Source organism: Acidobacteriota bacterium (genome assembly GCA_022562055.1).
In the GTDB taxonomy this organism is placed as follows: domain Bacteria; phylum Actinomycetota; class Acidimicrobiia; order Spongiisociales; family UBA5794; genus BMS3BBIN02.
In genome coordinates this window covers 1-52,019 of record JADFQA010000023.1, presented here as the reverse complement: position 1 = coordinate 52,019, position 52,019 = coordinate 1, and the positions used below count along the sequence as shown (strand labels likewise).

The window sequence follows — 52,019 nt, the reverse complement described above, 5'->3', positions numbered from 1 at the left end:
GCTTTCTGCGGCGGCGTTCTACCTACGATACGGGTCCGCAGTAGTGGTGGTCATCATCGTGGCCGTGGCGGGGTTGATGTTCCGCTCCCAGGTTCGTGAACAGGCTCGTAGCGTGGCGATCGCAGCGATGGTGTTGGCGACCTTAATAGTGCCTCATCTCGTGTACTCGCTGTCCGCAACCGGGTCACTTCTCGGCGTCCTGAAGTTCAGCAGCGAGGCGGCCGGGCGAGACTACCTCGGCGATGGGCTGGTGCGCTACATCGCCTGGTTCCCGGCGAAACTGACGGGCGCCGCGCTAGCAGTCGTCATGCTCGTCGGCGTAGTGCACACGTTCCATCGCCGACGATTCAACGACACCCATGACCGCCTCGACAGATTTATCGTGTCGGTTTCGCTCTTGAGCGGCATCGCCGTGGGAATCACCGTTCATGGAGAACTACGGTACGTGTTTCTCAATGTCCTCCTCCTCTCGTTCGTTGGATGGAGTTCCCTACTCCGACACGCCCACAGCTGGTCAGACGACATGCGGCGCTTCTCCTCAGTAGCCCTTGCAGCAGTATTGCTAGTCAGCTTGGGGACTGGCGTGTTCGAAGCTCGAATACGAGCCGACAAAATCGCAGATGACCGTGCGGTTCTAACCATGGTGGCGGGTGTCGTTGAATCCGGTGATTCGTGCGTGATTATTGCGTCGTACGTCCCCCAGCTCACGTGGATGAGCCGCTGCGTTACGATCACCTTCGACTCAGCGGTCCAAGACGCGTTCGTCCCTCGCTTGAGTGGACCGAGCTATCTCGTCACGTTCGAGAATGGGAAGCGCCAACCTGAAGGGGAATATCTCGCAACCCTCCTGCAACGCTTTACTGTGGTCTCAGTTGAACCGATCCAATCTCTCACGGACCGCATCGGAGACGCCACGGTGTACCGCATCGAAGAACAGAAATGATATCCGTTGTTATACCTGCCTACAACGAGGCCGCACGGATCGCTCCCACGATTCGCGAGCTCATCGACCATCTTGAGGGTCAGGGCATTGATGGCGAGATCATCGTGGTCGATGACGGATCAAGCGACAACACCGCGGAGGTCGCCGAAGCGGCGCTCAAGAACTTCCCCGCCGGCAAGGTGATTGTCACCTCACCGAACCGCGGGAAGGGACACGCCGTGCGCATCGGCATGCTCGCCGCATCGCGCCCCCTACGCCTCTTCATGGACGCCGACGGCTCGACGGCCCTTGACTCGCTGAAACCGTGTCTAGAGGCCGTACAGGGGGACCCAACGGGTCGTACTATCGCAATTGCCTCCATTGGTGTGAAGGGCGCTGTTATCACTCGCCCACAACCGTTTCCGCGCGGCATTGCAGGACGAATCGCAAACCTCATCATCCAAGCAACGGTGCTCCCCGGCATCAAGGACACCCAACGCGGTTTCAAATTGTTCACCGATCACGCAACCGCCGCCGCGTTCACCGACGCGATCGTGGACGGCTGGCTCTTCGACGTCGAGACGTTGGCCATTGCAAAGAGACGTGGTTACACGATCGTGGAGATCCCGGTTGTGTGGGAGCACCGCGAGGACAGCCGGGTAACGGGCGGTTCGTACTTTTCGACTCTCGGCGAACTCATCAGTATCCGCTGGCGTCTCTGGTTCGGTGCAATCACGTAGCCGGTCGTTCCAGGCGCCCACGCCCTATCGCTACCGGGCGCCGTTGCCTGTCAGCACCGTCCAAATGCTCTGGCCAAGTATCTGCACGTCGAGCCACGCCGACATGTGCTTGACGTAGTAGAGATCGAACGTGAGCTTCTCAATCGTGTCGGCAACATCGTCTGCGTAGCCGTAGTTCACCTGTGCCCATCCGGTCACACCGGGGCGCACCAGCGTGCGTGAGGTATAAAAGGGAATTCTGCGAGAAAAGTCGCGTACGAACACGGGACGTTCGGGGCGCGGACCCACGAGGCTCAACTCGCCACGAAGCACGTTGACGAGTTGCGGCAGCTCGTCGAGTCGCGACTTGCGGAGGAATCGACCAGAGCGGGTGATGCGCGGGTCACCGACCGAGGCAAAACGCGGTCCGTCCTTCTCAGCATCGACCTGCATTGTTCGAAACTTGTAGAGAATGAAATTCTCACCAGACAGGCCGACGCGCTGTTGCTTGAAGATCACCGGCCCCGGCGAGTCCAGCCTGACGACGATCGCGACGACCCCCATGATCAGCAGCCAAAGCGGCGCGGTCACGAACGTGACCAGCGTGTCGACAAGACGCTTCACTGGTGCGTATGCGTTGCGGGCAACCGGCGCAGTCAACTCCCATCCCTCGGCAAGGTGCACCATCGGAAGACGCTCGGTGTGCTCCTCGTAGACGTTGAGGAGGCCACGCACCGGATACCCCGCCATTGAAAGCGACGATACGTACTGCGCCATCTCGTCCGAGAGCACCGCCCGTAGGTCAACAACCAGCGTCGTTCCCGGCTCGATCGGTTCCGTCGGAGGTTGCTCCTGCGGCGACAACACCAGCTCGACAATCGCGTGAGCGGTCATGTCGATTTCGGTTGCGAGATTCTTCTCGTTCGTCACGACTACGAAATGTTCGGTCCAAGGCCGACGACGCCGGACAACACGGTGCGCAACGCTAAACACGAGAAACGTAACCATCGTCGTGACGAAATGCGGCCGAGAAAAATATGGACGCAACAAGGACAAGCCGATCGCGGTAAACGCCCCCGTCGTCGAAACGATCGCGACTGCACGGCCGTACGTTGGACGCGGCGCCCGAGTGGTCCAAGTCCGCATACTTGAGTACGAGCCGACCGCCAACCCGAGCACAAGTAACACCCCGTACGTCCACGCGCTGCGACCGGCGAGTTCACGAGCGTTCCACAAAACCGGGGTGCCGAACACAAACCAAGATGAGATCGAGATAGCGGTCAGCAAAGCCACCAGATCACTCCCGAAGATCCCCAAAAGAAACTTGCGCCGCATAGACGGACCACACTAGCGCTGTGCTGTGAACAAAACGCAATTTTTCCTCCACCGGCGTCGGATCCCCTATTCTCAACCCATGCCGACCACCACCTCCTCATCATCAACAGCCGTGACATCCGAACCCATAGAGTCTGTGTGGAGACAGTTCGTCAACGTATTGACGTGGGAGGGCATCGGACCAGTCGGGGATGTTTCCGACCCGGTAGTTGAGAACGACGAGCTTGTTTCGTTTCGGTGGGTGACACACGCCGCGGGAGGCAAATATCCCGGCACCGCGACGGTCTCGACCTGGAAGCACCTCGACACTATCGGGATTGATATCTCGAGCACCGAGGTCAGCGGCACAATTACGATGGTCACCAGTCGCGTTGAAGACGGGACACAGCTTGATGTCACTGTATTTGCTCGACCTGAAGGTCTGCTCGCCAGCTTGTTCTTCCCCGCTATTGCACGAGCTATCGAAAACGGTCTGCCGGGCCAGGTCGAAGACTTCGCCCACCGGCTGGTAACCCAAGCAGATATCTAGTCATTGCGCTCGCTCAAGATCGGGCATTGATGACCCACCATTGGTTAATTACCATTGCGCCATGCAGCACTGGCAGCCATTGACGTCACCGCGCAAAGCGCTTCGAACATTACTCGTCGTCGCCCTAGTCGGCGCACCGGGTGCAGCGTCTGCAACCGATGAGGACCTGGCACAAGATGCTCCCCCAGTCACTGACAGCTTGGTGCTCATATCAGCAACGACGCTGGACCTGGCCGCTGAAACCCAGAGTTACGACCTCGTGGTGGTCAACGTTTCGCCTACCGCGACAGGCGAAACGCTAGTCCCTGCGAGCACTCCCCAAGGATGGGAGATCCTCTCGGCGGCACCACAGGCGGGGACATTCACCGAATTCGGGTGGCAGCTGCCAACTCTGCAAAGCGGAGACAGCGTGTCGCTAAACATCGAGGCCCGCCGGTAGGTGCCGACACGCTCGGCCCGCAACCTGCGAGGTGCAGCTTCGAGCGGTTTTACTGGCCGGCGTCGCCCGGAGTGTCGTCTCGAAGGCCCTGTGCAAGTCGGATCGCTTCAGAGCGTCCCCCGTCGGTCATTTCAGCACGATCGGTGAGCAGGGTCACGGTGTCGCGGGCGATCTGCAGAAACCCTCCGTGGATGCCCACAATCACCACACCGTCTTCACCGTGGATCTCCACTGCACCCGTCGATAACGCAGCCATCGTTGGCTCGTGACCCGCAAACACCCCGATCTCACCTTCAGTGGTCATGGCCGACACAAACTCAGCCTGGCCACTCCAAATGACCGCCTCAGGCGTCACTATGTCGACTGTGAACAGGGGATGGTCGGCCATTAGACGACTTCTAGCTCCTTGGCCTTAGCCATGGCCTGCTCCGCCCCGCCGACCATGTAGAAAGCCTGCTCAGGAAGGTGGTCCAATTCGCCGGACAAAATAGCGTTGAACGACTCAATCGTCTCCGAGAGCGGTGTGTATACACCTTCCTGACCGGTGAACTGCTCAGCCACAAACATTGGCTGCGACAGGAAGTTCTGCATCCGTCTGGCACGTCCAACAACAAGACGGTCCTCCTCAGACAGCTCATCAATGCCGAGGATGGCAATAATGTCCTGAAGGTCCTTGTAACGCTGGAGCACTTGTTGCACATTGGTCGCACACGAGTAGTGGGCGTCACCCACGATCTGCGGGTCGAGAGCACGGCTCGTCGAGTCAAGAGGGTCCACAGCCGGGTAGATCCCGAGAGCGGTCAGCGGGCGACTCAACACTGTCGTTGCATCGAGGTGCGCAAACGCGGTGTGCGGCGCCGGGTCGGTGATGTCATCTGCCGGCACGTAGATCGCCTGGAGCGACGTGATCGACCGGCCCTTGAGCGAGGTGATCCTCTCTTGGAGCGCCCCCATCTCACCCGCGAGCGTCGGCTGGTAGCCGACTGCAGACGGCATGCGTCCAAGCAAGGTCGACACCTCAGCGCCGGCTTGTGTGAAGCGAAAAATGTTGTCGATGAACAACAACACGTCCTGGCGCTGCACATCGCGGAAGTACTCCGCCATTGTCAGCGCGGACAGGGCTACACGGAGACGGACACCGGGCGGCTCATCCATCTGTCCAAATACCAGCGCAGCCTTTTCAATGACGCCGGATTCGGTCATCTCACCGAAGAGGTCGTTACCCTCACGGGTGCGCTCGCCAACACCCGCAAACACAGAAACACCACCGTGCTGAGTGGCGACGCGGTTGATCATCTCTTGGATCAATACTGTCTTTCCGACACCGGCGCCACCGAACAACCCGATCTTCCCGCCCTGGAGGTACGGGCAGAGTAAGTCAAGAACCTTGATACCCGTCTCAAACATCTCGCTGGTTGCGGTTACGTCTTCGTAGGGAGGGGCGGGGCGGTGAATTGGCCAGCGCTCACCGTCGAAATCTTGGTCCGGCGCATCGAGCGATTCACCCCACACATTAAAGATGTGACCAAGAGTCTGGTCCCCTACCGGCACAGTGATCGGGCCGCCGGTGTTGCGTACTTCTGCGCCCCGAACGATGCCGTCGGTGGGCGCCATTGCGATTACGCGGATCTTGCTATCGCCCAGGTGCTGGGCGACCTCACCCTTCACCGTTGAGGTGACACCGTTGATGGTGACGTCAACCTCTACTGCGTGAAGGATCTCTGGGAGGGCGTCGGGTGCGAACTCGGCATCAAATACCGGACCCGCTACTTTGACAATACGCCCTGTTGGAAGGTTGCTCACTGCGCACTCCTGTCGAGATGGGTCATGTTATTCGTCCGCGAGAGTGGCGATGCCATCTCAACGACTTGTTGTTTTGGTTCAAAATTTCGCATGTCTATTCAATTCCCTGCCATGGCTTCGGCGCCGCCGACGATCTCACTGATCTCAGTCGTGATTTCCGCCTGCCGCGCCTGGTTGGCCTCACGGCTCAACACACGGACGAGTTCTTCAGCGTTCTCGGTTGCAGACTTCATGGCACGCCGTCTTGCGGCGTGTTCCGATGCGGAAGCTTCGAGCAAGATGCCAAAAATCGTCCCCTCGACGTAACGAGGAAGCAGCTTGTCGAGAACTGTCGCAGCGTCTGGCTCGTACTCGTACGACGTCCCGCCATCAACCCCGTCTGGGTCGTCCGCGTCGGTCTTGTCTGGCGGCTGGACCGGAAGCACCGGCCATAGGACGGCGTTCTGGGTAAGGGCTGAGACGTAGCGTGTCGTATAGACCTCGACCGAGTCAACGGCGCCGGACTCGTAGTCCTCAAGCAGTCGATTGGTGATGAGCCGCGCGTGCCCGTACGACGGCGTATCAGTAATCCCGGACCACTCCGAGGCGCTCGCAACTTTCCGGTAGCCGAAATACCCGGAGGCCTTGCCACCGACCATGTACACGCGGACCGCACGCCCGGCAGTCTTGTGGTCAGCGATTGCGCGTTCTGCAAGTCGGAGCACATTCGAGTTGTAGCCACCGGCCAAGCCACGGTCCGACGTGACCACCACGACACCGGCAGTTTCGACGGTGCGAACCTCAAGCAGAGCATGGCTTAGGCTGCCACTCGTTGCGGCGATGTTTGCAATGACGTCGGCCATCTTCTCGATATACGGCTTCGATTCCTTCACACGCACGCGAGCTTTGGCAATCCGAGAGGTCGCGATGAGCTCCATCGCGCGCGTTATCTTCATAGTCGATTGCACACTTCGGATGCGCCGGCGGATCAGCCGCAGTTCGGCGGAAGCCACCTAATTACCCCTCGCCGTCTTCGGCACCACCACGGGTGGCCAAGTACGCATCGATTGCGGCAGCGAGGTCGTCGGCAGGAAGTTCGCCGGTATCGGCGATACCGGCGAGCAGACCACTGTGGCGACTACGGAGATAGTTAAGGAGCCCGGCCTCGGCGTCTGAGATATCGCCCAGGTCAACGCCATCAAAGTGACCTTCGGTCACGGCGTAGATAATGCAAACTTGCTCCTCGACCGGCACGGGTGCGTACTGACCTTGTTTGAGCACTTCGACGACGCGCTGGCCGCGAGATAGCTGAGCGAGAGATACGGCATCGAGCTCTGACCCAAATTGGGCGAACGCCTCGAGTTCTCGAAACTGAGCCAGGTTAAGGCGCAACGGTCCGGCGACCTTCTTCATGGCCTTAACCTGCGCAGCGCCTCCTACCCGTGACACCGAAATACCGGCATTGATGGCGGGTCGAACACCGGAAAAGAACAGGTCGGTTTCGAGGAATATCTGGCCATCGGTGATCGATATCACGTTGGTCGGAATAAACGCGGAAACGTCACCGGCCTTCGTCTCGATGATCGGCAACGCCGTCATCGATCCCCCACCGAGCTCGTCGCTCATTTTTGCTGAACGCTCAAGAAGGCGGCTATGCAGGTAGAAGACGTCACCCGGGTACGCCTCGCGACCCGGTGGGCGACGCAACAACAGGGAAATCTCGCGGTAGGCAACAGCCTGTTTGGAGAGGTCGTCGAACACGATCAAGGCGTGTTCGCCCTTGTACATCCAGTACTGACCCATGGCAGAACCCGCATACGGCGCATACATCTGGAGGGCGGCCGCCGCGGCCGCCGAGGCGTTCACCACAACCGTGTACTCCATGGCACCTGCGGATTCAAGCTTCGCAACAACCTCGACGACCGTGGAGGCTTTCTGGCCAATGGCGACGTAGATGCATTTCACGTCTTGGCCCGCCTGGTTGATGATCGTGTCGATCGCGATGGCGGTCTTGCCTGTCTGGCGGTCGCCGACGATGAGCTGACGCTGACCGCGGCCGATCGGCGTCATTGCGTCGATCGCCTTCAGTCCGGTCTGGAGCGGCTGGCTCACTGGCTGACGCTCAACCACCGAAGGCGCCTGGGTTTCGAGAAGCCGAGTCTCGGTGGTCTCAATCGGACCCTTACCGTCAAGCGGGGCGCCAAGAGCGTCGACAACACGCCCCAACAGTGCATCACCGACCGGTACTGCAAGAACCCGGCCAGTCGAACGAACCTCGTCGCCCTCTTCGATAAGCGCCGAGTCGCCCATGATGACGCAGCCTATTGATTCCTCATCCAGGTTGAGCGCAATCCCGATGAGTCCGTTCGGAAATTCGAGGAGCTCGGACGCCATTGCATGAGGGAGTCCTGCAACACGGGCGACACCATCACCGACCGAGAGGACATATCCGATGGTGTGGGCCTCGACAGTGGGTTCCCAACCCTCCAGGTTGCGGCGCAAAACCGCGCTAATTTCTGCAGGATCCAGCGTAAGTTCAGCCATTCACTATCCCCATGCCTCTCGAAGACTGTCGAGCCGGCTACGTACCGACCCGTCGAATACTGTCTCACCAACTTTGACCACAACACCGCCAACAACTGCCGGGTCAACAATCACTTTTACCTGCACGCGTCGCCCAACGCTCTTCTCAAGACTCGCTGTCAATCGACTAAGTGTGTCGTCGTCCAGCTCGAATGCGGTGCGAACCTCGGCGAGCAGCGCAGATTCCTGTTCGGCTGCAAGAGTCGCCACGCGGTTAGAGATCTCGAGCAAGTCGCGAGTGTGACCTGCCGCGACAATCATGTTGACGAGTGCCACGGTGGTCTTTGCGGCGCGCCCGTCGAGCAGATCGTTCACAATTGCGATCTTGCGTTCGACCGGGATCGCGGGATCAGCGAGCGTCTCCCTAAGTTCGTCACTCGCCTCCACTCCTTGCGCCACGCGAAACAACTCGTCCGTAATGCGGCCGGTGTCGCCTTCCGCCGCGGCAACGTCAAGCACCGAAGCGGCGTAACCATCGATCCGTTTCGTGTGTGTCACCTCGGCCATCGGTTACGCCTGCGCTCCGTCAAGACTGGCGATGAACTCGTCAACAAGAGACTGCGAAGCGCTCCGGTCGAGACTTGCCCCGACCACCTTTTCAGCGATATCGAGTGAAAGTGTTGCAACTTCGCGATGCATGGCGCTCTGAACACGCTCACGCTCGCCGGCAGCCTCATCACGGGCTCGAGCCTTAATCGCTTCGGCCTCCGTCTCGGCCTTTGCAATGATGTCAGCCTTCACAGACTCACCAGCTTGACGAGCCTCCTCGACGATGCGGCCTGCCTCATCTCGTGCGTTTGCCATATCGCTTTTGTACTGCTCAAGAATGCCAGAAGCCTCGGCGTGCTCCGCGACAGCCGCCTCCTGCTCTCCCTTGATCGCAGCTTGACGTTTTTCGAGCGTCTCGGTAATCGCCGGGATCGCAAACTTCCAGACGATGGCGAACACGATCGAAAACGCGATTATGCCGGCAATAAGTTCGTTTGTTGCCGGTATCAGAAGATCCGTGCCGGACGGCTCCTCGGCCGCCTCGGTGGCGAGCAACAGTTGCGCTGCGTATAGCTTCAACATCGCGATCTCCTATGCCAGGAAGAAGAGCACAAACCCGATGAGGGCAAGAGCCTCGGTGAAGGCGATGCCGAGGAACATCGTCGTTTGGATCTGTCCTGCCATCTCGGGCTGACGTGCCATGGCCTGCACAGCATTTCCAGCTACGAGACCGATCCCGATCCCCGGGCCGATCGCCGCGAGACCGTATCCGATGACAGCGAGTGATCCTTTGATTTCTTCCATTGCTTGCCTTTCCTGGGTGTGTGACTGGACTAGTGGCCTGGGTGGACGTGGCGTCCCGCCAGGCTGATTTCTAATGCTCCGGTTCGAGCGATGTCTGGATGTAAACCGCTGACAAGAGCGTAAATATGTACGCCTGCAGAACCGCGACGAGGATTTCGAAAACGTAAATGCCAATCCCAAGTGTGAACCATCCGAACCCGATAGGGATTTTGGCAAGTCCACCCTGGCCGCTGATAAACACCCAGCCGGACACGAGCAGCAAGGTAAGCATCACGTGGCCGGCGACAAGGTTGGCGAAAAGCCGAACTGCAAGCGAGAACGGCCTCACAAGAAACACCGAGACCAGCTCGATAACCCCTACCAGCGGTTTGATCGCGACGGGTACGCCGGCCGGCCACACCAACCCACGAACGTACCCGAAGCCCTGCTGCTTAAAACCGGCTGTGACGAACAGCACCCAGGTGATCGCTGCAAGAAACATGGGGATGCCGATCCGTGACGCGACAGGGAAGTTGAGAAACGGAAGAATTGCGAACAGGTTCCCGACAAGCAAGAACATGAATAGCGACAACAGATACGGAAGGTACTTGAGACCATGCTCCTTGCCGACGATCCCGATTGCGATCTGGTCGCGGACGAAACCGACCAACCCTTCAATGATAAGTTCAAACTTGGAGGGGGTTAGCGATCGCTTACGAAGACCAAGATACAAAAGAACACCGACCACGACGGCGACCAGGATTGTCAAGATGATTGTGCGGTTGATAAAACCCAGAAACGGCAGCTCGAAAAGCTCGTTCACCGAACTTGGGACGCACATGATCTCGTTCGCTGCGTCGCACTCTTCCGAGGCAAGGATCAGTTGCTCCACTCAAACTCCTCTTTCGTACCTCTGGTCAAAACGATCGCCTCCCAAGACAGCAAGGCAAAGTAGCTAACCACCACAGATATACCAAGCGCTGTTTTGTCAATGTTCGTTGTACCGGCAAGCGTGAACATCATGACCATCACCAGACCGAGACGCACGACAAATCCGAACAACGCGGCGGCATGATACAGGTTCAGAGAGATGCGCGCAGATCGCGACATCATCGCGCCGCTGATGAGGAAATTCACAGCCACGACACCGACGCCTACGACTGCCGCGACTGCGGCGCCAGCGCCCGCGAACACCCCGAATATGACAGCAAGAATCGGCGCAACGACGACGACCCGTCGCACCATTGAGATGGCAATCTTTTGCTCGACCATGTTTCCGTGGCCGACAGGCGCGAACCTGGCCACGGCAGCATCGTCCGATGACGTGTCGTCGGCCAGGTTTCCCGAAAGCTCAACGCCCACGGAATCGCTCCGGCGCTTGCCGCAAGTTCGCCGACGCCAACCAGAGCTTGTAGAAACCCGTCACCGAGCCGGCAACAATGCCGAGTACAACAAACACTGGCCTGGTCCCCAACAGGTAGTCAGCACCTAGTCCGAGCAACATGCCGGCGATGATCGACGACAAGAAGTCGCCGCCTCTAGCGAAGCCATGGACCATGTCGAACCGACCTCCCTGCCCTATGGTCCGTGCGTGGGGCGCGTCGCTGGTGGGGCCATCGGTTGTAGCAGACTGCTTGGTATCATCGCTCACGAAGAATCTCCACTTTGTGAATCGTTTCACAAGGTCGTCCGGCCACGTTAGCAACACTGCGATTGCCGATCCAAATACGGTGTTGCGTGCGCCGCCTAAACATGACCCGAGAAGTCCTCCGGGTAGCTGGGGAACGCCGCCGCGAGAGCGCCGATGCGCTGCTCAAGGTTGCTCAACAGCGCTTCATCGTCGCGGCCGCGTAACACCCCAATCATGAGATCGCCGAGCGTCTCCATGTCTGCTTCCTTCATACCGGCGGTTGTCGCCGAAGGAAGTCCAATGCGTAACCCCGAGGTGATGAACGGCGACCGAGGGTCAAACGGGATGGCGTTGCGGTTCAGTGTGATCCCAACATCGTCGAGCAATCGTGCGGCGACCTTGCCCGTGAGGTCCTCGTCGATCGAGCGCAGATCGATCATAAACATGTGGTTGTCGGTCCCACCTGAAATGATGCGAACTCCTTGGGCGGCGATGTTCGCCGCCAAAGCGGCAGCGTTCTTGACGATCTGATGGGCGTACACCGAAAACTCGGGTGTGGCCGCACGTTCGAAACACAGCGCCTTTGCCGCGATCATCGAGTTGTTCGGACCACCCTGAGCGTACGGAAACACAGCCTTGTCGACCGCTTTTGCGTACTTCTCCTTGCACAGAATCAGCCCCCCGCGTGGGCCTCGCAGCGCTTTGTGCGTGGTTGCAGTGACAATGTCGGCGTGCGGTACCGGATCTGGGTGCGCTCCCCCGGCAATGAGGCCGATAATGTGGGCCGCGTCGATGACGAGGATCGCACCAACCTCGTCTGCAATATCGCGGAACTTGGACCAATCGAGCAGACGCGAGTACGAGGTATATCCGCCGATGATCAATTTTGGCTTGTGTTGCAGAGCAATGCGCCGCACGTCGTCAAAGTCGATACGTTCGGTTTCAGGATCCATGCCATACGAAACGAAATTGAACAGGTTCCCCGAAAAGTTGACATGACTGCCGTGGGTAAGGTGACCTCCCTGATCCAGCGCCATACCAAGAACCGTGTCGCCAGGATCGATAACTGCAAGATAGGCAGCCATGTTCGCCTGCGAGCCAGAGTGTGACTGCACATTGGCGTGCTCGCTACCAAACAATGACATCGCCCTGTCGATCGCCAACGACTCGATCTCGTCGATCACCTGACAACCCTCATAGTAGCGCCGGCCCGGATAACCCTCGGAGTAGTTGTTCGTCAGTACCGATCCGGCGGCCTGCATCATCGCAACAGACACGAAGTTCTCGGAAGCGATCAAGTGAATTTTCGCACGCTGACGTCCGGCCTCGCGAGCGATCATGTCTGCGAGTTTTGGATCCACCTCTTCGAGGCTTGCGGTGTCGATCATCTGTTCCTCCGGTCAGTCCAATCGAGAGCTAGGGTAACGGAAATTGCAACCCGTCGAGCGGCGTTACATCACCATGGACATTGATAACAAACAGGACGCCACAACACCGACTCAGACCCGGCCGAGCTTTGTATATGTCGGTGATCCAATGTGCTCATGGTGTTGGGGATTTGCACCAACACTTGAGAGACTCTCTGACCACTTTTCCATCGAAATGGAGACAATCGTCGGAGGTCTCCGGCCCGGCCCGGACGCCGACATCCTCGACGACGAAATGCGATCTTTCATCCTCGGTCACTGGCGCCACGTCGCTGAAGCAACCGGACAACCGTTCGATGAAACCGGCCTTGACCGCGACAACTGGACGTACAACACCGAGTTGCCCGCGATTGCCGTCGTCTGGATGAGGGAAAACCAGCCCGTCGACACATTGAGATTTTTCACGCGGCTCCAGCAGGCGTTCTACGCAGAAGCAGTCGATATCACGGACGCCTCGACCTACCGGTCACTCCTCGCAGACTTCGACGTCGACGTCGACGAGTTCACCGCCGACATTGCAACCGCTGACTGGAAGCAGCGTGCATGGGCGGACTTTGCGCTGTCACGCAGCTACGGAGTCCAAGGGTTCCCGACACTGCTTGTCCGCATCGGCGCCGACATGACAATTGTTACGCGAGGGTATGCACCATTCGAGACACTCGAACCGGCAATAACGCGGTTCTTCAGAGGCAAGGGCGTGCTGACCGCGGTTGGCGAAGCCTGCGCAATCGACGGCGCCGACTGTTAGAGCCCACAGCTACGTAGCCTCGGCGCCAAGCTTCAGGTCGGCCATGCCAACAGCGATGAAGGCCAACGGCGCGCTCACTACTGCAGCAGCCGCGGTGGACAGTCCCAGCGACAGGGCCCAAGCGATAGCAAACGCCCCGATGACCCACGAAGTACGTCTCTGCATTGTCTCTATTGAGCGAAACTTCAAGGCGTAACTCGCGGCAAGCCCCGTGGCCAGGGTGATCGCAGCGGGCACGCCAATCGGGAATCCGATCCAATCCAAGGCGCCAACAACCACGAACGCGGCACCGAAAATGCCGAGCGATATGAACACTGCTCGGCGGTCTGCACCGCGGCTCAGTCGGCTGAGGAGGACTACGCCAACGAGTGGGGCCGCAAGACCCAACGTCCATAGACCGACCGATGAATCAAAAAGTCCGCCGACGACCCCGACAAGCGCGATTGCAACCGACACGACGATCGCAACTGCCACCGCTCGCCAACGCGACGGCTGTGCTGGCACGGACTCATCAGTCACGTGTCTTTGACCGGCCCGGCGCGCAGGATCAGAGGTGTCGGCGAGGTGAGGTCGATCACTGTCGACGCTTGGCCGCCGGGGGCCGTACCGACGACGTACACCGAAACAGCATCCCCGAACTGATCTTCGGCCTCTGACTCATCGACTGCGCTGTGCCTTCCCGATAGATTGGCGCTCGTGACTGCAAGCGGCCCGGTACGGCGAAGTAGTTCCAGCGCGACCTCGTGATCGGGACACCGCACCCCGACAGTGCGGGCATGGGAGTCGCCGATCCAGTCGGGTGCGGTCTTCAGCCTCCGCAGCACCATGGTCAAACCACCTGGCCAATGCTGGTCAGCTAGTTCGAGTGCACGATCAGTGAGCTCAGCAACTTGCATTGCCTGTTCAATACTCGCAACTAACAATGCCAGCGGCTTACGGGTGTCCCTATCCTTGAGCACATGCATGGCCTCGATGGCCTCTTCGCGGAACGGATCCACCGCTAGTCCGTACAGCGTGTCAGTCGGCAACCCGACAATTTCACCACGGGCAAGGGCCGCGACCGCACCATCAATCGTCATGTCCAGTCCACTCCTCTCGTCAAGGGCCACTGTCTAAATTAGCTACTGCGCGTACGCAAAGAAAAACCGAGTGCGCCCAGCGAGGTCAGGAACAAGTTCCGTGTCCCCTGCAGGGAACAATCCGCGCACTGCAGCGCCTTGGTGCTCGCCGATCTCGAGCGCAAGCAGCCCGCTGGGTCGCATCCATGCCTCCCAATCTACGGCAATTCGTTCGACAATTTCGAGGCCGGTGTCGCCAGCCACCAACGCAACCTTGGGGTCGTACACTCGGACATCGATCGGTAGAGAGCCAAACTCAGACTCCGCAACGTAGGGCGGGTTTACTACCAAAAGGTCAACCTGCCCGAAAATCTCTTTGGGCAGCGCCTCGAACAGGTCTCCCTCGCGTACCTCGATCTCGATGCCGGTGAACGTCGCGTTGTCGGACGCTAGCGAAACCGCGCTCGAATCCACGTCGGTTCCGATCACGCGCGCTGCGGGTAGCTCGTGTTTGAGGGCGAGCGCAAGACAGCCGCCACCTGTGCACAGATCCACTACGACGTCAACCCTGCGCCCGCTGACTCGTTCTACAACGAGTTCCCAGAGGTACTCCGTTTCGGGACGTGGGACAAGCGCTCGGGAGTCGCACAACACGTCGATTGGGCCGAACTGAACCACGCCCTCAAGGTGTTGCAGTGGAACACCAGAAGCTCGTTTGTCGACGAGAGACTTCAGACGTCGAGCCTCGGTATCGGACAGGTCCCGCCCTTGGAGAACCTCGAAACGCGAGACTCCCGCAACGAGCATCGCAAGACGCACAGTCTCGTATTGCGGGAGCGTCCCCGTTGCAAGAAAGTCACGCGTTGACGTTGCCATCACATAATCCCTCGCTATGTCTCACCGTGTCGCCATTGGCTTGTGCACCGTAACGGCGAATGTCACTCAACGGCGGCGAGCCGCTCGGTCACATCACGGGCCGCGAGTGCCTGATGAAACGCCTCAAGATCGCCGTCGAGAACGTCGCCTAACGCGTGGATCGTGAGACTGACGCGATGATCGGTGACCCTGTTCTCTTTGAAGTTGTACGTACGAATCTTCTCGGACCTGTCCCCGGTTCCGATTTGGCTCTTGCGTTCTGAGGCCCGCTCGCCGAGCTGTTCGTCAAGTTTTGCTTGGTACAACCTGGCCCGCAGCACCCGAAGGGCTTTGATTTTGTTCTGGAGCTGTGATTTCTCGTCCTGGCATACCACGACAATGCCCGTCGGTTTGTGGATGATCCGCACAGCCGAGTCTGTCGTATTCACCGATTGCCCGCCAGGCCCAGTTGAGCGAAACACATTGATCTCCAGGTCGTTCTCGTGGATCTCGACCTCGACTTCCTCTACTTCGGGGAGGACCGCAACGGTCGCCATGGACGTATGTATACGGCCCTGGGATTCAGTTTTCGGAACCCGCTGGACCCTGTGTGGGCCAGCCTCGAACTTGAAGCGGGCAAACGCACCGTGCCCCTTGATTGAGAAGGTCCCTTCCTTGAGGCCTCCCCCGTCGGAACCGGACATGTCGATCGTTTCGAATTTCCACCCGAGCCGCTCCGCAAACCGTTCGTACATCCTCATGAGGTCCCCAGCCCACAGAGCAGCCTCGTCACCACCGGCGGCAGACCGGATTTCTACGATGACGTCACGGTCGTCGTCAGGGTCCTTAGGGACAAGCAAGATTCGTAGATCGGCTTCGAGACCATCCATTTCGGTCCGCAACTCAGCCTGAACATCATCGAGGTAGGTCGCCATGTCTGCGTCGGCCTCGTCAGCCCGGAGTTCTGCAGCTTCAACCAACTCGCCCTCGGCAGTAACGTACCGACGGTAGGCCTCGACGATCGGTTTGATCTCCGCATGACGCTGGGTGACCTCGCGATACCGATCCTGATCAGAAAGAATGATGTTGTCTGCGAGCTGGAGCAGCGTCGCCTCGAAGGCCTCCTCGATCTCGACAAGTTTCTGACGCAGGTTGTCATCCATTAGACGTTCCCAGACGAGTGCTCTCAGCGTTGATCACACTGTCGGGAATGCCTCCCAAGGCAATCAGCCGTTCGGCCTCATCCTCATCAACGGCAACGAGCAGAGATGCGATCGCAACCTCAACCTGGTCGCCGGTCGGTTCGTTGGTAGTGATTGCTTGCAACCAGATCCCGGGGCGATTCGCCCAGGCCAACCAGCGTGACGTCGCCCCCGCCTTGAGAACCTCGTACGACACGCCGGCAACAACAGGGATCAACACGATGCGAGCCGCTATCTGCCACACCAAGGCCAGCGGCGCAAGCACGAGAAAAACGAAGAAAGCAACCATCCCGACAATGACAAGGAAGGACGTCCCACATCGAGGATGCCGCGGGCTGTACTTCTGGATCTCCGCAATGGTGAGAGGGTCCCCTGCCTCGTAAGCGTGGATAGTTTTGTGCTCGGCACCGTGGTATTGGAACACCCGTTGGATGTCGTCAGAGCGGGCGATTAGCGCAATGTATCCAACCAGAAACCCGATACGTAGCAGCCCGTCCATCACGACAAAAGCCAGGCTCGAATCATCAAAGAACCGCTTGAGCCAGTTCGCTCCGACAACCGGGACGATGACGAGCAAACCCACAGCGAGAACCACGCCGATCACCATTGTCAGGACAACCTGCCAACGCTTGAGCTCATCTTCCTCCTCGCCCGACTTCTGCGCTGACCACGACAGCGCCTTGAAACCAAGCGACAGGCTTTCACCGAGCACCATGATGCCGCGAGTGAACGGCATCTTGGCGAGCCGGGAATGCGAAGAGAGTTTCGGGAGGTCACGCCCTTCAGCCTCAATGATGCCGTCTGGCCGACGCACAGCCACCGCCCACCCTGTGGGTGATCGCATCATGACACCTTCGATTACCGCCTGGCCCCCGACAACGGCAGCTGGAGGTTGGCTCATGGCTAAGCCTCGGTCGAGGCTTTTTCGTCTCCCGTTGTCGCCGCAGTTTTCTGCTCGGTATTGATGCCAACGTTGGCGTAGCGGCGCCGGAAACGCTCGACGCGTCCGGTCGTATCAATGAGTACTTGCTTACCGGTGTAAAACGGGTGGCTCGCAGAGGAGATCTCGACCTTGGCGAGCGGGTACGTGTTTCCGTCTTCCCACTCGACGGTCTCTTTGGTTTCGATCGTCGACTGCGTGAGGAACGAAAACTCCGATGATGTGTCCTGGAACACCACAGCGCGGTATCCGGGATGAATGTCAGACTTCACGGCAAACTCCTATGTGAAGGGGAAACTTTAGTAGAACGGGAACCCCTGAAAGTTACTTCCCGACCTTCGAAATGCTCAGCAGAAACTCGGCGTTGGAGCGCGTGGTCTTGAGACGGTCGATCAACAGTTCAAGCGCCGCGCCGCCATCGAGTGCGAGCAGCACTCGGCGTAGCTTCCACACCTCCTGAAGCTCGTCAGGATGCATTAACAGATCCTCACGCCGGGTGCTCGACGACGCTACGTCGATAGCCGGATAAATCCGCCGGTCGGCGAGTTTCCGATCAAGCCGCAGCTCCATGTTGCCGGTACCTTTGAACTCTTCAAAGATCACCTCGTCCATGCGAGAGCCGGTCTCAACAAGCGCGGTACCGATGATGGTGAGCGAGCCACCCTCTTCGATATTACGGGCCGCGCCAAAAAAGCGTTTCGGAGGGTACAGGGCACCCGAATCGACACCACCCGAGAGAATGCGTCCGCTTGCAGGCATTGAAAGGTTGTACGCCCGAGCAAGCCGAGTGATCGAGTCGAGCAAGACAACAACGTCCTGCCCTTGCTCGACAAGACGCTTCGCCCGCTCAATAGCAAGTTCTGCAACTTGGGTGTGCTCCTCCGCAGGGCGGTCAAATGTCGAAGAGATGACCTCGCCCTTCACAGACCTCTGCATGTCAGTGACTTCTTCGGGGCGCTCGTCCACCAAGACAACCATCAGGTGACATTCCGGGTTGTTCTTCGAAACCGAGTTGGCAATTTCCTTGAGCACCGTTGTTTTGCCAGCCTTTGGCGGCGATACGATCAGCCCACGTTGGCCCTTGCCGATCGGAGCGATCAGATCGACGATCCGCGGAAGTATCGAATTAGGCTCGTCGTCCACCTCAAGGCGAAGGCGTACATCGGGGAACAGCGGAGTCAGCTTGGCAAAGTTGACACGATCCTTGGCCTCCTCAGGATCGATGCCGTTGACGGAGATTGCGCGGACAAGGGCTGCGAATTTCTCCTGAGCCCTGGCAGGACGAACGGGACCGGAAATGACATCACCCTTGCGCAGCCGGCTGCGTCGTACGAGGTTGGCGGCAACATACACGTCGTCGTCACCGGGCAGGTAGCCGCTGCACCGGAGGAAACCGTACCCCTCGGGAAGGATGTCGAGGATGCCTTCGCGGACCTCGAGCTCGGACTCATCAATTGGCTCGTAGTCGCGTTCTCTGCCGCGGCGCCGACGGCTGCGGTTGCGGTTTCCGCCCTGACCTTGCCCCTGCCGCTGACCGTCGCCTCGTTGGCGACCACCTTGGTTGCGCTGCCGGGAGCCGTCATTTCTTTGACGATCGCCTCCAGAACGCTTGCGGTCGCCGTTGTTTTGCGGCTGTGTGTCGTCGGTAGCCACCGAGTCGTCTCGCGTGTCGGTGTCTTGGGTGTCCTGGTCTGTCGTTTTGGATTCGGGAGCACCCGACTCACTGATCTTCGATTCACCGGCGTCGACGCGGTCGTCGGAAATCTCTTTTGGTGCTGGCAGCAGACTCTCGTTGAACCCCCCTGCGCTCATGATTTCGGTGATCAACTTGGACTTTTGGAGTCCTTCGTGGTCGACATCAACGGTACCCGCCATAGAGCGGAGAGCAGGAAGTCCAAGCTCTTGAAGTCTGGCTCTTGTTGTCATGTGACAAATGCCCCTTTCGGCATGAATGAAAACCATCTCCGGTGCCGCCGAATCGAAATGCGCGTTGCAGACAGCGACACAGTCGCCTGTCGATGGTTCAAGGTCTGCCCACCCAGAAACGCCGAGGCGGGTTGGTGGGAGATGGGCCGGAGATATCCGGTCCGGTTGTGATAATAACGCAATGGCATCGGTACGCAAGTACGCTCCGCCATTGTGTAGTCCTATCGGCCGGTGTCTGCGCCTTCTACACGCATTACTGTCGCTACCCGGCGAACACTTTCAAGACCCTCAACAGCCGCAACGGCGGCGCGTTGGTTAGATTCCCTCGCTCGGTGGGTGATCAACAGCAGGGTTGCTTCCCCGTGCTCACCCTCCTGCCAAACGGACTTTATGCTGACATCGTTGGCGCCGAACTCATGGGCAATCGACGCGAGAACACCGGGCTGATCGTCCACCATCAACCTGACATACCATTCAGTATGGACGTCGGCGAAGTCGAGAATCTCCCCCGAACCAAATCTGATGGCGGGCGACACCTGAGCACCTGCCAAAATCTCGCGGGCAGCATCGATCACATCGCCAAGTACTGCTGTCGCAGTCGGGGCGCCGCCGGCGCCAGGGCCAGCGAACAGCAACTCATCGATTTGTGGACCCTTGATGAATATGGCGTTGCCCGAACCCCTGATGGAGGCCAAAGGATGCGACTTTGGCAACATGACGGGATGCACTCGAGTGCAGATGCCCCCGGTAGTTTTCTCCGCAACCGCGAGCAGCTTGACGACAAACCCGAGTTCATCGGCGTGGCGCAGATCGACAAGCGAAATACCATCGATCCCTTCGCGATACACATCCTCTTGCCCAACCCAGACACCAAAAGCGAGACTGGACAGGATGGCTGCTTTTGCTGCGGCGTCAGCTCCTGAAATATCCGCTGTCGGGTCAGCTTCGGCGTACCCAAGCCTCTGCGCTTCTTTCAGAGCTTGGTCGAATTCTTGTCCGTCTTCGCTCATCCGGGTCAGGATGAAGTTGGTTGTGCCGTTGACGATTCCCATGATCTTGTCGATTTGTTCACCAGCAAGGGTCTCCGAAAGGGGTCGGATAATGGGGATTCCACCGCCGACCGCGGCCTCGAACAGAAACGGCACGCCGTTGCGTTCTGCAACAGCGATGAGTTCGGCGCCGCGAGCCGCAATGAGTTCCTTGTTTGCCGTGATCACTGGCTTACTTGCCTCCAGCGCGGCAAGAATGAGGTCGCCGGCGGGCTCCAAACCTCCCATTACCTCGACAACAAGTTTGACTTTTTCATCTTCAATCACAGCCATCGGGTCGTCGGTCAGGACACCTTCGTCGACGGTGAAGTCGCGTTCCTTGGAAAGGTCGGCAACTGCAATGCGCACGATACGAAGGTCGAGTCCGGTTTTGGCCCTGATTGCGTCGTTCTCGTCGACAAGCCGACGAACGAGCGATCCGCCGACGATGCCAGCGCCAAGTAATCCGATACCAACGGTAGTTTCCATGACCCGAGATAGTACCGCGTTGCTGGCGGGACCCGGCGACCGTCTACCTGATCGAGACGTCCCTCGCGAGGATCTCATCAATGGACTCTCTGCGCATAAGCAGTCGGACCGCACCGTCGGAGACAAGCACCGCGGCGGGTCTTGAAAGCAAGTTGTAGTTCGAGGCCATCGAGGCGGTGTAAGCACCGGTTGCGGCGACCGCGAGAACATCCCCTGCGGTGATGTCGTCGGGCAGCGGAGCGCGTTCACGCACGAGGTCTCCGCTCTCGCAATGTTTGCCAACAACCGTCATCGGAACGACCGTTTCGGATCCATGGCGGTTGACGACTATTACCTCGTGCTCAGCCTTGTAGAGGGCTGGCCGGATATTGTCGCTCATACCGCCATCGACCGAGACAAACGTCCGGATACCGGGCAACTTCTTCACGGTCCCGACGGTGTACAGCGTCAGCGTGGTCGGACCTACCAGAGCGCGGCCGGGTTCCACGAATAGCGTCGGTCGTGGGAAGTGGTGCCTACCGCATGCGTCGGCCACGGCGGCGATGACGGCGTCGCCGTAGCGCTGCACACCGACGGGGTGGTCCTCGTGCGTGTACCGGATAGCCATGCCACCGCCGATGTTCATCTCTGCAATGGTCAAGTCGTGGCCGGCCTTCCAATGTGCGAGCAATTCGATCAGAGTGTCGACGTTGGCAACGAACGGATCCGTACCGAATATCTGCGACCCGATGTGGGCGTGCACACCAACGATGTCGACGTGCTCAAGAGTCAACGCGATTTCGATAGCTTCGTCCGCAAGCCCCAGAGCAACCGAGAACCCGAATTTGGAGTCATCGTGACCTGTGCGCACGTACTCGTGGGTATGGGCATCGATGCCTGGTGTGATACGCAACCAGCATGCAATCGGCTTTGCATTCGCGACACCGATAGCTTCAATCCTGTGGAGTTCCTCAACCGAATCAACAACAATGCGGGCCACACCGACCACAACCGCGTGCTCAAGTTCTGAGACTGATTTGTTGTTGCCATGAAACACGATGCGCTCAGGATCAACACCGGCCCGCAGCACCGCATGCAATTCCCCGCCAGAGACAACATCAATCCAAAGGCCTTCTTCGTCCGCGATTTGGATGACACCCGTTGTGCACCACGCCTTGGACGCGTACGCAACAGTCGCTCCAGAGAATGCGTGACGGTAGGCGCGGCACCGTGCTCGAAAGTCGGTTTCGTCCATCACGAGCAGCGGCGATCCGAACTCGGCGAGTAGATCTTCGACTCGGACTCCCCCGATCGAGACGTGGCCGTCAGCGCCTCGGTCCATACTTGCCGGCCACGGTGAAGAAATCACATGCGCTCCGGAACTTCGATACCCAGCACGTGCAGTAGCTGGCCAAGAGTCGCCCTGGAATGAGCGACCAGACCTACCCATCCTGCCCGCCGGTCAGTGTCCTTCTCTGTGAGGACGTGGCATTGCTCATAAAACCGGTTGTAAGCGGCCACCACGTCGTACGCGTACTCTGCCACATGGTTCGGTGCACGCAGAGACGCGGCGCGTGCGATGACCTCGGGGAAGCGGGCGAGAACCAACAACAACGTTCTCTCGGCCTGATACGTCGGTGGAACGATGCCCCCCGCGTCAACGCCTTCAGCTCCCGCTCGCCGGAGAAGCGACGACATTCGCACCGAGCCGTACAACAGGTAGGGGCCTGTCTTCCCGTCGAACGAAGTAAACCTGTTCATGTCGAACGTGTAGTTGGACTCGCGGTGATTTGAGAGGTCTCCGAACTTCACAGCGGCGAGGCCGACCGTGTGCGCAATAGCTAGCCGCTCCTCGTCGGGGTACCCGGCAGCGAGACCGCGGTCATCCATCTGAGACATCGCCGACTCGGTCGCCTCATCAAGCAGCGACCGCAGTGTTTTCACCCCACCGGTGCGGGTCTTGAGCGGAGTGCCGTCGCTGCCGTTGACCGTCCCGTTCCCGGCGTGTTCGAGGATGACATCATCTCCCGCAATACCGGCCAGACGAGCGACACGAAAGACCTGCTCAAAATGCAACGACTGGCGCAGGTCCACGATGTAGATGATCTCGACGATCCCGAGGGTCTGTATGCGGTCCTCGATGGTAGCGAGATCCCACGTTGAATACAGGGTCGCGCCGTCTGATTTGGCGAGGATAAGCGGCGGAATTTCCCGGTTGTCATCCTCAGTCTGTACCCGAACGATGAGCGATCCGTTGGATTCTTCGGCGTAGCCATTTACGACCAGTCGCTCTATCAGGGGGGCGAGCAGGTCGTTGACGTCCGACTCGCCGTACCAAAGATCGAACTCGACGCCGAGCTCGTCGTAGTTCTCCTTAATCGCCGCAACCGACACCGTTCGGAAATGCTGCCACAGCGCCCGATAGCCGGGACGTCCGTTTTGCAAAGCCAACGTAGCGCGCCGGGCGTTCTCGGCTTCGTTCGGGTCGTCTTTGCACCGTTGCGACGCCGCCGGATAAATCTCCTCAAGTTCCGCAACGGTGACAGGCGAATCCTGCGGATAGGGATCGCTGAAGGTCTCGTCGAAGTACGGCAGATCCGGCATTCGGATTCGTATTTCGTTGATAAGTTGCCCCATCGGTGTGCCCCAGTCGCCAAGATGGACGTCGCCGACGACGTTATGCCCCTGGAGCCGAAATAGGCGCTTCACCGCCTCGCCGATAATCGCCGGGCGCAGATGCCCGACATGGAGTGGCTTTGCGACATTCGGCCCTCCGTAATCGACCAGAATCGCACGGGGTTCGATCTCGGGAAGTCCCATGTCACCAGCGTCAATCACATCCTGAGCGCTAGCAGCGATGGCTGCATCGGTGAGGACGATGTTTATAAACCCCGGACCTGCAACAGAAACATCTTTGATCCGAGCGTCTTCGGCGATCTTGGTGGCGACCTGGTCTGCGATTTCTCGGGGACTGCGGCCAGCCGGTTTTGCAGCGGACAGGGCACCGTTGCACTGAAATTGGGCAAGTTCTGGCCGTTGAGACACGACGACATCCCCATAAGCACCGTCGAGTCCGTCCGACAAGAATGCACGGGATACGAGATCGGTTAGTTCGGTCAGAAGCGACATCAGAATCAGCTTGTTGGCAACAGAGTGTTGGCAAGGATAGGCGCTCAGAAACCCGCCTTGGTTCGCCGGTTACACGTCCGGTAGATCGGCCCTCGTATCAACATCAATCGGCGTTGAGGCCTCCAATGGCACGGCGACAACGTCCACGTTTCCAGACGCCAGCAAGTCGCGCGCCCCACTGTCACCGGAGAGCTCCAGTAAGGAGTCAAAAAGCTCCCTCGGAAACACAACCGGGTGCGAGGGCTCGCCCTCAAAAGTCGCCTGCATAACAATGTCGGGGTACATGGTAGACACTTCCAGCACCCGAGCCGCATCCGAGGCTGTCACACCTAGTGTGTCTCCCATCATCACGGCGCAACGCGCTATCGACGGGTCGGCAGCCACCGCTTCGATTCCCGCAGCCAACGAGGCCGACATGCCGCTCTCCCAATCGGCGCACACAACGATTTCGATGTCATCGGGTATCACTTTGCATACAAGGTCGGCCTCGGCGCCAAGCACGACAACGACCTTGCCGGGTGCCCACTGCTGTATCTCTGAAATAGCTCGGGCTAGGAGCGGCCTTCCTCCAACGTCGGCGAGCGGTTTCGGAGATCCGAACCGAGTCGAGGCGCCGGCGGCGAGTACTAGAACGGCGACGTCGACGTCGACGGTGGAAGTCACGATGCCGCAACTTGCTCTGGTGCTTTACCTACGACGCGAAGGTAGTTTTCAGGGTCGGTCGCGCTCTCGGTATTGATCACAAGAACGGTCGAGTCTGGGCCGATGCCAACCTCGGCAAGTCGGCCCTCTCGGGCAAGCGCCATCAACGCGCCGAGACCGGACGCCCCGGTCTCTCCCGACACGAGACCGTTATCGGCGTATGCTCGCATCGCGGTGAAGGCGTCGCTGTCACCAATCCCGACAACCGCGTCTAGGCCGTCTCTCAGCACCGGAAACGCCAACGGCGAAGCCGTGCCGCAGTTGAGGCCGACCATATGTGACGTGTGCGGTCCGGGAACGGTAACGATCTCGTTTGCGTCGATGGCGGCCATGACACAGTTTGCGTCGTCAGGTTCCACCCCGATGATGATCGGCCCGCCGGCGGCCGCTTTGAAGTGAGTGACGAAGGCAGCTCCGAGCGCCCCGACGCCGAGTTGCACGAACACAACGTCCGGCTCGACGTCGAGGTCCTTCAGTTGACCGTCGATCTCCCTCAAAATGGTGGAGTACCCGTCGATCACCCATGTCGGTACGAGGCGGTAACCCTCCCACGACGTATCGGATATGACGAGTGTGTGCTCGTCTGCCTCGAGGGCTGCGACTGCAACAGCATCGTCGTAGGTCCCGTCGACAACCGTGACCGTTGCCCCCTCGGCCTCGATACTTGATATACGAGCCGCGGCAGTGCCGATCGGCACCCAAATCGAAGCCGAAAACCCCATCCGGCGCGCCATGGATGCAACCGCACGGCCGTGATTTCCGTCTGTTGCGGCGGCGAGCCGAAGGGGCAGCAGGGGTTGCCACATTGTGGCGAGTTCATCGAACGTGTCCCACTCCGGCTCTTCACCAGCAAGGTCGCACACCGCCCGGTACACGGCCCAAGATGCGCCAAGCATCTTGAACGCGGGGAGGCCGTAGCGCTCCGCCTCGTGTTTCACGAAAAGCGCGCCGATGCCAAGCTCGGCGGCCAAATCGGGAAGTGAAACGAGATCGGTCGCGGCGTAGCCGTCGAGCCGCTGGTGGAACATGAGAATTCGTGGATCTGCCTCAAACGGTGATTCCACTACGGCGAGTACGCGCTGGTTCTTCGACAAGAGCATCGGTTCCCTCTCACAGATTGCCGCGCCCAGGGCACAGGCGTAACGAAACTTGTGACACTCTCAACGTAGTTTTACACTTTGTCAAACGACAGCGCACGGCAACCGTGCGGCAGAAGAACGGATGTACCCACATGAGCGAAATCGTACGCGCGGCTCTAGTTCAATCTGAGTGGACCGGAGACCGCGACTCCATGGTCGACAAGAACGTCCAATATGCTCACGACGCTGCCAATCAGGGCGCCAACGTCATCTGTTTCCAGGAAATCTTCAACGCACCGTATTTCTGTAACACCCAGGAGACTCATCACTTTGATTCTGCCGAAGCGATCCCTGACGGACCAACCATAGAGACGATGACGAACGTCGCTCGGGAAACCGGCATGGTTGTGATAGTCCCAATCTTCGAAAAGGTCGATGAGGGGACGTTCTACAACACTGCTGCTTTCATCAATCCGGACGGAGAGTTTCTCGGTATCTACCGCAAGACGCACATTCCCCAGGTCGAGGGATTCTGGGAGAAGTTCTATTTTCGTCCTGGCAACTCGGGGTACCCGGTGTTCGACACCGCGGTCGGACGAATCGCTGCGTATATTTGTTACGACAGACACTTTCCAGAAGGGTGGCGCGCCCTCGGTCTGAATGGTGCCCGTATCGTGTTCAATCCGTCGGCAACAACTCGAGGCCACTCGAAATATCTTTGGCAGGTCGAGCAACCTGCAGCCGCGGTCGCCAATGAGTACTTCATTGGGGCGATCAACCGTGTGGGTGCAGAAGACCTTACAAACACCGACTACTACGGCACGTCGTACTTCGTCGACCCACGCGGAGAAATGGTCGGGGACGCCGCATCGGACACTCAGGACGAGGTAGTGGTGCGTGACCTTGACATGAGCCTGATCGAGAAGGTGCGCCGACACTGGGCGTTCTACCGCGATCGTCGACCCGAAACCTACGGTGCAATCTCGGCCCGATAGGGCTTCGATGCCGGCGGTGTTTGCGATGGATGCCCGCAGCGACGATCATTGCGGCGATGGAGGCCACTGACAACACCGGTGATACGCTCACAGCCGAGTTCGTCATCGAGCCGTTCGTGCCCGGCGAACTTCGCGAGCATGTGATGGCTGGGATTGACGCGGCCCGACGTACCGGGGTCGTAGTCACGATCGGACCGTTTGGCACCACTGTGGTCGGCGACCGCAAAGCTGTTCTTGAAAGCATTGCTGCAGTACTGCCGGCTGCACTCGGGTCGGGGGCGACGCGCTTGCAGCTGACGGTCGAAATCGAATCGTGATCGCGGACCACGCGCTAGGCGACCATCCGCTCATCGACGCAGTGGCGCCGATCGCAGAGGCGCTCGGCGCGGAAATCCTCGCGATTTCAGAGACGCAGCCGGGCGATATCCCCTTGCAATGGGAGGGAGAAACGGTTGCTGTGCTTCGTTTGGCGGGTCTCGAAGGCGCTCTCGGGCACATGATTGCCAGCATCGAGCTGGAACTCGGCGGCCCACTAGACGAACTTTCGCGCGAGCTGAAACAGAGGGCCGTCGGTATCCTCGATTCACGGGGTGCTTTTCGTATGCGCAAAGCGATTGACGACGTGGCGGACCGCATGCGGGTGAGCCGAATTACCGTCTACAACTATCTCAACACCGTCAACAAGACCTAGCTGGCGCGTTTATTTTATAGGCCTGCAGCTCGAAGATGTTTGCGAACCAGGTCAGGGGTCAATGGAAACTCATCTATCCACACGCCGGTCGCATCGTGGATGGCCGCGGTTATCGCCGGCACACACGCGATCATCGGCATCTCTGCAATGCCCCGCAGGCCCCACGGACCCAGCGGGTCTGCAAGTTCAAGGTTGACGACCTCTAGCGTCTTAGGGATTTCAGAGACACCCGGGATAAGATACCCACTGAATCTCGGGTTCAACATGCGTCCGTCCTTAACGACCAACCGTTCGCTGAGGGCGTACCCGAGCGCCTGCACCACGGCACCTTCGATCTGACCTTCGGCCAACAACGGGTTTACAACCCGACCGGCGTCGGTCACACACACCATGCGGAGGATCTCGATGTGACCGGTCTCGACGTCGATAGCCAACTCGACGGCCTCGGCAACATAGCCGCAAGTAAAAAACGGTGCGCCGGCCCCAGTGTCTGGGTCGAGAGGCTCGGTCGCCGGTGGCTCATATCGGTAAAAGCCACGGGCGGGCCGGTCGCCGTCTACCCACGCCTTGTGCGCGACCGCAGCGGCTTCACCAATAGATTGACCGGCCATCCAGGTGAGACGGGACGCAGACGCAGAGCCCGAATCTCCAGATGTCGCGGTGTCTGACATTACGCCCGAGACAGCCTCAACCGGCAACCCGAGAGCCTCGGCGGCCATCTGCACAAACACCGTGTGGGCCCCCTGACCGACGTCGGCGCCGCCGTGATACAAGATTGCTGAGTCATACTCGTCCTCATCGCCGTAAAGCTCAATGGTGGCCTCGCACCGTTCGGGGAATCCGAAGGAGAACCCAACATTCTTGAATCCAATTGCCAAACCAACCCCGACCTTCACTGCATCGCCTGACGATGCGAGCGAGGCGAACGGTGACAGATCGGGGGTCGCCGGCACCTCTGCCCATGCCTGTTGCCTTTCAGCGCAGGTGTCGAGCACTTGACCGATTGTCACTCCAAGCGGAAGGGGGTGGTGAGTGATGGAGATGTCACCGTCGCTCAGGGTGTTGCGCCGGCGTATCTCGGCCGGGTCGATGCCAAGTTTCACTGCCAGCTTGTTCATCTGTGACTCAGCAACGAATCCGGCCTGGGGGGCCCCAAATCCGCGGAACGCCCCACCGGGAACCGAAGTCGTGTAGATAGCCCGAGAGTCGACGCGGACGTTCGGCACGACATACGGCCCCGCAATCGTGGTGTGGAACGTGCCGAGAACCTTGTTTGATGTGTAGTTGTACGCCCCGGCGTCCATGTACACGTCAGTGTCGACGGCAACGATCTTGCCGTCGCGTGTCGCGCCCCATTTCGTGACCACGCGAGCACGGTGGCGTTTGTGGTGTCCCAACATGCTTTCTTCCCGATTCCACACGGTGCGCAGCGGACGATCGACACCCATAGCGCGGAGCTTGCGCGTCGCCAGGGCCATTACGATCTGCAACGACATGTCCTCTCTGCCCCCAAACGCTCCCCCAATCGCAGGATAAATGACGCGGATTTCTTCGACAGGCACATCAAGTGAGTATGCAATCGACACTTGATCCTCTACCGCCCATTGTCCGGCGATGTTGACAGTGATCCGACCTTCATCGTCGATGTATGAAACCGCGGCCTCAGGCTGGAGGTAGGCGTGTTCCTGGTGAGGTAGTTCGTAGGTGGCTTCCACCACGACATCGGCAGCTGCCCAACCGGCATCCATATCCCCGAGCCTGGTCTTGTAGGAGTAGAAAATATTCGTAGGCTTGCCGTTTTCAGGGTGCACAAGCGTCTCGCCGTTGAGCGCAGCGTCGATGTCGGCAACGACCGGCATGTCCGCCCATTCAACGACAAGCGCGGCGGCGGCAGCCGCTGCCTCATCAGCACTTTCCGCAACGATCAAAGCAATGTGGTCTGCCTCCCAGCGTGAGATGTTTGGTGGCAGATCGCTGCGTCCGTTGCCATCAACTCCGACGAGCACAGCCTGGTCCTTCATCGTGAGGCCGTATTCGTTGAGAGGGACGTCCGCCGCGGTGATGATCGTCACGACACCTGGCATCGCCAGAGCTGGAGTCACGTCCATTGACAACATTTTGGCGTGTGGCTTGTTGGAGAAGACGACCTTGGCGTGTAGCGGGTTGTCGAGAGGGATATCGCCCGGGTAGAGGGCAGAACCATCGACCTTCGATGGCCCATCGAATCGTCGGACGCTGGCGCCAACCGTCATGTTCCACTCCGAGTTTGCCCGGCAGCGTCGATGACTGCGTCGATGATTTTGTAGTAGCCCGTACAGCGGCACAGGTTACCGGCTAGCCCGGCCTCGGCCTTTTCTCGGTCGAGCGGAGAAGACTCCTGAACCAAAACCTCCGCCGACATAACGAAGCCGGGTATGCAGTATCCGCACTGCACTGCGCCGTTTTCGAGAAACGCCTGCTGCATCGTGTCGTGTATCCCATTGTCAGCGAGACCTTCGACCGTCGTCACCGACCGCCCGTCGGCTTGGGCTGCAAGAACGAGGCATGAAACGACGGCGTTGCCGTCCATCAGAACCGTGCAGGCGCCACACTCGCCTTCTGCACAACCTTCCTTTGTGCCCGTGAGGGGGGACCCGGTGACCACACCGGCGACATCGCGCAACCAATTGAGAAGGGTCATCGACACGGCGCCGCCTGCGCGCACCGTTCGGCCGTTGACGATGACGTCGATCTCGGTGAGCGCAGTGACCTCGTTGGCGCCACCCGTTGCCGACCATCGGTGGTCGTCTCGGCCAGTCCACAGCGTGATGGCTGGTTGGTTGAATCGTGCTCGCTCGGTCCCGTCCGCAAGCGCGACCAACATGCGCTTGAGCATGATCTCGGCCTGTTCGCTGCGATACACGGCGTCCGCTCGGATGTCGTCGATCGGCGCAATCGACTCATGCACCAGCGCAACGGCGTCACTGATCGACAAGACCGAAAGAGGGACTCCGATGATCGCTTGTTCGACTTCGCTCGCCCGAACAATGACAGGTGTTGCGCTCCCAAACGCAATCTTCGCCCCGGTGACCACGTCGCCGTCGAAGTCGAGGATTGCGGTCGCGTGTAACACCGATATGGCCTGCGCCTTGCGCAATCCAAGCTTTCCGAAGACGCCACGTTCCGTGGGCTTCATTTTGGGTATGCGGATCGCGGTGACGATGTCTGTGTGGTGTAGCGCGGTTGCTCGAAAGCTGGGATGGAATTCCTCGAAAGGAATCGAGCGGCGTCCAGATAGTCCGATGACCTCGATGGTTGCATCGAGTGCACGCAACGGTGTAATTGTGTCGTTTGCCGGGGACGCTGTGACGATGTTCCCAACAACGGTCGCTCGGTTGCGGAGCTGAGGAGCACCAATCTCAGAACATGCTTGGAGGAGTGGAAAGGCATGCTCAGCAACGAACGCGCTGGTAACAACCTGGCCGTGCGTGACGAGGCAGCCGAGAATGATGTCGTCGCCGTCGTCTGCGATTTCGTCGAGTCCCGGAATGTCGCGGAGGTCGACCAGCGTGTCGATGCCGCTGCGCGACCCACGGTCCATTTCCAACAAAAGGTCTGTCCCTCCGGCGATGATCCTTGCTGCATCGCCACGGGTTTCGAGAACGCGCACGGCCTGTTCCAAGGTCGGTGGTCTGCGGTACTCTGAGAGGCGATGGCTGCCTTGGCGCTGCACAGGATGGAGTTGATGCGTCGTCACGAATCGGCACCCCTGCCGTTGTAGATCACCGCTCCTGCGGCCGCATACATCTCAAGGACCTCGACCGATTCAGGTCGAAGAACGTCCATGGTCACCGCAATCCCGCGTGCGTTGAGATCCGCAATCCAATTCGCCGGCTTGGACCCCTCGTCGAACCCGATGTTTCGAATGTCCGAGTCTCGGGCACCGCAGATGACGCTGCGTACACCGCTCCATGGGATCGTGCCGAGACACATTGCGCACGGCTCACAGCTCGTCACGAGCTGCATTGCAGGGAGGTGCTCGGAACCCAAGTCAAAACTCTCAACCGCGCGACCAGCCATCAAGAAGGCGAGCATCTCAGCGTGAGCAAACGCTGCGGTTTGCTCGATCACACGATTGACACCGACGGAAACAAGGACTCCAGACGCTTCTTCAAAAATAGCGGCACCAAACGGACCACCGGTCTGCTCCGCCACGTTGCGTCGTGCAACGTCAACAGCTACGGCCATGCGATCCTCGCGTGTTAGGTAGATACCTCGATAGTTCGCAACGTCATTCGCAAGCCAGCCTGGCATCGAAATTGCCACATCGGTCACGAACGGCCAGGACTCCGACCCACGTTTGGGAGAACCCGCTGCCACATGAAACTCCTCGCTACATCCTCCCCGCTACCTTAACACTTTGTACAACCGGAATGACTATGGTGCCTCGTCAGCCACGTTCCTCACGGTGATACGGGACTCCCAACCCCACAGGAGCACCGATCGTTTGTCGAGCCTTGTCGGATCGCGTGATCAGGATCAGAACAACGATCGTCAGAATGTACGGCGACATGTTGAGAATGTTCGTCGGAAGATTCGTGCCCTCGGCCTGCAACCGGAACTGCACGGCGTTCACACCTCCGAACAGGAGAGCACCAAACACCGCCCGGGCGGGGTTCCACGTCGCAAATATGACCAATGCAATGACGATCCATCCGCGGCCGCCCGTCAAGTTTTCTGACCAACCCGGCGTGTACGAGAGCGAAAGGTGCGCGCCGGCAACTCCGGCCATTGCGCCACCGAACACCGTGTACACGTAACGGCGTTGAAACACGCTGACCCCGACGGCGTCCGAAGTAGCTGCACTCTCCCCGACCGCTCGCAGATAAAGCCCGGGGCGCGTCTTGTAGAGAAAGTACCACGCCGCGGGTACCACGAAAAACAGAGAGTAAACCAGAGGATCCTGTGTGAAAAGCCCCTCCCCCACCAACGGAAGACTCGACAGGCCGGGTATCGCGAACTTCGCAAGTTTCGGGCCGTTGAGTCCGACGAGAGCGCCGCCGTCGGGTCCGAGGATCTGTCCAAGAAAACTAGCCAAGCCGGTACCAAACAGGGTGAGAGCGAGGCCTGAGACAATCTGATCGGCGCGCAATGTAATCGTCGCAAAGGCGTGAGCAAGGGCCATGAAACCTCCAACGATGGCCGCAATGAAGAAGCCGACCCACACGCTCTCAGAGTGGTACGCCGCTGCAAAGCCTGTGACAGCGCCCATGATCATCATGCCCTCGACGCCGAGATTCAGAATACCAACACGCTCGGTAAAGATCTCGCCGATCGTTGCAAATACCAGCGACGTGCCGGCAAACGCCGCTATCGCAAGAATCGAGGTGAGCAATTCAATATCCATCTAAACCTCCTCTCCAACAGCACCGGCATGTCGCGCAACCCGGGTCACTTTGAGGCGGTAGCGGGTGAACACGTCACCGGAGAGCACAAAGATGAGGATCGCCCCTTGCAACACTGCCGCGATGCTCGACGGTAGGCCGAGGGAAATCTGTAGCTGGTCCCCACCCACAAAGAGTGCCGCCATCATGACGGCGACGATCACGACTGATAGCGGCCGCAGCTTGGCGAGCCAGGCAATGATGATTCCAGTGAATCCGTTGCCAACCGCAAGACCGGCCTGCAACCGGTGACCCAGACCGGCGACCTGCGATAGCCCAGCCAACCCCGCAACACCACCGGATAGAACCATAACGAACAGCACGTTCTTGAATACTGAAATGCCGGCGTACTCCGCGGCACCCACGTTTTCGCCGAGCAGCCTGACCTCGTAACCGCGTTTAGTTTTGTCCATGATTACCCACAGAACGACTGCAACGACGATTGCGAGCGGGAACCCGAGATGAATGCGGCCACTCAGCACGTTCAGAATCGGGATCTCAGAGAACTTGGGAAACCAGCTGAACTCCGGAAACAGCGCAGTGCCAGGAAATCCGAAGCCCTCCGGGTCCTTCCATGACCCCGTGTAGAGCTGCTGGTACAACAAGATCGCAATGTAGTTAAACATCAACGTGGAAATGATCTCATTCACGCCGAGCTTCACCTTCATCATCGCCGGAATGAATGCCCACAGCGCGCCGGCGAACATTGCAGCGACAATACCGATCGGAATGTATATCCATCGTGTCTGTGGCAACCACGGCAAAAGGTCAGGCAGGAACAGGGCTACCCACGCCGCGGCGATTGCGCCCATGACGAGCTGACCCTCTGTTCCGATGTTCCAGAAGAGCATCCGGAACGCCATTGCGACTGCCAGACCCGTGAAGATGAGCGGTGTGGCACGGACGAGCGTTTCGGTTACTTGGAGGAAGTTCCCGTCGGTCCATTCGCTGATGGACCCGAACGCTCCTGCAAGCATTGCCCGGTAGGTCTCGATCGGTGATGCACCAGCGAGTACCAGGATGAGAGCACCGAAGATGAATGCGAGCAAAACGGATAGGGCAGGCACACCCCAGGCGATCTTGCGCGAAATCTCGAGACGGCGCTCGAGTTCAAACCTCCACGGCAGCGTCATGACATCCGCTCCCCTGCCATAAGTAGACCCAGGTCGTCCTTGGATGTCGTTTTCGGATCCACAATTCCCATGATCTCCCCACCGTGGAGGACCGCAATGCGGTCGGATAAAGTACGCAATTCGTCGAGATCCTCGCTGACCATAATCACGGCCGCACCAAGCGATCGCTGCTCCAGGAGTGCGGCGCGAACGATCTCGATCGCACCGACGTCCAAACCTCTCGTGGGATACACCGCGACGAGCACGGCAGGCAGTTTGCTGTCGGCGAGGCGGTTCGTCGCATCAATCTCACGTGCCAAAATCAGTTTCTGCTGATTGCCGCCCGAGAGTCCGCTTGCAGACGCGTTAGGGTCACCCGGAAGCACGTTGAACGACTCGATGAGCCGTTCGCTCATTTCGAGGATCGCTGGCTTGTTGAGAAACGACCGATGTGAAATCGGCTCGGAGCGAAACGTTTTGAGGATTACGTTGTCGGTGAGGGGCAGATTTCCGGCGAGGCCTTGACCGAGTCGATCACCGGGAACGTGCGCTACACCGCCCATGATGAAGTCGAGCGCGCCTTTTCCGGTGAGATCGACGCCACGCACGGTGACTGAACCGCTGGTCGGGGTGCGCAGCCCCGTCATCACCTCAACGAGTTCACGCTGACCGTTGCCGGCCACTCCCGCAATACCAAATATCTCACCGCCACGCACTGTGAAAGATACTTTGGTGACTGCCTCTACTCCGCGATCGCCAGCCGCCGAAACGTCCATAAGGACGAGAGCATCCTGGCCGAACTCCGGCGCGGCCTTGTCGACTGAAAACAATACGTCACGGCCGACCATCATTCTCGCCAGATCCGCCTTGGTCACGTCGGCGACATCGACGGTCGCCTCGGTCTTACCGCCGCGTAACACCGTCACACGGTCGGCGTAGTTGATAACTTCGTCGAGCTTGTGCGAAATGAAGATGATCGACACGCCGCTCGCAGCGAGCGACCGCATCGTCTCGCCAAGCGCATCGGACTCCTGCGGGGTGAGAACCGCAGTGGGTTCGTCGAGGATCAGCAACGAGGCGCCGCGATAGAGTTGCTTGAGAATCTCGACGCGCTGTTGCTCTCCAACGCTCAGTTGCCACACACCGGCGTCGGGGTCCACCGGCAAACCGAAACGCTCACCGATCCCGGTGATTCGCTCACCGGTCGCTGCTAGGTCAAGGACCGCCGCGGTATCTTGCGCCCCGAGCAGGACATTCTCCGCGACTGAGAAACTTGGTATCAACTTGAAGTGCTGATACACCATGCCAATGCCTTCGTGGATGGCGTGGCCCGGGGACCGCAACACTGTCTCGCGCAGGTCATCTGTCTGCAGGGCCAGATGGATCGCTCCGCCGTCGGGCTGGTACAGACCACAGAGGACGCTCATCAGCGTGCTTTTGCCGGCACCATTCTCGCCGAGCAGCGCATGGATCTCGCCGCGCCTGATCTCGAGGGTTACATCCTCGTTGGCAATAACGCCCGGAAACTTCTTGGTTATGTCGCGCATCGCGACAACGAGTTCCTGCTGGTCGTGTTCTTGCGTGACTGTCATCGAGCTATTTCGGGTGGGGCTGGCCGATCAAGTCGACCAGCCCCGGGTTACCTACTACGGAGCAACTCCCGCGACGAGCCACTCCATACCAAGCATCGAGCCGTCGTCCATGCAAGTTCCGGCGGCGACTTGCTCGTTGCCCTGGTTATCTTCGATCGGGCCACAGAACACGTCGGTCGCGCCAGATACGAACTCAGCCATCTTTGCAGCGATAGCGTCTTGAACGTCCTGCGGAACCCTGTCGGAGAACGGCGCTAGGCCGACAATGCCATCGCTGAGACCGCCCCAGTACGACTCGCTACCGTCGTAAGTGCCCGCCAAGAGGTCTTCAATGATTGAGATGTACTTGATACCCCAGTTCCACACCGGACCGGTAAGCACTGTGTCGCCGACAACTGTCGAGATGTCGGAGTTGTACGACACCGACACCGCGCCGGCCGACTGGGCCGCCTTCTGCGGTTCGGTCGTGTCCTGATGCTGTGCAATGACGTCGGCACCGGCGGCGAGAAGCGCCTCAGCGGCCTCTTTCTCGACCGGCGGATCAAACCAAGTATTTGTCCACACGACCCGCACCTCGGCGTCGGGGTTCATCGACAACACACCGAGCGTGAACGCGTCGATGCCGCGAACGACCTCGGGGATTGGGAAGGCAGCGACGTAACCGATGATGTTCGACTCGGTAGCCGCGCCTGCCGCCATTCCGGACAAGTAACGCGGTTGATACATACGACCGAACAGCGTCGATACGTTGTCCGCGTTCTTGAATCCAGAAATATGAACGAACTGAGTGTCGGGGAATTCTCCGGCAACGGTGATCGTCGGGTCCATGTAGCCGAATGACGTTGTGATGATGAGATTGAAACCCTTGGTGGCAAAGTCGCGGATGACTCGCTCGGAGTCGGGACCCTCCGCCACATTTTCAATGAAAGTCGTTTCGACCGCGCTTCCAAACTTCGCCTCAACAGCCTGCCGCCCCAAGTCATGCTGGAACGTCCAGCCCAGGTCACCTATCGGCGCAACGTACACAAACGCCACCTTCATTGGATCCACTGGCGCCGTAGTAGCAGCCGTCGTAGCCGAAGCCTCGCCAGCCGTGGTCGTGGTGGCGTCATCGCTGCTACTGCCGCATGCCGCAGCTACCAGCGCTAAGGTCGCCACAAGTGCGAACAACTTCCTCTTCATCCGAACACCTTCTCAAACTCCGCCAACGTTTGCTGGCAACTGTCCTCTTGTCTTAACTCGAAAGGGTAACCCATCTCACCTCGCCAGAATCGGGGAGGTTCTTCCGTTTTACAGCCTGACGGCATGACCATACACAGAATTTGTGGCGGGTGCTTGACATTTTGTTAAGCTCGTTGTGACAGCAACCAATCGGCGGTTGCGACCGACTACGAGAGGAGCTGGGGTGCGACAGGTGATCGTTGGTGCTGCCCAGCTTGGCCCGATAGCTAAGGACGAATCCCGACCCGAGGTGGTTCGGCGACTGCTGACGCTCATGAGAGCAGCGTCTGAACGAGGCTGTGACCTTGTCGTGTTTCCCGAACTTGCGCTCACGACTTTCTTTCCGCGGTGGTCGATCGACGACATCACCGACGCCGACCACTGGTACGAAACCGAGATGCCGAGTCCGGTTACCCAACCGCTATTTGACGAAGCGTCCAGACTTGGCATCGGCTTCTGTCTTGGTTACGCAGAGTTAAGCCACAACAACGCCGGGACGACCACGCGTCGAAACATCTACCTGCTCGTCGGCAAGGACGGCAAGCCGATCGCAAAGTTTTCCAAGGTGCACATTCCTGGGCACGAAAAATCTGAGGAGTGGCGTCCGTTCCAACATCTCGAGAGGTTCTACTTCGAACCCGGAGAAGAGGGTTTCGGCGTGTGGGAGGCCTTCGGGGGCTACATCGGGATGGCGATTTGCAACGATCGTCGCTGGCCAGAGACATATCGCGAGATGGGTCTTCAGGATGTCGAGATGATCCTTATCGGATACAACACCCCCTTGTACTACGCACCGGACACCACTCAGAACGCGCTTGCAGGATTCCACAATCATCTCGTAATGCAATCGGGTGCATACCAAAACGGTACATTTGTCGTCGGTGTCGCAAAGGGTGGAATAGAGGAGGGCGTCGACTCGCTCGCACACACCGTGATCATCGCCCCGTCTGGACAAATCATCGCACAAGCCGTGACAACGGGAGACGAACTCATAGTCGCTGCCTGCGACCTCGATTTCTGCAACACCTACAAGGAAACCCTGTTCGACTTTGACCGATACCGCATGCCCGAGTTCTACCAACGAATCTCGAACCAACGCGGTGCAATACCACCAGGAGGCAGCCCATCGTGATACAGCTCACCGTGAACGGGACAGAAGTTGAAGTAGCAGACGACCACCCCCACCTGCTGTCGGCCCTACGCGACGAACTTGGCCTCACCGCCGCCAAAGATGGATGTGCACCGTCGGGACAATGCGGATGCTGCACAGTCATCGTCAACGGCAAAGCCCGCGTTGCCTGCCAGACTTCAATGGAAAAGGCTGTGGGTGCCGAAATTCTCACCCTTGAGGGGTTTGACCCGGAAGAGCGTGAGAGGCTTGCAAACGCCTTTGCATGCGCCGGAGCGTTGCAGTGCGGATTCTGTACGCCCGGCATCCTTGTCAGGACAAAGGCGCTACTCGACCAGAAAGGTTCGGCGCTCGAACGCAAGTCCGCGGCAGCGCGGATGGGAGCACATCTCTGTCGGTGCACCGGGTACAACTCGATTCTCGACGCCATTGACAACCTCGCCGCCGGTGAGATTGGTATGCCCGCGTTGTCGAGCAACATCGGCGGCAGCGGCGCCAAGTATGAGGCGACCGAACTCGCCCTTGGCGACCGAGGATACGTTGACGACATGTTCGTGCCCGGCATGCTGCACGGCGCGCTCCGTCTCACAGATCACTCTCGCGCTGACGTGCTCTCGATTGACACGAGCGCTGCATTGGCCATCGAAGGGGTAGAGGCGGTGTTTACCGGGGCCGACGTTCCCGGTGAGCTTTTCGTCGGCATCATTTATCAAGACTGGCCGGTGTTCATCCCAGTAGGGGGTAGAACGTCCTACTACGGGGACGTGCTCGCCATCATTGTTGCAGATACCGCCAGGACCGCACGCAAGGCAGCGGCTCTCGTAGAAGTCGAGTACAACGTCCTCGATCCGATCGTCGACCCGGCAGTGGCTGTCGACAGCGACGACATCGCCGTGTGGAAATCAACAACAAACACGCTGTCGGTGAGCGAATACAGTCGCGGCGACTTTGCGTCAGCCTTCGAAGCGTCCCCCCACAAGATGTCTGAGAGGTTCATCACTCAGAGGGTCGAACACGCGTTCCTGGAGCCTGAATCGACCCTGGCCGTCCCTGGCGATGAGGGTCTCCTAGTGTACTCCGGGGGCCAAGGGGTCTGGGACGACCGCAATCAGATCGCCGCCATCCTTGGCGTTGAAACATCGGAGGTGACTGTCGAACTGGTTTCGAATGGCGGAGCCTTCGGCGGCAAGGAGGACATGTCCAACCAGGGCCAAACCGCGTTGGCGGCGCACCTCCTCGGGCGTCCCGTGAAGTGCACGCTGACCCGTGAGGAGTCGCTGCGGATGCATCCGAAGCGTCATCCTATCACTATCGATCTCGATGTTTCGTGCGACGAAGACGGGAGACTCACTGCTTTGCGGGCCCGTATGCTCGGCGACTCAGGACCATATGCGTCCGTTGGTATGAAGGTGCTTGAGCGGGCCGCCGGCCATGCGTCCGGGCCGTACGTTGTTGACAACATCGATGTCCGCGCCGTCGCGGTGAGGACGAACAACCCGGTGTGTGGCGCGTTCCGCGGGTTCGGCGCCAACCAAGCGCAGTTCGCCATGGAAGGTGCCCTTGACCGCCTCGCCGAAATGGTCGGCATCGATCGGCTCGAGATTCGGAAACGAAACGCCATCTTCCCCGGCGCCATCTGGGGTCCCGGACAACGCATGGACGATGGCTCGGCTGGAGTGCTTGCGTGTATCGAGGCCGTGCAACCTGCTTACGACGAAGCCATGGCGGCCGGCAAAGCAGTCGGGATCGGTGTTGCGCTCAAGAACTCCGGACTCGGTAACGGCTTCATCGAGATCGCCAAGGCCGTTATCAGATACAACGAGGATGGCAGCATTGACGTGCGACATTGCTGGACCGAAATGGGCCAGGGAGTCAACACAATTGCTCTCCAAGTCGCCAGCGAAGAACTCGAAGTCGACCCCGAGAGAATTCGTGTCATCGTTGACACAACGCGCGAGCTCGGCGCCGGCCAGACGACTGGGTCGCGAGGAACGCTGATGGCCGCTGGATCCATTGAAGCCGCATGCAAGGAAGCCATCGGCGGGGGCCGGGAAATCGGAGTCGACTACGAGGGTGAATATCGGGTCGACTGGACAAACTCGCTTGGAGAGAAACTCGAGAATCCGATCATTCATTCGGCGTTCGGCTACGCCGCCCAAGTCGTTATTGCCGACAGAGAGACCGGCGAGATTGAGAAGGTCGTTGCCGCCCACGATGTCGGGCGAGCAATCAACCCGCAACTATGCAAAGGCCAGGTCGAAGGCTCGGTCCACATGGGACTCGGTTACGCACTGAGCGAAGACTTCCCAACTGACGAACTGGGCCGCCCAACGAATATGACGCTGCGTAGCCTCAACATCCTCAGAGCAAAAGACATGCCAGAAGTCGAGACCATCCTCATTGAAGTCCCCCAGCCGCGGTCGCCATACGGCATCAAAGGTGTCGGCGAAATCGGTCTCGTGCCGACCGCCGGCGCTGTAGCGGGAGCTATGAAAATGGTCGATGGGCAATGGCGAAATCGGCTCCCGATTCGTACCCACCAGCCGATCGGCTTTGCGGACGCAGGTTCGCCGTGAGCGATAACACCACTCCTGGTCTGGTGTGCGCCCATCATCATCTGTATTCAGCGTTAGCACGCGGTATGCCAGCCCCGCCAGAAACGCCGACTACGTTTCTGGGAATTCTTGAACAGGTCTGGTGGCGGCTCGATGCCGCTCTCGACCTCGAAATGATTCGATGGTCCGCAATGCTCGGAGCTCTTGAGGCCCTCGAGGCCGGCACGACATGCATCGTTGACCACCACGCATCGCCGAACGCGATTGAAGGCTCGCTCGACGTGATCGCCGAGGCGTGTGCCGAGGTCGGGATACGGGTCGCATGTGCATACGAGGTCACCGACCGCCACGGTCTGGACGGTGCCCGTCGCGGCCTTGAAGAAAACGAGCGCTTCATCAAGGCGGGCGGCCGCGGCTACGTGGGCGCCCACGCATGTTTCACCTTGTCAGACGAATCACTCGAATCGGTCGCCGGTCTTGCCGACGATCTGGGCGTCGGAGTCCACATCCATGTTGCCGAAGGCTCAGAAGACGCGGACGGTCCCCGCCGAATCGAAAACCTCGCAACGGACAAATGGCTGATAGCCCACGCCGTCCACCTCGACCGGCCCGTCAAAGGGACAATTCTCCACAACCCAGAATCGAATATGAACAACGCCGTGGGATACGGCGACCCTGCGAGTCTCCCCAACCGAGTAGCCCTGGGAACCGACGGAATCGGTGGCAACATGATCCAGTCGTTTCGAGCTGCCTTCATCCGTCACAGAGAGACCGACGTCACCGCAACACCTGAAACCGCGTGGAGTTGGCTCGAAAACGGCTGGGATCTGTTTCCTGAAGCGCGCGACGACGTCGTGATGTGGTCCTATGCCCCCATGGACGCATGGCACCTCGCATACACGCCGGGCGGAGTGAGTCCGCTATCGATCGTGATCCAGGGAGAGACCGTATTCGCCGACGGGGCACCAACCAGGGTTGATGCCCACGAGATCCGAAGCAAAGCAACCGAACAAGCAAAACGTCTGCACACCAAACTCTAGGAGCCCGCGATGACTGTCATAGATCCGCCGCTGACCCCAATGCCGCTCGATGTCCTGCTCGCCAGGGTCGCCCATGAATGGGAGAGCCGCCAACGCATCTTTGATTTGATGAAGGCGCGAATCTACAAAAACGGCGACGGCCCCAATCTATCCACCTTGTTCCTCGGTCGGCCGTGCGCAACACCGGTCGGTCCCGCCGCCGGCCCGCATAGCCAACTCGCGGAGAACATAGTTCTCGGATACATGGCAGGCGCCAGAATCTTCGAGTTGAAGACCGTGCAGGTCATGGATGAGCTAGACATTCCACGTCCGTGCATCGACGTGCAGACCATCGGTTTCAACATTGAATGGAGCCAGGAACTTCTTGTCCCGCAGAGTCTTGAGGAGTATGTCAAGGCCTGGATGATGATCGATATCCTCAAGCTGTGGGGACCAACCGCCGAGTTACTCGGCGCAAACCCGGGACCACACGTTTTCGACATGTCAGTCGGGTACGACCTTGCCGGCATCCAATCAGACAAGGTCACCGGGTTCATGGATGGTTTGAACCACGCCAAACAGCACATCGATGCGCTCCGGCCGCTGATTCCCGAGCCGTTCGCCGAGTACCGCGATCTTGCATTCGGAGAGACGATTTCCGACACGGTGACACTCTCGACGTTCCATGGATGTCCACCCGATGAGATCGAGCGGATTACAAAGTTCATGATCGACGGGTGCGGTCTTGATGTCATCGTCAAGCTGAACCCAACGCTGCTTGGGGAAACCATCGTGAACGAGATCCTTCACGATCGGCTGGGCTACACAGACCTGAAGCTAATCCCGCAGTCGTTCGTCGACGACCTGCAATTCGATCGTGCGGTTGAACTCATTGAGGAGTTGCGTCAGTTCGCCAGCGAACGCGGTCGCAGGTTCGGCATCAAACTCACCAATACGATGATCGTTGAGAACCACAAACAGTGGATGCCCGAGGAACAGATGTACATGTCGGGCCCACCCCTGCACGCCCTAGCAACGACGCTGCTCGACCGGCTAACACAGGCCATGCCTGGAGTGTTTGCGGTCGCGGACGAAGGCGGCGACGTCCAGGTTTCGTTCTCGGCAGGCATCACGAAGTCGAACATCACCGACTCGGTGGGTCTGGGGTTGTCACCGACAACGATCTGCACCGACCTGTTGAAACCCGGCGGTTACGGCCGCATTGCTCCAATGCTCAAAGAGCTCGTGAAGGATATGGATGAAGTCGGTGCAAACTCGCTTCCCGAGTTGATTGCGCAACGCTCCGCTGCGGCGCTTGAGGCGGGGCAGCGCAATTCAATTGCGGCCCACGTTGCCAACGTCCTCGACCCCGAAATCGGCGCGTACTACCAGGCGGAGTTCCAAGCGAAACTACCCCGCGAGGTTGACGCCGACCTCCAGATGTGGGGTTGTGTTGCATGCAATTTCTGCGTCACCGTGTGTCCAAACGACGCCGTTACCCGCATTGCCACCATCGACTCCCTCAAGGGCGAGATCGATGGTCGTCAGCAGTACTTCATTCTCAGCGAGCTATGCAATGAGTGTGGCAACTGCATGACGTTCTGCCCCGAGCGCGGCGACCCGGCAATGATCAAACCCCGTCTTGTCACAACCGAGGCAAAGTTCGACGCGACCGACGGCCAGGTCTTCCTGCTCGAACGGTCAAACGGCGGCCTCAAGGTCACAGCAAAAGCCGGGTTCGAAGAGCATGTCGGTCGCCTCACCGCGTTGCTCGAATCAGACCAGGGCAACCCCCTGCGGCTCGATACCATCATGTCAGCGGGTGCCGGCGAGATGGGATGACAACGCCTCCTGGTACACTTGCGGTCCCTTTGCTCCCGTAGCTCAGGGGATAGAGCACTGGCCTCCGGAGCCGGGAGCGCAGGTTCGAATCCTGCCGGGAGCGCAATTGTTCTGAGCATGACACAGCTTCTGAACACGACACTGCCGGAGGCGCACGTATGACGCGATGGCCATGTTGCACACCGATTGCGCTCTTTTACTAAATACCCACGTTGCTACATCGCCAAGCTGCTACATCACTTACATCGTTAGGAAGTCCATTGTGTAGGCGACTGCGACGTGCAACATGACACCGGGCACGAAGCTCTTTGATCGAATCGCCATCGTGCCCAGGATGAGACCCGCAATGATCGCCGCGGTAGCCTCGGGCATCGGCTTGGAAAAGTGGATCATCGTGTAGGGGACGGTCATCATCGGGACCGCAAGCCACCCGAATCGGCGGTACAGACCGAACGTGAGGAATCCGCGAAAGAACGCCTCCAGGCCAACAAATTGCAACCCGTACCCGAGTTCGTACAGAACAAGCCCCCAGCCGAGTTCGTTGGCCTGCTTGTAAAACGGATAGTAATTCTGGAACGACTCCCACCGCGAAGCCCACAGCAGAACCGGCAACATCAACAGGTACATTGCGATGTACGGTGGCAAGTGTCGAGCGATCCCCTTGAGCCGGAAACCAAACTCCACGGGGCGCCGTCTCAAAACGAAGACGATGACCGTTAAAGGAATCCCGACCCGCAACACGGTCGACGCAAACCCCCACCACAGGTAGGGGACAGTGCCGCTGCGGTCTGCAAAGACTCCACCATACGACGCAAACCGCTGCGGAAGTTCTATCTGCCATGCGAAGTTCGGACGGCCCCAGTAGAACGACATCAGCAGGACGACCGTTGCGGTGAGCAACACGATCAGCGTCTCGCGATCTACCTCGTCGTCGAACGTGGCGAGGATGTCGTCGGGGATGCGGTCTCGGAGCTTCACGAAGGGGGATTGTATCAACCCGCAGGTAGCGAAGACTCTGACCATTGGCGACTCGATTTAGCTATACAGGCCGCCACGACAAGACCCGCGGCCCACGGTCAGAAGAGGGCTGGAGGGGAATCCTGCGGTGGAGCTAGAGTTCGGCGTCGTTGAGCTGCTGGTCAAGCGCCCTGAGGTCGCCGACGAGCTGGTGTGCTCGCCCGAGGAGGCTTGCGGTGAGAAATGCGAGAAACAGCGAAGCAGCCATACTTGTTAGACGGCAGCAACCCGCGAATACTTACCCGGTTATTTTCGCGTTCTCCACCGAAGGGTTCCGGTGCCGTCACACCAACACCCCCGAGATCGCATCGACCGCTGCGCCACCGGCTGAGACGAAGATCAGTCCTGAAGTGCCTGTTTCACCAACTCAGCAACAAGCCCCCCATCGAGTCCCTCCCCTGCCTTCATGACTTGCCCAATGATTCGGCCTGTCAGCTTTGGGTCCTTCCCGAACTCTGCAACGGCAGCGTCAACAAGCGACCGGATCTCGGCTTCAGCGTCAGCCGTGTCTGGCAGCCACCTCGACAGGTACTCAACTTCATAACCAAGTGCCGCCGCGTGATCGGCCCCGCGTTCCCCCGCAGCCTCGAACTCCTTCTTCGACTTGACTGCCCGCTTTACGAATGCGGAGATGATCGCCAAGTAAAATTCGTCGCCGTCATCGCCATCAAAACCTGGAGCTGCCTTCGCGGTGGTAGCTTCAGTCTGCACTGCGCGCAGCGCCGCAAGACGTTGTTTGTCCTTTGCCCTCATGGCATCCTTGAGTTCTGCTGTCATTTCTGCGCTGATGCTCATCGCTGTACCTCCGTGAGGGCAGCAAGAATACACGCTGCCCGCCCGAAACCGTGCGAAAAGAAAAACTCGAAATATCACTTGCGCGCGGCCGACTAACTTGCGTACACTTGCAGTACACCGAAAACCCGTTCTAAGCAAAACGCACCTACCTTGTGAAAGTGTTCACTTTCACAAGGTCCCACAAGGAGTAGATCCCCCCATGTTGACATTGACCGATTGGCGCGAACTCGCCGCCTGCCGTGACTCGGATACCGACATCTTCTTTCCCGTCGGCACAACCGGACCAGCAGTTGGCCAAATCGAGCGCGCCAAGGCGATCTGCGAAAGCTGCTCTGTCGAGGCCGCCTGCCTCCAGTATGCGCTCGAGGCAAACCAAGAAGCGGGAGTGTGGGGCGCATACGCTGAGGACGAACGTCGTCGCTTGCGCAAGCGTTGGCTAGCCGAGAGGCGCCGCGCACGCCAGGCCAGCTAGAAGCCAATCTAGATGTAACGCGTAGAGGGTCCCGTCGTCGACGGGACCCTCTACGCGTTACTCACACGGCTATCCCCACCATCGGCCAGCCTGACAGACGCCCACCACCACGAAACTCTGCCGACAGACACGTCGACATTCCGCCGCCGGGCGATACCAGGATTTGAAGCATGGTGTCCTATGACGACGAACATCACACTCAAACCCGCCTTCGAGGCTCTTAAAGAAGTCGAGGCGGCACTGGCGAATCTCGAATCGAAGTGCTGCAGGCCCGAGAGGAGTCCGCGGATGAAAGCCCTCGCCGATACCTTGGACGCGGCCCGAGCTGAACTCGAACGGGTCGGGCGTGAGGATCACGCGTCAGGCGAGGCTCTGGCTCGTCTCGCAGACGCTGGCGCACAGATCGGATGGCTCCAAGTGGGATGCTGCGCGCCAAGCCGACTGCCGCACTATCACACGATGCTCGGCGGCCTCACCAAAACCCAACGCACGTTGGCCAAGGCGACGGGCGGCCACTAACACCCGTTTGACATGGTGAACCACCGGGTGGCTTCAGCTGCCGAACCCGACTCCACCGGAGGTCTTCTCCGAACGAATTTCCAAGAAAGCGATCGAAGAGCCCGAGATGGCGTGTTTGTGTCCTGTTGTGTCCTCAACCCAGACGACACCTTCACCGGCCTCCATTGCCTGTTCCAACTGTTTGACGACGGCGTCGGCGTCAGCAACCTCGACTTCGAGTTCGCGGGCGGAAGCAATCCCTATGCGGATCTTGGTCGTATCAGCCATTGTCTGTGCCTCCGTGGTATTTCAACGAGAAATGGTAGTGCGGTAGCGCTACGAAATAACCAGTTCTGGATGCGAGCGTAGCCGCGGCTGGCGAGCTTCGACTTCTTTCGCAAGCGCCACAAATGCCGCAGCGGCCTCGCCGTCCGGATCGACCACCATCACCGGCTTACCTTCGTCCGCGCCGATTCGCATTTCCAGTACGAGCGGCACCTTGGCGAGCAGCGGTACGTCCAACTCCTTCGCCAGCGCCTCTCCTCCTCCAGAGCCGAAGATCTCGTAACGCTCGCCGTCATTACCGATGAACCACGACATGTTCTCGACGATGCCGATGATCTCTTGGTTTACTTTGTTGGCCATGAGACCCGCACGTTTTGCAACACGCTGTGCGGTGACCTGCGGAGTGGTCACGATGATCGCCGTCGCACGCGGCAAGAATTGCGACAGAGAAATCGAGATATCGCCGGTACCCGGAGGCAGATCGATCAACAGATAGTCGGGGTCCCCCCACACGACATCCATCAAGAACTGCTCCATTGCCTTGTGCAGCATCGGCCCCCGCCAAATAACGGCTTGGTCGGCGGGGACGAAATAGTCCATTGACATGACCGCAACGCCATACGCCGATGGGGGCACAAGAAGGTCGTCTACAACGTTGGGCGCCCGGTCGATGCCGAGCATCTTCGGAATGGAGAAACCCCAAACATCAGCGTCGATGATCCCGACTCGCTTGCCAAGCTTGGACAGTGCAACAGCAAGGTTTGCTGTGACAGAACTTTTTCCGACACCACCTTTTCCGGACGAGATGGTGATAATCCGAGTCCGGTTGCCAGCCTTCGCAAAGGGGATCTCTCGGACGCTCGGAGTCTCAGACGCGGAACCACCGCGTACGAGCGCGACAACCTCGGCACGTTCGGCGTCGGTCATGAATTCAAAGCTAACCGTGACTTTTCCAACACCTTCAACTGATGCGGTCGCGCCTGTGATCGCGGCCGTGAGCTCAGCTTCCATTGCATACCCAGAACCCGTGAGAGCAACAGTGACCCGAACATCACCGCCGGTTGTCACGTCAACCGATCGGATCATCTTTAGAGCATCGAGAGAGTGGTGTATCTCGGGATCTTGAACTCTGCCTACAGCGGACTTCACCGCTTCGGTATCGACCACGCCATCCTCCATCTCCTATCTCGGTAGTGAATAGAATAGTGAACGTTGCTACCCTGAGATCCCGAAGGAGGTGCACGATGTTGAACGCTGATGTTTTTGACAAAGAGATCAGTGAATTGACTGGATCGCTTGGCGATGCCACCCGGCGCGGAATCTACATCTCAATCCGCGAAGCCGCGGACCCGGTGACTGCAAGCGAGACCTCCGAACTGTTTGACATCCACCCCAACGTGGCACGCCATCACCTCGACCGGCTCGTTACCGGTGGCTACCTCCAGGTGACGCGCAAACGACCCGACGGACGTTCCGAACCTGGAGCTGGACGCCCGGCCAAGTACTACGAGGCGACTCAGAAACAAGTACAGGTGCAGTTCCCTGGCCGTCGTTACGAGCTTCTCTCCGAATTGCTTGCTCAGGTCCTTGAACGGGTGGCACCCGAGACCGCGGCGAAGGCTGCTGAAGAGGTCGGCCGCGAATACGGAGCTCAGCTCGCCCTAGAGGTCGGACTCCCCAGCGACATCGGCTACCAGGGTGCTGTCGAGGCCGTGGCGAAGGCGATGATGGGCGCCGGGTTCCACACCACTGTGGTGGATGGGAACAAGCTGATCACGAGCCTGTGTCCGTTCGGCATGACCGCGATCAACCACCCAAAGTTTGTGTGCAGGCTCGATGAGGGCATCGTCAACGGGTTGATGGATGCGGTCAACATGAAAACCTCCGCATCAGTTACCCCACACACGGCTCTCGGCGAAGACTGCGTGACCGAGGTGTGATTTCGCCGCTGGCGGCATCACAATTCAACGTCTAAACCGTCCACGAACGGTACAGCTCATGCTTCCTCACTTCGACCATCACGGTGCGTGAACCGTGGCAGTGTCAACGGATGCCGAGACTCGAATCGCACTGCCGTCGATCAGCAGACTGTGATCGCTCGGACTGACTACAACTACAGGGACCTTGATTCCGTAGATCTCGTCGGCCACTATCGCGCCGAGGGCGACAATCTCATCCAGTTCAGCCATCACGATCGCAGAGGGAGCGGTTCCGTTTCTGATCGCCTCAGCGAAAACCGATGAGCCTGAGCTTGATCCCCGTCCGCGCTCCATCACGAGAATGGTCCCCGTAACGTTGACGCCGACCTGAGGATGTCGTCGGTCGACGATCTCGCCTGTCTCTGCATCAAGCCCGCCCCAAAAACTCAGCGGTTCGTCAAGCCTGAGCACGATTCCTTCCGCGGTTCCCGGCGACAACGACCGACCCGGGATTGACGATCGAGACGGAGTCATCGCTGTCCCCACACAGAGTCGTCGCGGACGACACGACCGGCAATCGCCGATTCAACACAATCGCTGGTCGCACCAAACACGACTTCGACACCAATGTTCCCCGGGGCGTAGTACGCCCATTTTGCAGAGTCTGTCATGGCGACGCCACTCCGCTCGGCCATGACGGATGTCACGTAGGTACATGTGTCGGTGACAAGCTGGACCCCGGCATCCTCAAGCCGATCGAGCCATCCCCTGCGTTGCACGTCTTCCAGCACTTCACGCCCCGTCGAGACATAAAAATCGACCGAGGGATGGATTCGACGGTCACCCAGAAGCTCGATCAAGCGTTCAAACTCTGCCAGTGAGTAGTGGGGCGTTCCGAGGCTAACAATTCCAAGCTTTGTGCTGGTCGACGTGCTCAGGTCATCGCGGGAGTTGCGGATCATCTCGGCATCCACCACTATCCGCTGCGGAGGAATTCTGCCTCCACCAGCCGTTGCCAGATCGGGGGCCTCGGGTGTGCTACCGACGCAGTGGAACATCCCAACCGATCCCGATGACGCGGCTGCCGCTCCGATCGCCTTGAGCCGGTCCTCGCTAACACCGGGCGGCAACCCAACAATCACAGGCACCCGCGACCCGACTCGTCCCCCTATTAGCTGGCCGAGCACCTGGTAGAAGACGTCGACGTTCAACAGACGCTGCGACAGTGCGCTCACGTCGATGATGACGTTGGCGACACGGTTTTGATCGAGGTGAAGACCCGCAGCAGGGGCACGACCGGTGATGGCCGCGCAGATGTCGATAAAGTCCCCATACCGATGGGTGCGAGCCCCAAGCACCGAGTTCGCGAACACGATCGCATTCGACTCGGCCCAGGCAACATGGGCGCCGAACACCGGCCGCACACTGAGCTGGTAGGGGGCGCATGTCCACGTCGGCTGGCATCCCATGTCCTCGTAGTACTGCATCAGGCGTCGTGCTCGGGTCGCAGTCTCTATCGGACCCCGGTATAAGTCAGGATGCAGCAGATCGAGCGAGGCGACGTTGAGCGTTGTCGGAACGCGCACGCGACTACCGCCTTCAGTGAGCCCTTGCGCGAAGTCGATGCCAGCCTGACCATGATCAAGACACGAATCGATGTGAGCACCGGTGATGTCGAGCAGCTTTTCCGCACCCATCGCATGCGCTACCCGGGTAACAATCCGCATCGCTAACGCTCTGCCCGGTCCGAATTCACCGGCTAGCGCTGCCCGGTCGGAGTCAGTGAGTACAAGGTCCACGTGTCGACCTTAGCGGTCATTATCACCACATCAGGCACCGAAATTCGGCGACAAGTACCATCCGACCGTGAAGAGAAGGAACAAGTAGTGGCATGGATAGAGACGATCCCCGACGACGAATGGGATGGCGAACTCGGCGAGTTGCACGGCGCGGTTGTCGATAAGGCCTACGGTCGGGTTGACGAGATCATGGCGATCCACTCGCTCGACCCCAAGGGCCTCAATGCGCACCTCGCCCTGTACAACTCTGCGATGTCTGGCACAAAGACGCTGCGCAAGGTTGAGCGCGAACTGATCGCGCTGGTCATCAGCCAGACAAACGGGTGTCACTACTGAGTAACCCACCACCGGCGCGGTCTGCGCCGCCTCCTCAAAGATGACGAACTGCTGAAAAGTATCGAGGCTGACTGGACGGCGTCGGACCTCAGCGAGCCGCGTCTTGCGATGCTGACGTACGCAGTCAAGCTCACTCTGCACCCTGCGGATTTGGTCGAGACCGATGTCCGGGCTCTTCGTGACAGCGGGTTCAGCGACGTCGACATTCTCCACATTGCAGAAGTAACTAGCTACTTCGCATACGTGAACCGAATGGCCCACGGACTAGGCGTCCCCCTAGAAACCTGGATTCCCGACGCCTAGCAGCGACAGCCTGAGACACCTCCGTTGCCGATTCCACCGCGGAGGCTTATGCCTGCAACCACGACCGCTTCATTTCGGGGGCGCGTCGACCCGGCCCCATCCGGTCGGCACCCGCGGTGGCGTATCAATTATGTGTCCACATTCTCATCCGGGTGACTGCCATCGACCCGCCGTCTACCTGGCAACTACACCCCAGCGTCGAGGAACCTATGGTTCTGGTGGGTCGCACCCGCTACGGGCCACCACCGCACCAACGGTTTGCCGGTCGCCGGGTTCGGGGTCGTTCTCGTGGATGGCACGGTGATGACGACGACACAACAACCTCAGGTTCTCCAACACTGTTTCACCACCATCAGCCCAATGCACAATATGGTGTGCGTCACACCACGACAACGGTGCGTGACACCCCGACCACGTACACCCCCTGTCACGTCGCTCCAGGACCCTGCGTAACCCTGGTGGGATCGTGCGGGTACGCCGCCCAACATCGAGCACTTGAGACTCACCGCTGGTAACCATGCGAACAATCCCCGCATCACAACAAATACGACGAACCTGATCAGGGTGCACCGGTGTGCCATCAACCTCAGGCAACAACCCATCAGAATCGAGCCCGCTGATCAACGCTTGGTAGTCAATGGTGACCGTGACATGGGGTTTCGACCCACCCGACGTCCCCGGCACATCACTGTGATCTAACCAGTATTGGCTGATATCAACAAGGGCATCGAGGCGACGCTGCGGCATCGACCTGGTATCGGACTCAACCAACAGTGACGGGTTGATCAGGGACCACAACGCGGTGTTGATCACATGACCAGACACCGGATCAGCAACCCCCGCAATATCAAACATGCCACCCAACGTTTGGGACCAGAACAAACCCCGCCGCTCAACACGCTCCGAGGTGTCCTTGAGAGCGTCAGCGTGGTTCACTTGCTGACCCCACACCGAAAGGAGATGCTGCAACTCACGTGGTGCCAACGTCACCCCGGCATTAACCAGGACATCCTCTGAGCGTAAGCACTCGTCCGGGTACCGGTCACGGGCCACCGCCAGCTGACGCACCGCACCCGAACTTAGCTCCCCACCGAGTGCCTTCACCCTGGCTGACCCCATTTTGGCCAACGAGCGGGCGGTTTTCACCAAACCTGACGCCTCACGACCAGACATGACCAAGAACCTGGTCAACCACCCCGTCGTTGACAACCGGTACCCCATGCGGGGAATGTCACGGCGTTCT

General features: G+C 59.2%; 55 protein-coding genes and 1 tRNA gene. 18 read left to right on the top strand and 38 right to left on the bottom strand.

The window, feature by feature from the left end; translation table 11 throughout:
• Together IIC71_09515 and IIC71_09510 are read left to right on the top strand one after the other, a co-directional pair.
• On the top strand, positions 1 to 943 hold a 943-nt coding region (locus IIC71_09515), incomplete at its 5' end, for a hypothetical protein (GenBank protein MCH7669416.1).
• The gene (locus tag IIC71_09510) at positions 940 to 1,662 is read left to right on the top strand and encodes a glycosyltransferase family 2 protein (GenBank protein ID MCH7669415.1); all 723 of its coding nucleotides are present in this window, start codon (positions 940 to 942) and stop codon (positions 1,660 to 1,662) included. The genes IIC71_09515 and IIC71_09510, both read left to right, overlap by 4 nt.
• A gap of 30 nt (positions 1,663 to 1,692) precedes the next feature.
• Here the strand turns inward: IIC71_09510 and IIC71_09505 are convergent, their stop codons facing one another.
• Positions 1,693 to 2,976: an exopolysaccharide biosynthesis polyprenyl glycosylphosphotransferase gene (locus IIC71_09505; GenBank protein MCH7669414.1), complete on the bottom strand. Its 1,284-nt coding sequence runs from the start codon at positions 2,974 to 2,976 to the stop codon at positions 1,693 to 1,695.
• A 79-nt stretch (positions 2,977 to 3,055) separates the two neighbouring features.
• Here IIC71_09505 and IIC71_09500 point away from each other — a divergent pair, with 79 nt between their 5' ends.
• On the top strand, positions 3,056 to 3,505 hold the full coding sequence (locus tag IIC71_09500; GenBank protein ID MCH7669413.1) for an SRPBCC family protein: 450 nt from the start codon (positions 3,056 to 3,058) through the stop codon (positions 3,503 to 3,505).
• Between the two features lie 61 nt (positions 3,506 to 3,566).
• On the top strand, positions 3,567 to 3,944 hold the full coding sequence (locus IIC71_09495; GenBank protein MCH7669412.1) for a hypothetical protein: 378 nt from the start codon (positions 3,567 to 3,569) through the stop codon (positions 3,942 to 3,944).
• 49 nt (positions 3,945 to 3,993) lie between these two features.
• Here the strand turns inward: IIC71_09495 and atpC are convergent, their stop codons facing one another.
• The 11 genes from atpC to IIC71_09440 form a co-directional block, all read right to left on the bottom strand.
• Positions 3,994 to 4,332: an ATP synthase F1 subunit epsilon gene (atpC, locus tag IIC71_09490; protein ID MCH7669411.1), complete on the bottom strand. Its 339-nt coding sequence runs from the start codon at positions 4,330 to 4,332 to the stop codon at positions 3,994 to 3,996.
• Positions 4,332 to 5,747, bottom strand: a complete 1,416-nt coding sequence (atpD, locus tag IIC71_09485) for a F0F1 ATP synthase subunit beta (GenBank protein ID MCH7669410.1) — start codon at positions 5,745 to 5,747, stop codon at positions 4,332 to 4,334. The genes atpC and atpD overlap by 1 nt, the downstream gene beginning before the upstream one ends.
• A gap of 98 nt (positions 5,748 to 5,845) precedes the next feature.
• Positions 5,846 to 6,739 carry a F0F1 ATP synthase subunit gamma gene (locus IIC71_09480; protein ID MCH7669409.1) on the bottom strand — a complete coding sequence of 298 codons (894 nt, stop codon included), beginning with the start codon at positions 6,737 to 6,739 and terminating at the stop codon, positions 5,846 to 5,848.
• A gap of 4 nt (positions 6,740 to 6,743) precedes the next feature.
• Positions 6,744 to 8,270, bottom strand: a complete 1,527-nt coding sequence (locus tag IIC71_09475) for a F0F1 ATP synthase subunit alpha (protein ID MCH7669408.1) — start codon at positions 8,268 to 8,270, stop codon at positions 6,744 to 6,746.
• Between the two features lie 3 nt (positions 8,271 to 8,273).
• The gene (gene atpH / locus IIC71_09470; protein ID MCH7669407.1) at positions 8,274 to 8,816 is read right to left on the bottom strand and encodes an ATP synthase F1 subunit delta; all 543 of its coding nucleotides are present in this window, start codon (positions 8,814 to 8,816) and stop codon (positions 8,274 to 8,276) included.
• Positions 8,817 to 8,819: 3 nt separating this feature from the next.
• Positions 8,820 to 9,380, bottom strand: coding sequence for a F0F1 ATP synthase subunit B (gene atpF / locus IIC71_09465; protein ID MCH7669406.1), 561 nt, complete (start codon positions 9,378 to 9,380; stop codon positions 8,820 to 8,822).
• Between the two features lie 9 nt (positions 9,381 to 9,389).
• Positions 9,390 to 9,602, bottom strand: coding sequence for an ATP synthase F0 subunit C (atpE, locus tag IIC71_09460; GenBank protein ID MCH7669405.1), 213 nt, complete (start codon positions 9,600 to 9,602; stop codon positions 9,390 to 9,392).
• Between the two features lie 70 nt (positions 9,603 to 9,672).
• The gene (atpB, locus tag IIC71_09455) at positions 9,673 to 10,464 is read right to left on the bottom strand and encodes a F0F1 ATP synthase subunit A (GenBank protein MCH7669404.1); all 792 of its coding nucleotides are present in this window, start codon (positions 10,462 to 10,464) and stop codon (positions 9,673 to 9,675) included.
• Positions 10,461 to 10,943 carry a hypothetical protein gene (locus IIC71_09450; protein MCH7669403.1) on the bottom strand — a complete coding sequence of 161 codons (483 nt, stop codon included), beginning with the start codon at positions 10,941 to 10,943 and terminating at the stop codon, positions 10,461 to 10,463. Before IIC71_09450 ends, atpB begins: the two co-directional genes overlap by 4 nt.
• Complete coding sequence (locus IIC71_09445) at positions 10,933 to 11,232, bottom strand: AtpZ/AtpI family protein (GenBank protein MCH7669402.1); 300 nt, start codon at positions 11,230 to 11,232, stop codon at positions 10,933 to 10,935. The genes IIC71_09450 and IIC71_09445 overlap by 11 nt, the downstream gene beginning before the upstream one ends.
• A 95-nt stretch (positions 11,233 to 11,327) precedes the next feature.
• A complete protein-coding gene (locus tag IIC71_09440) occupies positions 11,328 to 12,599 on the bottom strand; it encodes a serine hydroxymethyltransferase (GenBank protein MCH7669401.1) in 1,272 nt (423 codons plus the stop codon).
• A 43-nt stretch (positions 12,600 to 12,642) separates the two neighbouring features.
• Here IIC71_09440 and IIC71_09435 point away from each other — a divergent pair, with 43 nt between their 5' ends.
• Positions 12,643 to 13,386, top strand: a complete 744-nt coding sequence (locus IIC71_09435) for a DsbA family protein (protein ID MCH7669400.1) — start codon at positions 12,643 to 12,645, stop codon at positions 13,384 to 13,386.
• A gap of 9 nt (positions 13,387 to 13,395) precedes the next feature.
• Here IIC71_09435 and IIC71_09430 read toward each other — a convergent pair whose 3' ends face one another.
• The 12 genes from IIC71_09430 to IIC71_09375 form a co-directional block, all read right to left on the bottom strand.
• Complete coding sequence (locus IIC71_09430; protein ID MCH7669399.1) at positions 13,396 to 13,905, bottom strand: hypothetical protein; 510 nt, start codon at positions 13,903 to 13,905, stop codon at positions 13,396 to 13,398.
• On the bottom strand, positions 13,902 to 14,465 hold the full coding sequence (locus IIC71_09425) for a threonylcarbamoyl-AMP synthase (protein MCH7669398.1): 564 nt from the start codon (positions 14,463 to 14,465) through the stop codon (positions 13,902 to 13,904). The genes IIC71_09430 and IIC71_09425 overlap by 4 nt, the downstream gene beginning before the upstream one ends.
• Positions 14,466 to 14,507: 42 nt before the next feature.
• Positions 14,508 to 15,320, bottom strand: a complete 813-nt coding sequence (gene prmC, locus IIC71_09420) for a peptide chain release factor N(5)-glutamine methyltransferase (GenBank protein ID MCH7669397.1) — start codon at positions 15,318 to 15,320, stop codon at positions 14,508 to 14,510.
• A 62-nt stretch (positions 15,321 to 15,382) separates the two neighbouring features.
• Positions 15,383 to 16,462, bottom strand: coding sequence for a peptide chain release factor 1 (gene prfA / locus IIC71_09415; protein MCH7669396.1), 1,080 nt, complete (start codon positions 16,460 to 16,462; stop codon positions 15,383 to 15,385).
• On the bottom strand, positions 16,455 to 17,402 hold the full coding sequence (locus IIC71_09410; GenBank protein ID MCH7669395.1) for a DUF1385 domain-containing protein: 948 nt from the start codon (positions 17,400 to 17,402) through the stop codon (positions 16,455 to 16,457). The genes prfA and IIC71_09410 overlap by 8 nt, the downstream gene beginning before the upstream one ends.
• 2 nt (positions 17,403 to 17,404) lie before the next feature.
• Positions 17,405 to 17,713 carry a type B 50S ribosomal protein L31 gene (locus IIC71_09405; protein ID MCH7669394.1) on the bottom strand — a complete coding sequence of 103 codons (309 nt, stop codon included), beginning with the start codon at positions 17,711 to 17,713 and terminating at the stop codon, positions 17,405 to 17,407.
• A 52-nt stretch (positions 17,714 to 17,765) separates the two neighbouring features.
• Entirely contained in the window at positions 17,766 to 19,403 is a 1,638-nt protein-coding gene (rho, locus tag IIC71_09400) for a transcription termination factor Rho (protein MCH7669393.1), read from the bottom strand.
• 185 nt (positions 19,404 to 19,588) lie between these two features.
• On the bottom strand, positions 19,589 to 20,884 hold the full coding sequence (locus tag IIC71_09395) for a homoserine dehydrogenase (GenBank protein ID MCH7669392.1): 1,296 nt from the start codon (positions 20,882 to 20,884) through the stop codon (positions 19,589 to 19,591).
• A gap of 43 nt (positions 20,885 to 20,927) precedes the next feature.
• The gene (gene lysA / locus IIC71_09390; protein ID MCH7669391.1) at positions 20,928 to 22,232 is read right to left on the bottom strand and encodes a diaminopimelate decarboxylase; all 1,305 of its coding nucleotides are present in this window, start codon (positions 22,230 to 22,232) and stop codon (positions 20,928 to 20,930) included.
• The gene (gene argS / locus IIC71_09385) at positions 22,229 to 23,992 is read right to left on the bottom strand and encodes an arginine--tRNA ligase (protein ID MCH7669390.1); all 1,764 of its coding nucleotides are present in this window, start codon (positions 23,990 to 23,992) and stop codon (positions 22,229 to 22,231) included. The genes lysA and argS overlap by 4 nt, the downstream gene beginning before the upstream one ends.
• 69 nt (positions 23,993 to 24,061) lie before the next feature.
• On the bottom strand, positions 24,062 to 24,655 hold the full coding sequence (locus IIC71_09380) for a nucleotidyltransferase family protein (protein MCH7669389.1): 594 nt from the start codon (positions 24,653 to 24,655) through the stop codon (positions 24,062 to 24,064).
• On the bottom strand, positions 24,652 to 25,794 hold the full coding sequence (locus tag IIC71_09375; protein MCH7669388.1) for a diaminopropionate ammonia-lyase: 1,143 nt from the start codon (positions 25,792 to 25,794) through the stop codon (positions 24,652 to 24,654). The genes IIC71_09380 and IIC71_09375 overlap by 4 nt, the downstream gene beginning before the upstream one ends.
• Positions 25,795 to 25,925: 131 nt before the next feature.
• Here IIC71_09375 and IIC71_09370 point away from each other — a divergent pair, with 131 nt between their 5' ends.
• From IIC71_09370 to IIC71_09360, 3 genes are read left to right on the top strand one after another with little or no spacing between them, the layout of a single operon-like run.
• Entirely contained in the window at positions 25,926 to 26,768 is an 843-nt protein-coding gene (locus IIC71_09370; protein MCH7669387.1) for an acyltransferase, read from the top strand.
• Positions 26,769 to 26,797: 29 nt separating this feature from the next.
• Entirely contained in the window at positions 26,798 to 27,085 is a 288-nt protein-coding gene (locus tag IIC71_09365) for a thiamine-binding protein (protein ID MCH7669386.1), read from the top strand.
• Positions 27,085 to 27,459, top strand: a complete 375-nt coding sequence (locus tag IIC71_09360) for a helix-turn-helix domain-containing protein (protein MCH7669385.1) — start codon at positions 27,085 to 27,087, stop codon at positions 27,457 to 27,459. The genes IIC71_09365 and IIC71_09360 overlap by 1 nt, the downstream gene beginning before the upstream one ends.
• A gap of 14 nt (positions 27,460 to 27,473) precedes the next feature.
• Here the strand turns inward: IIC71_09360 and IIC71_09355 are convergent, their stop codons facing one another.
• The 7 genes from IIC71_09355 to IIC71_09325 all read right to left on the bottom strand — a co-directional run bounded on the left by IIC71_09355 (position 27,474) and on the right by IIC71_09325 (position 36,768).
• Entirely contained in the window at positions 27,474 to 29,711 is a 2,238-nt protein-coding gene (locus IIC71_09355; GenBank protein ID MCH7669384.1) for a xanthine dehydrogenase family protein, read from the bottom strand.
• Positions 29,708 to 31,195 carry an FAD binding domain-containing protein gene (locus IIC71_09350; protein ID MCH7669383.1) on the bottom strand — a complete coding sequence of 496 codons (1,488 nt, stop codon included), beginning with the start codon at positions 31,193 to 31,195 and terminating at the stop codon, positions 29,708 to 29,710. Before IIC71_09350 ends, IIC71_09355 begins: the two co-directional genes overlap by 4 nt.
• Positions 31,192 to 31,752 carry a nucleoside deaminase gene (locus tag IIC71_09345; GenBank protein ID MCH7669382.1) on the bottom strand — a complete coding sequence of 187 codons (561 nt, stop codon included), beginning with the start codon at positions 31,750 to 31,752 and terminating at the stop codon, positions 31,192 to 31,194. Before IIC71_09345 ends, IIC71_09350 begins: the two co-directional genes overlap by 4 nt.
• A 136-nt stretch (positions 31,753 to 31,888) precedes the next feature.
• Positions 31,889 to 32,845 (bottom strand): ABC transporter permease, encoded by a 957-nt coding sequence (locus IIC71_09340; protein ID MCH7669381.1) that lies wholly within the window; start codon positions 32,843 to 32,845, stop codon positions 31,889 to 31,891.
• On the bottom strand, positions 32,846 to 34,015 hold the full coding sequence (locus IIC71_09335) for an ABC transporter permease (GenBank protein ID MCH7669380.1): 1,170 nt from the start codon (positions 34,013 to 34,015) through the stop codon (positions 32,846 to 32,848).
• Entirely contained in the window at positions 34,012 to 35,586 is a 1,575-nt protein-coding gene (locus IIC71_09330; GenBank protein ID MCH7669379.1) for an ABC transporter ATP-binding protein, read from the bottom strand. Before IIC71_09330 ends, IIC71_09335 begins: the two co-directional genes overlap by 4 nt.
• 54 nt (positions 35,587 to 35,640) lie before the next feature.
• Positions 35,641 to 36,768, bottom strand: coding sequence for a BMP family ABC transporter substrate-binding protein (locus tag IIC71_09325; protein ID MCH7669378.1), 1,128 nt, complete (start codon positions 36,766 to 36,768; stop codon positions 35,641 to 35,643).
• 232 nt (positions 36,769 to 37,000) lie between these two features.
• Between IIC71_09325 and IIC71_09320 the strand changes: the two genes are divergently transcribed.
• The 5 genes from IIC71_09320 (at position 37,001) to IIC71_09300 (ending at position 43,455) form a co-directional block, all read left to right on the top strand.
• Complete coding sequence (locus IIC71_09320) at positions 37,001 to 37,939, top strand: N-carbamoyl-D-amino-acid hydrolase (GenBank protein MCH7669377.1); 939 nt, start codon at positions 37,001 to 37,003, stop codon at positions 37,937 to 37,939.
• Positions 37,933 to 40,512, top strand: coding sequence for a molybdopterin-dependent oxidoreductase (locus IIC71_09315; GenBank protein MCH7669376.1), 2,580 nt, complete (start codon positions 37,933 to 37,935; stop codon positions 40,510 to 40,512). Before IIC71_09320 ends, IIC71_09315 begins: the two co-directional genes overlap by 7 nt.
• Positions 40,509 to 41,531 (top strand): amidohydrolase family protein, encoded by a 1,023-nt coding sequence (locus tag IIC71_09310; protein MCH7669375.1) that lies wholly within the window; start codon positions 40,509 to 40,511, stop codon positions 41,529 to 41,531. The genes IIC71_09315 and IIC71_09310 overlap by 4 nt, the downstream gene beginning before the upstream one ends.
• A gap of 9 nt (positions 41,532 to 41,540) precedes the next feature.
• A complete protein-coding gene (locus tag IIC71_09305; GenBank protein ID MCH7669374.1) occupies positions 41,541 to 43,352 on the top strand; it encodes a 4Fe-4S dicluster domain-containing protein in 1,812 nt (603 codons plus the stop codon).
• Positions 43,353 to 43,383: 31 nt separating this feature from the next.
• A tRNA-Arg gene (locus IIC71_09300) sits at positions 43,384 to 43,455 on the top strand.
• Positions 43,456 to 43,592: 137 nt separating this feature from the next.
• On the opposite strand, the gene IIC71_09295 is transcribed toward IIC71_09300, so the two are convergent.
• Complete coding sequence (locus IIC71_09295) at positions 43,593 to 44,330, bottom strand: CPBP family intramembrane metalloprotease (protein ID MCH7669373.1); 738 nt, start codon at positions 44,328 to 44,330, stop codon at positions 43,593 to 43,595.
• 378 nt (positions 44,331 to 44,708) lie between these two features.
• Entirely contained in the window at positions 44,709 to 45,164 is a 456-nt protein-coding gene (locus tag IIC71_09290; GenBank protein ID MCH7669372.1) for a GatB/YqeY domain-containing protein, read from the bottom strand.
• A gap of 199 nt (positions 45,165 to 45,363) precedes the next feature.
• On the opposite strand from IIC71_09290, the gene IIC71_09285 reads away from it, so the two are divergent.
• Together IIC71_09285 and IIC71_09280 are read left to right on the top strand one after the other, a co-directional pair.
• Positions 45,364 to 45,636, top strand: a complete 273-nt coding sequence (locus IIC71_09285) for a WhiB family transcriptional regulator (protein MCH7669371.1) — start codon at positions 45,364 to 45,366, stop codon at positions 45,634 to 45,636.
• Between the two features lie 180 nt (positions 45,637 to 45,816).
• Positions 45,817 to 46,155, top strand: coding sequence for a hypothetical protein (locus IIC71_09280; GenBank protein MCH7669370.1), 339 nt, complete (start codon positions 45,817 to 45,819; stop codon positions 46,153 to 46,155).
• Positions 46,156 to 46,188: 33 nt separating this feature from the next.
• On the opposite strand, the gene IIC71_09275 is transcribed toward IIC71_09280, so the two are convergent.
• Both IIC71_09275 and IIC71_09270 read right to left on the bottom strand, forming a co-directional pair.
• Positions 46,189 to 46,422, bottom strand: coding sequence for a DUF3107 family protein (locus IIC71_09275; protein ID MCH7669369.1), 234 nt, complete (start codon positions 46,420 to 46,422; stop codon positions 46,189 to 46,191).
• A gap of 48 nt (positions 46,423 to 46,470) precedes the next feature.
• A complete protein-coding gene (locus IIC71_09270; protein MCH7669368.1) occupies positions 46,471 to 47,598 on the bottom strand; it encodes an Mrp/NBP35 family ATP-binding protein in 1,128 nt (375 codons plus the stop codon).
• 65 nt (positions 47,599 to 47,663) lie between these two features.
• Between IIC71_09270 and IIC71_09265 the strand changes: the two genes are divergently transcribed.
• Positions 47,664 to 48,359, top strand: a complete 696-nt coding sequence (locus tag IIC71_09265; protein MCH7669367.1) for a helix-turn-helix domain-containing protein — start codon at positions 47,664 to 47,666, stop codon at positions 48,357 to 48,359.
• A 78-nt stretch (positions 48,360 to 48,437) separates the two neighbouring features.
• On the opposite strand, the gene IIC71_09260 is transcribed toward IIC71_09265, so the two are convergent.
• On the bottom strand, positions 48,438 to 48,872 hold the full coding sequence (locus IIC71_09260; protein MCH7669366.1) for a DUF126 domain-containing protein: 435 nt from the start codon (positions 48,870 to 48,872) through the stop codon (positions 48,438 to 48,440).
• Positions 48,869 to 50,137: an aconitase X catalytic domain-containing protein gene (locus IIC71_09255; GenBank protein ID MCH7669365.1), complete on the bottom strand. Its 1,269-nt coding sequence runs from the start codon at positions 50,135 to 50,137 to the stop codon at positions 48,869 to 48,871. The genes IIC71_09260 and IIC71_09255 overlap by 4 nt, the downstream gene beginning before the upstream one ends.
• Here IIC71_09255 and IIC71_09250 point away from each other — a divergent pair, their 5' ends adjacent.
• Both IIC71_09250 and IIC71_09245 read left to right on the top strand, forming a co-directional pair.
• A complete protein-coding gene (locus tag IIC71_09250; protein ID MCH7669364.1) occupies positions 50,138 to 50,473 on the top strand; it encodes a carboxymuconolactone decarboxylase family protein in 336 nt (111 codons plus the stop codon). It abuts the gene before it with no gap.
• Positions 50,474 to 50,581: 108 nt separating this feature from the next.
• The gene (locus IIC71_09245; protein ID MCH7669363.1) at positions 50,582 to 50,776 is read left to right on the top strand and encodes a peroxidase; all 195 of its coding nucleotides are present in this window, start codon (positions 50,582 to 50,584) and stop codon (positions 50,774 to 50,776) included.
• Between the two features lie 207 nt (positions 50,777 to 50,983).
• Here IIC71_09245 and IIC71_09240 read toward each other — a convergent pair whose 3' ends face one another.
• On the bottom strand, positions 50,984 to 51,997 hold the full coding sequence (locus IIC71_09240; protein MCH7669362.1) for a DUF222 domain-containing protein: 1,014 nt from the start codon (positions 51,995 to 51,997) through the stop codon (positions 50,984 to 50,986).
• Positions 51,998 to 52,019: the final 22 nt, after the last annotated feature.

What these genes read in the sequence shown, in the direction of transcription:
- IIC71_09240 (MCH7669362.1), bottom strand. Translation starts at nt 51,997, where the DNA reads ATGGGGTACCGGTTGTCAACGACGGGGTGGTTGACCAGGTTCTTGGTC.
- IIC71_09365 (MCH7669386.1), top strand. Translation starts at nt 26,798, where the DNA reads ATGCCCGCAGCGACGATCATTGCGGCGATGGAGGCCACTGACAACACC.
- IIC71_09275 (MCH7669369.1), bottom strand. Translation starts at nt 46,422, where the DNA reads ATGGCTGATACGACCAAGATCCGCATAGGGATTGCTTCCGCCCGCGAA.
- IIC71_09265 (MCH7669367.1), top strand. Translation starts at nt 47,664, where the DNA reads ATGTTGAACGCTGATGTTTTTGACAAAGAGATCAGTGAATTGACTGGA.
- IIC71_09260 (MCH7669366.1), bottom strand. Translation starts at nt 48,872, where the DNA reads ATGACTCCGTCTCGATCGTCAATCCCGGGTCGGTCGTTGTCGCCGGGA.
- IIC71_09355 (MCH7669384.1), bottom strand. Translation starts at nt 29,711, where the DNA reads ATGACGGTTGGCGCCAGCGTCCGACGATTCGATGGGCCATCGAAGGTC.
- IIC71_09510 (MCH7669415.1), top strand. Translation starts at nt 940, where the DNA reads ATGATATCCGTTGTTATACCTGCCTACAACGAGGCCGCACGGATCGCT.
- IIC71_09270 (MCH7669368.1), bottom strand. Translation starts at nt 47,598, where the DNA reads ATGGAGGATGGCGTGGTCGATACCGAAGCGGTGAAGTCCGCTGTAGGC.
- IIC71_09475 (MCH7669408.1), bottom strand. Translation starts at nt 8,270, where the DNA reads ATGGCTGAACTTACGCTGGATCCTGCAGAAATTAGCGCGGTTTTGCGC.
- IIC71_09285 (MCH7669371.1), top strand. Translation starts at nt 45,364, where the DNA reads ATGTTGACATTGACCGATTGGCGCGAACTCGCCGCCTGCCGTGACTCG.
- atpH (MCH7669407.1), bottom strand. Translation starts at nt 8,816, where the DNA reads ATGGCCGAGGTGACACACACGAAACGGATCGATGGTTACGCCGCTTCG.
- IIC71_09245 (MCH7669363.1), top strand. Translation starts at nt 50,582, where the DNA reads ATGCTGACGTACGCAGTCAAGCTCACTCTGCACCCTGCGGATTTGGTC.
- IIC71_09395 (MCH7669392.1), bottom strand. Translation starts at nt 20,884, where the DNA reads ATGGAAACTACCGTTGGTATCGGATTACTTGGCGCTGGCATCGTCGGC.
- atpC (MCH7669411.1), bottom strand. Translation starts at nt 4,332, where the DNA reads ATGGCCGACCATCCCCTGTTCACAGTCGACATAGTGACGCCTGAGGCG.
- IIC71_09500 (MCH7669413.1), top strand. Translation starts at nt 3,056, where the DNA reads ATGCCGACCACCACCTCCTCATCATCAACAGCCGTGACATCCGAACCC.
- rho (MCH7669393.1), bottom strand. Translation starts at nt 19,403, where the DNA reads ATGGTTTTCATTCATGCCGAAAGGGGCATTTGTCACATGACAACAAGA.
- IIC71_09280 (MCH7669370.1), top strand. Translation starts at nt 45,817, where the DNA reads ATGACGACGAACATCACACTCAAACCCGCCTTCGAGGCTCTTAAAGAA.
- IIC71_09345 (MCH7669382.1), bottom strand. Translation starts at nt 31,752, where the DNA reads ATGCCAGGCTGGCTTGCGAATGACGTTGCGAACTATCGAGGTATCTAC.
- IIC71_09440 (MCH7669401.1), bottom strand. Translation starts at nt 12,599, where the DNA reads ATGATCGACACCGCAAGCCTCGAAGAGGTGGATCCAAAACTCGCAGAC.
- atpE (MCH7669405.1), bottom strand. Translation starts at nt 9,602, where the DNA reads ATGGAAGAAATCAAAGGATCACTCGCTGTCATCGGATACGGTCTCGCG.
- IIC71_09305 (MCH7669374.1), top strand. Translation starts at nt 41,541, where the DNA reads ATGACTGTCATAGATCCGCCGCTGACCCCAATGCCGCTCGATGTCCTG.
- prfA (MCH7669396.1), bottom strand. Translation starts at nt 16,462, where the DNA reads ATGGATGACAACCTGCGTCAGAAACTTGTCGAGATCGAGGAGGCCTTC.
- argS (MCH7669390.1), bottom strand. Translation starts at nt 23,992, where the DNA reads ATGTCGCTTCTGACCGAACTAACCGATCTCGTATCCCGTGCATTCTTG.
- IIC71_09495 (MCH7669412.1), top strand. Translation starts at nt 3,567, where the DNA reads ATGCAGCACTGGCAGCCATTGACGTCACCGCGCAAAGCGCTTCGAACA.
- IIC71_09370 (MCH7669387.1), top strand. Translation starts at nt 25,926, where the DNA reads ATGAGCGAAATCGTACGCGCGGCTCTAGTTCAATCTGAGTGGACCGGA.
- atpF (MCH7669406.1), bottom strand. Translation starts at nt 9,380, where the DNA reads ATGTTGAAGCTATACGCAGCGCAACTGTTGCTCGCCACCGAGGCGGCC.
- IIC71_09375 (MCH7669388.1), bottom strand. Translation starts at nt 25,794, where the DNA reads ATGCTCTTGTCGAAGAACCAGCGCGTACTCGCCGTAGTGGAATCACCG.
- IIC71_09425 (MCH7669398.1), bottom strand. Translation starts at nt 14,465, where the DNA reads ATGACGATTGATGGTGCGGTCGCGGCCCTTGCCCGTGGTGAAATTGTC.
- IIC71_09290 (MCH7669372.1), bottom strand. Translation starts at nt 45,164, where the DNA reads ATGAGCATCAGCGCAGAAATGACAGCAGAACTCAAGGATGCCATGAGG.
- prmC (MCH7669397.1), bottom strand. Translation starts at nt 15,320, where the DNA reads ATGGCAACGTCAACGCGTGACTTTCTTGCAACGGGGACGCTCCCGCAA.
- IIC71_09325 (MCH7669378.1), bottom strand. Translation starts at nt 36,768, where the DNA reads ATGAAGAGGAAGTTGTTCGCACTTGTGGCGACCTTAGCGCTGGTAGCT.
- IIC71_09335 (MCH7669380.1), bottom strand. Translation starts at nt 34,015, where the DNA reads ATGACGCTGCCGTGGAGGTTTGAACTCGAGCGCCGTCTCGAGATTTCG.
- IIC71_09410 (MCH7669395.1), bottom strand. Translation starts at nt 17,402, where the DNA reads ATGAGCCAACCTCCAGCTGCCGTTGTCGGGGGCCAGGCGGTAATCGAA.
- IIC71_09340 (MCH7669381.1), bottom strand. Translation starts at nt 32,845, where the DNA reads ATGGATATTGAATTGCTCACCTCGATTCTTGCGATAGCGGCGTTTGCC.
- IIC71_09330 (MCH7669379.1), bottom strand. Translation starts at nt 35,586, where the DNA reads ATGACAGTCACGCAAGAACACGACCAGCAGGAACTCGTTGTCGCGATG.
- IIC71_09505 (MCH7669414.1), bottom strand. Translation starts at nt 2,976, where the DNA reads ATGCGGCGCAAGTTTCTTTTGGGGATCTTCGGGAGTGATCTGGTGGCT.